Source organism: Microvirga sp. 2TAF3, assembly GCF_052114965.1.
GTDB lineage: Bacteria > Pseudomonadota > Alphaproteobacteria > Rhizobiales > Beijerinckiaceae > Microvirga.
The window spans coordinates 128,325-184,485 of record NZ_JBFRFT010000006.1 but is presented as its reverse complement, the minus strand read 5'-3'; the positions used below and the strand labels follow the sequence as shown (position 1 = coordinate 184,485).

Annotated in this window: 52 protein-coding genes (2 of these 52 only partly in view); 24 read left to right on the top strand and 28 right to left on the bottom strand. The window is 65.7% G+C overall.

Translation table 11 applies throughout. From position 1 onward, the window contains the following. The 6 genes from AB4Y97_RS08675 to AB4Y97_RS08650 all read left to right on the top strand — a co-directional run. On the top strand, window positions 1-233 hold the 3' portion of the coding sequence (locus AB4Y97_RS08675) for a 3-hydroxyacyl-ACP dehydratase FabZ family protein (RefSeq protein WP_441998625.1). The gene continues 229 nt to the left of window position 1, outside the view; 233 of the gene's 462 nt are visible here — the last part of the coding sequence; its start codon lies off the left edge, out of view; the stop codon is at window positions 231-233. After that, a complete protein-coding gene (locus AB4Y97_RS08670; RefSeq protein ID WP_441998624.1) occupies window positions 233-1,357 on the top strand; it encodes a beta-ketoacyl-ACP synthase in 1,125 nt (374 codons plus the stop codon). Before AB4Y97_RS08675 ends, AB4Y97_RS08670 begins: the two co-directional genes overlap by 1 nt. A gap of 10 nt (window positions 1,358-1,367) precedes the next feature. Then, window positions 1,368-2,648: a beta-ketoacyl-ACP synthase gene (locus tag AB4Y97_RS08665; protein ID WP_441998623.1), complete on the top strand. Its 1,281-nt coding sequence runs from the start codon at window positions 1,368-1,370 to the stop codon at window positions 2,646-2,648. 16 nt (window positions 2,649-2,664) lie between these two features. Next, the gene (locus AB4Y97_RS08660) at window positions 2,665-3,411 is read left to right on the top strand and encodes an SDR family oxidoreductase (RefSeq protein WP_441998622.1); all 747 of its coding nucleotides are present in this window, start codon (window positions 2,665-2,667) and stop codon (window positions 3,409-3,411) included. A gap of 27 nt (window positions 3,412-3,438) precedes the next feature. After that, entirely contained in the window at window positions 3,439-3,972 is a 534-nt protein-coding gene (locus AB4Y97_RS08655) for an NUDIX hydrolase (RefSeq protein ID WP_441998621.1), read from the top strand. Window positions 3,973-4,166: 194 nt separating this feature from the next. Continuing rightward, entirely contained in the window at window positions 4,167-5,189 is a 1,023-nt protein-coding gene (locus AB4Y97_RS08650; protein ID WP_441998620.1) for a zinc-binding dehydrogenase, read from the top strand. Here the strand turns inward: AB4Y97_RS08650 and AB4Y97_RS08645 are convergent. Continuing rightward, window positions 5,179-6,348, bottom strand: coding sequence for a glycosyltransferase family 4 protein (locus tag AB4Y97_RS08645; protein ID WP_441998619.1), 1,170 nt, complete (start codon window positions 6,346-6,348; stop codon window positions 5,179-5,181). The two genes, AB4Y97_RS08650 and AB4Y97_RS08645, sit on opposite strands and share 11 nt — an antisense overlap. Window positions 6,349-6,421: 73 nt before the next feature. On the opposite strand from AB4Y97_RS08645, the gene AB4Y97_RS08640 reads away from it, so the two are divergent. The 3 genes from AB4Y97_RS08640 to AB4Y97_RS08630 all read left to right on the top strand — a co-directional run bounded on the left by AB4Y97_RS08640 (window position 6,422) and on the right by AB4Y97_RS08630 (window position 9,390). Further along, window positions 6,422-7,591, top strand: a complete 1,170-nt coding sequence (locus AB4Y97_RS08640; RefSeq protein ID WP_441998618.1) for a glycosyltransferase family 4 protein — start codon at window positions 6,422-6,424, stop codon at window positions 7,589-7,591. Window positions 7,592-7,658: 67 nt separating this feature from the next. Then, on the top strand, window positions 7,659-8,609 hold the full coding sequence (locus tag AB4Y97_RS08635) for a lipid A biosynthesis lauroyl acyltransferase (RefSeq protein WP_441998617.1): 951 nt from the start codon (window positions 7,659-7,661) through the stop codon (window positions 8,607-8,609). 10 nt (window positions 8,610-8,619) lie between these two features. Then, window positions 8,620-9,390, top strand: a complete 771-nt coding sequence (locus tag AB4Y97_RS08630; protein WP_441998616.1) for a DUF1223 domain-containing protein — start codon at window positions 8,620-8,622, stop codon at window positions 9,388-9,390. A gap of 16 nt (window positions 9,391-9,406) precedes the next feature. On the opposite strand, the gene AB4Y97_RS08625 is transcribed toward AB4Y97_RS08630, so the two are convergent. The 3 genes from AB4Y97_RS08625 to AB4Y97_RS08615 form a co-directional block, all read right to left on the bottom strand. Then, the gene (locus AB4Y97_RS08625; RefSeq protein ID WP_441998615.1) at window positions 9,407-10,015 is read right to left on the bottom strand and encodes a TPM domain-containing protein; all 609 of its coding nucleotides are present in this window, start codon (window positions 10,013-10,015) and stop codon (window positions 9,407-9,409) included. Then, window positions 10,016-10,810 carry a TPM domain-containing protein gene (locus AB4Y97_RS08620; protein WP_441998705.1) on the bottom strand — a complete coding sequence of 265 codons (795 nt, stop codon included), beginning with the start codon at window positions 10,808-10,810 and terminating at the stop codon, window positions 10,016-10,018. 196 nt (window positions 10,811-11,006) lie between these two features. Further along, a complete protein-coding gene (locus tag AB4Y97_RS08615; RefSeq protein ID WP_441998704.1) occupies window positions 11,007-11,558 on the bottom strand; it encodes a LemA family protein in 552 nt (183 codons plus the stop codon). A gap of 259 nt (window positions 11,559-11,817) precedes the next feature. Here AB4Y97_RS08615 and AB4Y97_RS08610 point away from each other — a divergent pair, with 259 nt between their 5' ends. Then, a complete protein-coding gene (locus AB4Y97_RS08610) occupies window positions 11,818-12,459 on the top strand; it encodes a LysE family translocator (protein WP_441998614.1) in 642 nt (213 codons plus the stop codon). Between the two features lie 50 nt (window positions 12,460-12,509). Here AB4Y97_RS08610 and AB4Y97_RS08605 read toward each other — a convergent pair whose 3' ends face one another. The 4 genes from AB4Y97_RS08605 to AB4Y97_RS08590 all read right to left on the bottom strand — a co-directional run bounded on the left by AB4Y97_RS08605 (window position 12,510) and on the right by AB4Y97_RS08590 (window position 15,775). Then, entirely contained in the window at window positions 12,510-12,992 is a 483-nt protein-coding gene (locus AB4Y97_RS08605) for a hypothetical protein (protein ID WP_441998613.1), read from the bottom strand. A gap of 58 nt (window positions 12,993-13,050) precedes the next feature. After that, window positions 13,051-14,397: a 23S rRNA (adenine(2503)-C(2))-methyltransferase RlmN gene (rlmN, locus tag AB4Y97_RS08600; protein ID WP_441998612.1), complete on the bottom strand. Its 1,347-nt coding sequence runs from the start codon at window positions 14,395-14,397 to the stop codon at window positions 13,051-13,053. Window positions 14,398-14,532: 135 nt separating this feature from the next. Next, window positions 14,533-15,210 (bottom strand): invasion associated locus B family protein, encoded by a 678-nt coding sequence (locus AB4Y97_RS08595; RefSeq protein WP_441998611.1) that lies wholly within the window; start codon window positions 15,208-15,210, stop codon window positions 14,533-14,535. Between the two features lie 190 nt (window positions 15,211-15,400). Next, complete coding sequence (locus tag AB4Y97_RS08590; protein WP_441998610.1) at window positions 15,401-15,775, bottom strand: YkvA family protein; 375 nt, start codon at window positions 15,773-15,775, stop codon at window positions 15,401-15,403. Between the two features lie 98 nt (window positions 15,776-15,873). On the opposite strand from AB4Y97_RS08590, the gene AB4Y97_RS08585 reads away from it, so the two are divergent. From AB4Y97_RS08585 to AB4Y97_RS08575, 3 genes are all read left to right on the top strand, one after another. Continuing rightward, window positions 15,874-16,659: an SDR family NAD(P)-dependent oxidoreductase gene (locus tag AB4Y97_RS08585; protein WP_441998609.1), complete on the top strand. Its 786-nt coding sequence runs from the start codon at window positions 15,874-15,876 to the stop codon at window positions 16,657-16,659. A 235-nt stretch (window positions 16,660-16,894) separates the two neighbouring features. After that, window positions 16,895-18,658, top strand: coding sequence for an ABC transporter permease (locus AB4Y97_RS08580; protein ID WP_441998608.1), 1,764 nt, complete (start codon window positions 16,895-16,897; stop codon window positions 18,656-18,658). A gap of 12 nt (window positions 18,659-18,670) precedes the next feature. Then, complete coding sequence (locus AB4Y97_RS08575) at window positions 18,671-19,981, top strand: ABC transporter ATP-binding protein (protein WP_441998607.1); 1,311 nt, start codon at window positions 18,671-18,673, stop codon at window positions 19,979-19,981. A 14-nt stretch (window positions 19,982-19,995) separates the two neighbouring features. Here AB4Y97_RS08575 and AB4Y97_RS08570 read toward each other — a convergent pair whose 3' ends face one another. From AB4Y97_RS08570 to AB4Y97_RS08545, 6 genes are all read right to left on the bottom strand, one after another. Next, a complete protein-coding gene (locus AB4Y97_RS08570; RefSeq protein WP_441998606.1) occupies window positions 19,996-20,313 on the bottom strand; it encodes a 4a-hydroxytetrahydrobiopterin dehydratase in 318 nt (105 codons plus the stop codon). A 62-nt stretch (window positions 20,314-20,375) separates the two neighbouring features. Then, entirely contained in the window at window positions 20,376-21,389 is a 1,014-nt protein-coding gene (locus AB4Y97_RS08565; RefSeq protein ID WP_441998605.1) for a YeiH family protein, read from the bottom strand. Between the two features lie 109 nt (window positions 21,390-21,498). Continuing rightward, complete coding sequence (locus AB4Y97_RS08560) at window positions 21,499-22,086, bottom strand: histidine phosphatase family protein (protein WP_441998604.1); 588 nt, start codon at window positions 22,084-22,086, stop codon at window positions 21,499-21,501. 48 nt (window positions 22,087-22,134) lie between these two features. Further along, the gene (gene thpR, locus AB4Y97_RS08555; protein ID WP_441998603.1) at window positions 22,135-22,671 is read right to left on the bottom strand and encodes an RNA 2',3'-cyclic phosphodiesterase; all 537 of its coding nucleotides are present in this window, start codon (window positions 22,669-22,671) and stop codon (window positions 22,135-22,137) included. 194 nt (window positions 22,672-22,865) lie between these two features. Then, window positions 22,866-23,912, bottom strand: coding sequence for an NADP(H)-dependent aldo-keto reductase (locus AB4Y97_RS08550; protein ID WP_441998602.1), 1,047 nt, complete (start codon window positions 23,910-23,912; stop codon window positions 22,866-22,868). 69 nt (window positions 23,913-23,981) lie between these two features. Further along, window positions 23,982-24,641 carry an arylesterase gene (locus tag AB4Y97_RS08545; RefSeq protein WP_441998601.1) on the bottom strand — a complete coding sequence of 220 codons (660 nt, stop codon included), beginning with the start codon at window positions 24,639-24,641 and terminating at the stop codon, window positions 23,982-23,984. 83 nt (window positions 24,642-24,724) lie between these two features. Here AB4Y97_RS08545 and AB4Y97_RS08540 point away from each other — a divergent pair, with 83 nt between their 5' ends. The 3 genes from AB4Y97_RS08540 (at window position 24,725) to AB4Y97_RS08530 (ending at window position 29,027) form a co-directional block, all read left to right on the top strand. After that, the gene (locus AB4Y97_RS08540) at window positions 24,725-25,420 is read left to right on the top strand and encodes an ABC transporter ATP-binding protein (protein ID WP_441998600.1); all 696 of its coding nucleotides are present in this window, start codon (window positions 24,725-24,727) and stop codon (window positions 25,418-25,420) included. Between the two features lie 13 nt (window positions 25,421-25,433). Then, window positions 25,434-28,019 (top strand): ABC transporter permease, encoded by a 2,586-nt coding sequence (locus tag AB4Y97_RS08535; RefSeq protein ID WP_441998599.1) that lies wholly within the window; start codon window positions 25,434-25,436, stop codon window positions 28,017-28,019. A gap of 225 nt (window positions 28,020-28,244) precedes the next feature. Continuing rightward, the gene (locus AB4Y97_RS08530) at window positions 28,245-29,027 is read left to right on the top strand and encodes a Bax inhibitor-1/YccA family protein (protein WP_441998598.1); all 783 of its coding nucleotides are present in this window, start codon (window positions 28,245-28,247) and stop codon (window positions 29,025-29,027) included. A gap of 110 nt (window positions 29,028-29,137) precedes the next feature. On the opposite strand, the gene AB4Y97_RS08525 is transcribed toward AB4Y97_RS08530, so the two are convergent. Beyond that, the gene (locus tag AB4Y97_RS08525; RefSeq protein WP_441998597.1) at window positions 29,138-30,658 is read right to left on the bottom strand and encodes an MFS transporter; all 1,521 of its coding nucleotides are present in this window, start codon (window positions 30,656-30,658) and stop codon (window positions 29,138-29,140) included. A gap of 134 nt (window positions 30,659-30,792) precedes the next feature. Here AB4Y97_RS08525 and AB4Y97_RS08520 point away from each other — a divergent pair, with 134 nt between their 5' ends. Continuing rightward, on the top strand, window positions 30,793-31,329 hold the full coding sequence (locus AB4Y97_RS08520) for a GNAT family N-acetyltransferase (RefSeq protein ID WP_441998596.1): 537 nt from the start codon (window positions 30,793-30,795) through the stop codon (window positions 31,327-31,329). Between the two features lie 217 nt (window positions 31,330-31,546). On the opposite strand, the gene AB4Y97_RS08515 is transcribed toward AB4Y97_RS08520, so the two are convergent. Then, on the bottom strand, window positions 31,547-31,927 hold the full coding sequence (locus tag AB4Y97_RS08515; RefSeq protein WP_441998595.1) for a DUF2794 domain-containing protein: 381 nt from the start codon (window positions 31,925-31,927) through the stop codon (window positions 31,547-31,549). A gap of 460 nt (window positions 31,928-32,387) precedes the next feature. Next, on the bottom strand, window positions 32,388-33,398 hold the full coding sequence (locus tag AB4Y97_RS08510; RefSeq protein WP_441998594.1) for a zinc-binding alcohol dehydrogenase family protein: 1,011 nt from the start codon (window positions 33,396-33,398) through the stop codon (window positions 32,388-32,390). A 99-nt stretch (window positions 33,399-33,497) separates the two neighbouring features. Between AB4Y97_RS08510 and AB4Y97_RS08505 the strand changes: the two genes are divergently transcribed. The 3 genes from AB4Y97_RS08505 to AB4Y97_RS08495 all read left to right on the top strand — a co-directional run bounded on the left by AB4Y97_RS08505 (window position 33,498) and on the right by AB4Y97_RS08495 (window position 40,358). Further along, window positions 33,498-33,848 (top strand): winged helix-turn-helix transcriptional regulator, encoded by a 351-nt coding sequence (locus AB4Y97_RS08505; RefSeq protein WP_441998593.1) that lies wholly within the window; start codon window positions 33,498-33,500, stop codon window positions 33,846-33,848. A gap of 181 nt (window positions 33,849-34,029) precedes the next feature. Further along, window positions 34,030-38,862 carry an NAD-glutamate dehydrogenase gene (locus AB4Y97_RS08500; RefSeq protein ID WP_441998592.1) on the top strand — a complete coding sequence of 1,611 codons (4,833 nt, stop codon included), beginning with the start codon at window positions 34,030-34,032 and terminating at the stop codon, window positions 38,860-38,862. Window positions 38,863-38,924: 62 nt separating this feature from the next. Beyond that, on the top strand, window positions 38,925-40,358 hold the full coding sequence (locus AB4Y97_RS08495) for an MFS transporter (protein WP_441998591.1): 1,434 nt from the start codon (window positions 38,925-38,927) through the stop codon (window positions 40,356-40,358). 290 nt (window positions 40,359-40,648) lie between these two features. Here AB4Y97_RS08495 and purH read toward each other — a convergent pair whose 3' ends face one another. The 4 genes from purH to htpX form a co-directional block, all read right to left on the bottom strand. Beyond that, the gene (gene purH, locus AB4Y97_RS08490; protein WP_441998590.1) at window positions 40,649-42,241 is read right to left on the bottom strand and encodes a bifunctional phosphoribosylaminoimidazolecarboxamide formyltransferase/IMP cyclohydrolase; all 1,593 of its coding nucleotides are present in this window, start codon (window positions 42,239-42,241) and stop codon (window positions 40,649-40,651) included. A gap of 184 nt (window positions 42,242-42,425) precedes the next feature. After that, entirely contained in the window at window positions 42,426-44,192 is a 1,767-nt protein-coding gene (locus tag AB4Y97_RS08485; protein WP_441998589.1) for a heparinase II/III family protein, read from the bottom strand. A gap of 232 nt (window positions 44,193-44,424) precedes the next feature. Beyond that, window positions 44,425-45,741 (bottom strand): 16S rRNA (cytosine(967)-C(5))-methyltransferase RsmB, encoded by a 1,317-nt coding sequence (gene rsmB / locus AB4Y97_RS08480; protein ID WP_441998588.1) that lies wholly within the window; start codon window positions 45,739-45,741, stop codon window positions 44,425-44,427. Between the two features lie 5 nt (window positions 45,742-45,746). Next, on the bottom strand, window positions 45,747-46,670 hold the full coding sequence (gene htpX, locus AB4Y97_RS08475; protein WP_441998587.1) for a zinc metalloprotease HtpX: 924 nt from the start codon (window positions 46,668-46,670) through the stop codon (window positions 45,747-45,749). A 102-nt stretch (window positions 46,671-46,772) separates the two neighbouring features. Between htpX and AB4Y97_RS08470 the strand changes: the two genes are divergently transcribed. Next, the gene (locus AB4Y97_RS08470) at window positions 46,773-47,009 is read left to right on the top strand and encodes a DUF1674 domain-containing protein (RefSeq protein WP_441998586.1); all 237 of its coding nucleotides are present in this window, start codon (window positions 46,773-46,775) and stop codon (window positions 47,007-47,009) included. A 122-nt stretch (window positions 47,010-47,131) separates the two neighbouring features. After that, window positions 47,132-48,430, top strand: coding sequence for a class I SAM-dependent methyltransferase (locus AB4Y97_RS08465; RefSeq protein ID WP_441998585.1), 1,299 nt, complete (start codon window positions 47,132-47,134; stop codon window positions 48,428-48,430). A 64-nt stretch (window positions 48,431-48,494) separates the two neighbouring features. Here the strand turns inward: AB4Y97_RS08465 and AB4Y97_RS08460 are convergent, their stop codons facing one another. The 7 genes from AB4Y97_RS08460 to tsaD form a co-directional block, all read right to left on the bottom strand. Further along, window positions 48,495-49,001 carry a L,D-transpeptidase gene (locus tag AB4Y97_RS08460; RefSeq protein WP_441998584.1) on the bottom strand — a complete coding sequence of 169 codons (507 nt, stop codon included), beginning with the start codon at window positions 48,999-49,001 and terminating at the stop codon, window positions 48,495-48,497. A 161-nt stretch (window positions 49,002-49,162) separates the two neighbouring features. After that, on the bottom strand, window positions 49,163-49,426 hold the full coding sequence (locus AB4Y97_RS08455) for a DUF6356 family protein (protein ID WP_441998583.1): 264 nt from the start codon (window positions 49,424-49,426) through the stop codon (window positions 49,163-49,165). Between the two features lie 200 nt (window positions 49,427-49,626). Then, window positions 49,627-51,579: an acetate--CoA ligase gene (gene acs, locus AB4Y97_RS08450; RefSeq protein WP_441998582.1), complete on the bottom strand. Its 1,953-nt coding sequence runs from the start codon at window positions 51,577-51,579 to the stop codon at window positions 49,627-49,629. A gap of 284 nt (window positions 51,580-51,863) precedes the next feature. Beyond that, the gene (locus tag AB4Y97_RS08445) at window positions 51,864-52,277 is read right to left on the bottom strand and encodes an EVE domain-containing protein (protein ID WP_441998581.1); all 414 of its coding nucleotides are present in this window, start codon (window positions 52,275-52,277) and stop codon (window positions 51,864-51,866) included. Window positions 52,278-52,285: 8 nt separating this feature from the next. Further along, a complete protein-coding gene (locus AB4Y97_RS08440; protein WP_441998580.1) occupies window positions 52,286-53,269 on the bottom strand; it encodes an NAD(P)H-dependent glycerol-3-phosphate dehydrogenase in 984 nt (327 codons plus the stop codon). Between the two features lie 15 nt (window positions 53,270-53,284). Further along, entirely contained in the window at window positions 53,285-53,860 is a 576-nt protein-coding gene (locus AB4Y97_RS08435; RefSeq protein ID WP_441998579.1) for a GNAT family N-acetyltransferase, read from the bottom strand. Further along, window positions 53,857-54,912: a tRNA (adenosine(37)-N6)-threonylcarbamoyltransferase complex transferase subunit TsaD gene (gene tsaD, locus AB4Y97_RS08430; protein WP_441998578.1), complete on the bottom strand. Its 1,056-nt coding sequence runs from the start codon at window positions 54,910-54,912 to the stop codon at window positions 53,857-53,859. Before tsaD ends, AB4Y97_RS08435 begins: the two co-directional genes overlap by 4 nt. A 180-nt stretch (window positions 54,913-55,092) precedes the next feature. Here tsaD and hemC point away from each other — a divergent pair, with 180 nt between their 5' ends. Beyond that, window positions 55,093-56,019 carry a hydroxymethylbilane synthase gene (gene hemC, locus AB4Y97_RS08425; RefSeq protein WP_441998577.1) on the top strand — a complete coding sequence of 309 codons (927 nt, stop codon included), beginning with the start codon at window positions 55,093-55,095 and terminating at the stop codon, window positions 56,017-56,019. Beyond that, window positions 56,019-56,161, top strand: the 5' end (the start) of a protein-coding gene (locus AB4Y97_RS08420; RefSeq protein WP_441998576.1) for a uroporphyrinogen-III synthase. Its footprint extends 556 nt past the window's final position; the window shows 143 of its 699 coding nt (coding positions 1-143); it begins with the start codon at window positions 56,019-56,021; its stop codon lies off the right edge, out of view. The genes hemC and AB4Y97_RS08420 overlap by 1 nt, the downstream gene beginning before the upstream one ends.

Genomic DNA, 56,161 nt, shown 5'->3' with positions numbered 1-56,161 from the left:
TCGACAAGGCGCGCTTCCGCTCCTTCGTCGGTCCGGATACGGTGCTCACCGTCACGGCGCAGCTGGACCATGAAGGCTCGGGCTATGCGGGGACGAAGGCGAAGATCCTGGCCGAGGGCAAGCCGATCTGCGACGCGGAATTGCGCTTCCGGATCATGCCGTTCCCGGCGGGCATGGACGAGCTGATGCGGGCCCAGGCGCGCCGCATCGGTCTTTTGGCGGAGGGGGCCTGATGCGCGACGTGGTCATTACCGGAATCGGGATCGTCTCGGCAGCAGGCGAGGGGGTCGAAGTGCATCTGAACGCGCTGACGGCGGCTTCCCCCCGCACCGATCTCGAAACCTTCGCACCCTTTCCCGTGCATCCGGTGACCCCGCCGGATTACGACAGGCAGATCGCCAAGAAATCCGACCAGCGGCAGATGGAACCCTGGCAGAAGCTCGGTTGCTATGCCGCCGGGCTCGCCCTGGAAGCCGCAGGCGTGAAGGAGGATGCGGATCTGAAAAGCCGCATGCACCTCATCGTGGCCGCAGGGGGCGGCGAGCGCGATTACGCGGTCGACGGGCAGATCCTGACCGGGCTCGGCCGGGCCGAGAATCCGGGCGTGTTCCTCAACGAGCGCCTGATGGGCGACCTGCGTCCCACCCTGTTCCTGGCGCAGCTCTCGAACCTGCTCGCGGGCAACATTTCCATCGTCCACGGGGTCACCGGCGCGTCGCGCACCTTCATGGGCGAGGAATCGAGTGGCGTCGATGCTATCCGCGTGGCCCAGAGCCGCATCGCCTCGGGCCAGAACGACATTTTTCTCGTCGGTGGGGCCTACAACGCCGAGCGCCCCGACATCCTGCTGATCTACGAAATGGGCGGTTTCCTCTGGAAGCAGGCCCATCGTCCCGTCTGGGAGCGCCCCGCCGAGGGCGGTGGCATGATTCTCGGCAGCGGCGCCTGTTTCCTGGTGCTGGAATCGCGCGAGCATGCGGCGGCGCGGGGCGCAAAGCCCCTTGCGACCATCGCCGATGTCGCCTCCGATCGCAGCCGTCGCGAGCCGGGCAGCGTCGGCCGCGCGATCCGCTCACAGATCGATGCGCTCGGCGCCAAGCCGGATGTGGTGATCTCGGGCGCGACCGGCGTCAAGGGCATCACCGAAGACGAGCAGGCGGCGCTTCTCGACAGCCTGCCGAATGCGGCGATCCACGCCACCGGCGACGTGGTCGGCCACACCATGGAAGGACAAGCCCCGTTCGGAGTCGCTCTCGCGGCGGCGCTGATCGGCCAGGGACAATCGAACGAGGCTCTCGTCACCTCCGTCGGCCATTGGCGCGGCGAAGGCGCCGTGCGGCTCACCAAGGCATCCTGAGGAGAACGGCATGGCGCTTCGCGACACTCAAGGCCGCCCGCTCGTCGCCGTCACCGGCATGGGCGTGGTCACCTCCCTCGGGCAGGGCAAGGACGAGACCTGGGCTGCGCTGACGGCGGGCAAATCGGGCATTCGCCGCATCTCGCGCTTCCCCACCGAGGGCCTGCGCACCACGATCGCGGGCACCATCGATTCGCTTGACGTGGAGCCGTTCTGCGCCCCCATGCTGTCCGAAACGCTCGCCATGCGCGCCGCCGAGGAAGCCGTAGGCCAGTCGGGCCTGGACCGGAGCGATTTCCCCGGCGCCCTGTTCATCGCCGTGCCGCCGGTGGAAATGGAATGGCCGCAGCGCGAGGCCCTGGCCAAGGCCTCGGGCCAGGACGGGGACATCACCTATCGCGATCTTCTGAAAGCGGCCTCGACGGGGCAATTCAAGCCCTGGCACGACCTGTTCATCTTCGGTACCGTCGCTGACCGCGTGGCCGACAGGTTCGGCACCAGGGGCTCTCCGATCTCGCTCTCCACCGCTTGCTCGTCGGGCGCCACCGCGATCCAGCTCGGTGTCGAGGCGATCCGCCGTGGCGAGACGGATGCGGCGCTCTGCATCGGCACGGACGGTTCGGTCAATCCGGAATCCCTGATCCGGTTCTCACTGCTTTCGGCCCTCTCCACGCAGAACGAAAATCCCGAAACCGCCTCCAAGCCCTTCTCCAAGAACCGCGACGGCTTCGTGATGGGCGAGGGCGGGGCCGCTCTCGTTCTCGAAAACGCCGATGCCGCCAGGGCGCGGGGCGCAAAGATTCTCGGCTATGTGCTCGGCTGCGGCGAGAAGGGCGACGGCTTCCACCGTACCCGCTCGAGCCCGGACGGGATGCCCGGCATCACGGCCATCAGGGAAGCGCTCGCGGATGCGGGGCTTGCGCCGGACGATATCGACTACATCAACGCCCACGGCACCTCGACGCCTGAAAACGACAAGATGGAGGCCATGAGCTGCACGGCCGTGTTCGGCGAACGCATGCCGCGCCTGCCGATTTCCTCCAACAAGTCGATGATCGGCCATACGCTGACCGCCGCCGGCGCGGTGGAGGCGGTGATGTCGCTTCTCACTATTACGACTGGTCGCATTCCGCCCACGATCAATCATACGGTGCCGGATCCGGCGATCCCGCTCGACGTGGTGCCGAACGTGGCGCGGGATGCGAAGGTCAATTACGTGCTGTCGAACTCGTTCGGCTTCGGCGGCCAGAACACTTGCCTCGTCTTCGGGGCGGAGCCCAAAGGGGCTTGAATCAAGGGCTTGAATCATGACCCGTGTTTTTGTGACTGGCGGCGGCAAGGGCGTCGGCGCCGCGATCGTGCGGGCGCTGGCCGCTGCCGGCCACGATGTGGACTTCACCTATCGCTCCTCGGGCGATGCCGCGATGGCGCTTGCCGATGAACTGATGGCGGCGCATCCGGGCCGGTCCATCAAGGGGCACGCGCTCGATCTCTCCAACAAGGCGGCGCTGGAGGATTTCTGCGAGAGCATCGAATCGGAAGCCTTCTTCGGCTTCGTGCACAATGCCGGCCAGCCCTATGACGCGCTCGCCGCCATGATGCAGCAGGACAAGGCCGAAGCCGCCATGCAGGTGAATTTCTGGTCCTTCACGCGGATCGCGAAAACGCTCATGCGCGGCATGATCCGCGCGCGGGCCGGCCGCATCGTCGCCATCGGCTCGGTCGCGGCGCTCCAGGGCAATCCGGGCAACGCGGCTTATGCTGCCTCCAAGGGCGCGCTGATCTCCTATTGCCGCACGCTCGCCATCGAGACGGCGAAGCGCGGGCTCACCGTCAACGTGATCGCGCCGGGCTTCATCGACACGGACATGATGGCTCCTTACGCCGCCTACCGCGAAAACATGGAAAAGCAGATCCCGGCGGGCCGCTTCGCCAAGCCGGAAGAAATCGCGGGCCTCGCCGCCTTCCTGATGAGCGAACCCGCCGCCTACATGACCGGCACCGTGCTCCCCATCGACGGCGGCCTGACCTCGATGATCGGCGTGCATCGATGAGATCTACGCCAGAACGGGGAGCTTCCGATGCGCTGTGAGACCTTATCCTCCGAGACGATTTACGAAGACCCCTGGACGCGGATTGTGCGCGACGACATCCGCTTCGCAGATGGACACACGGGACGGTATACGGTCGTGGTGAAGCCGCCTGGCGTCAGCGTCATCGCCGTCACGGCGGCAAAGACGGTCATCCTGACCAAGGAATTCCGCTACGCACTTGGCGAATACAGCATCGAGGCGGTGAGTGGGGCCATTGAACCCGGCGAGACTCCGCTCGAAGCGGCCTATCGCGAACTTGTCGAAGAGATCGGCGTAAAGTCCGAGAAACTGACACCTCTCGGACTGGTCCATCCTTTTACGGCGGGCGTACATTCACCAAGCCATCTGTTCCTGGCCGAGGGCCTCACGCGGACGGAGACCCACCCCGACCCGGGCGAATACATCGAGCCGGTCGAAATGCCGTTGTCCGACGCGGTTGCCCAGGTCGTCGCAGCACGGATCGTCCACGCCCCGACCTGCCTGTCGCTACTCCTCGCCGAGCGACATCTGGCCGATCGATAGCGCGGGAACCGCCACGTTCTTCCCTCCCCGCAACGGGGAGGGAATACAGGCGGCGCTTGTCATTCCGCGAGCCGAGCTTTAAGCCGCCCTTAGTTTCTTCCGTCATGGCTGGGCCTGGGCCCGGCTATCCGCGTCCCTTGGACGACGCGATAGCCGGATCGCGTCCGGGCATGACGCCAATCACGGATTCTCCCATGCGTGCCCTACAACTCTTCGGCGACCGCGATCTCCGCATCACGGAGATGGATGCTCCCCCGCCTCCCGGTCCCGGCGAGGTGCAGGTGCGGGTGAAGGCGCTGGCGCTCAACTATCTCGACGTCTGGGGCTTTCGCGGCATGGCCTTCGCCAAGCGCAAGATGCCGCAGGCGGTGGGCGTCGAGGCGTCGGGCGAGATCGCGGCCGTGGGCGAGGGCGTGAGCCGGTTCAAGGTCGGCGATCCGGTCACCATGTACGGGGCCGAGACCTGCGGCCATTGCAAGGCCTGCCAGGAGGGCCGCGACAATCTCTGCGAGAACGTCGCCGGGATCATGGGCTTCCATATCGACGGCTTCGCCCGCGAACTGATCAATCGCCCCGAGCGACTGGTGATTCCGGTGCCGGAGGGCGTGTCCTTCGAGGATGCCGCCTGCGCGCCCATCGGCTTCGGCACCGTACAGCACATGCTGTTCGACAACGCGAAGCTGGAGCCCGGCGAGTCGATCCTCGTCCATGCGGGTGGCTCAGGCATCGGCACGGCGGCGATCAAGATGGCGAAGGCCATCGGCTGCACAATCTACACCACCGTGGGCGACGACGAGAAGGGCGAGAAGGCCAAGGCCCTCGGGGCCGATTACGTCGTCAATTACCGTACCGAGCGGTTCGAGGGCGAGGTGCGCCGCCTGACCAAGCGGAAAGGCGTCGACGTGGTGTTCGAGCATGTGGGTGCGGATACCTGGAACGGGTCCCTGCTCTGCCTCAAGCGCGGCGGACGCCTTGTCACCTGCGGCTCGACCTCGGGCGTGTCGACGACGATGAACCTGATGCAGCTCTTCCAGCAGCAATACCGGATCTTCGGGTCCTTCGGCTGCAATATGCGCAATATCCGCGAATCGCTCGCCAAGATGGCCGGCGGCATGAATCCCGTCATCGATGCGGTCTTCCCGCTCGACGAGTTCCAGAAGGGTCTGGAGCGGCTGGAAAGCCGCAAGGTTTTCGGCAAGGTCGTGGTTACGTTTTAACGACAGTCTCGATCACCCGCGCGGTCTCGGCGGCGCGGGCGTCCCATGAGTGTTCGGCTGCGATCAGCCGGGCACCGGCCTCGCCCATGGCCTGGGCCCTGGCCGGGCGGGCCGCCAGTTCGGCGACGGCGCGGGCGAGGGCCTCCGGTTCCCCGGAGGGAATGACGAGGCCGCATCCGCCGCCGCGCACCAGATCGGCCATGCCCTTGAAATCGCTGACGATGACCGGCCGGCCGCAGGCCAGCATCTCGAAGAGCTTCAGCGGCGTGATCCCATGGGCCGTGATTCCGCTCGGATCGACGCTCGGCACCAGAGCCGCGACCGCGCCGCGGATCAGGGCCGGCAGCTCCTGCTGCGGCACCCGGTCGAGCCAGGTCACATAGGGCGGCGCCTCTTCGAGGGTGGCCTTGAGGCTTTGATCGACGATGGGGCCCGCGAGCAGAAGATCGACGCCTTCGGGCCAGGAGGGCGATCGGGCGGCCTCCAGCATCACCTCGACCCCGTGCCATCGGGTCATCCCGCCGAAGAAGAAGGCGTAGGGGCGCGCCCGCTCCGCCCGGGGGCCTTGCGGGTTGAAGACATTCGTGTTCGCGCCATTGCCGACGTGATGGGCGCGCTCATGCCCTGCCTCCCGGGCCCCCCAGGCGACCAGCTGCGGTGTGACCGCAATCAGCGCCGAGGCCCAGCGATATTGCAGGCGCTGGAGGGAGGACAGCATGCCCCGCAGGCGGGCAAAGCGCGGGTGGGTGACGAAAGCCTCCGCATAGACGCCATTGATTTCCTGAACGGTCGGCTTGCCCATCAGCCGCGCCGCCAGGGCGATGGGAAAAGCGGCGAAATGCGAGCGGAAATAGACGATGTCGGTGCGCGGCAGTCGAGACAGGGCGCGCAGGGTGATTCGGGCATAACGGCCGAGCTGTCCGAAAAGCCCGCTGCGGGAGGTCCCATGCTCCGCCTGCAGGGTCACGGGATAGCCGCGCCTCGTCAGCCCGTCGCAGATCTCGTGCACATGCGTTGCGGCGGCGCTTCCGGGAACGATGCGCTCGCAGCAGATGTACAGGATGCGGGGCTTGGAAGAAGAGGTCAGGGAAAGGCTCGCCGTTTCGAGGGAGAAGCCTTGTACAAAGCCATCGTCCCATCGTCGAGTGTCGCGCAACACGCCTTCTACTTCCGTGCGGCTGGACAATGTTGCCCCGGCGGTCTATCGCGCAAGTCAAGGATTTTTATCATTCATGCGCATCGCCGTCGTCGACTTCCACCCTCTTGCCAACGATTCGCGCGTGCTGCGAACGGCCGAGGCTCTGCATCGGGCAGGGCACGAGGTCCTGCTGATCGGCTACGGACCTGCGCCCCGGAATGCGCCTTACGCCGTTTCCCTTCTGCCCGACCTGCCGTCGCCTTTCGCCATCCGTGCCGGAATCCTGATGCGGCAGGCTCCGGCCAATCTGCTGCCGGCCTCGTCGCATGCTTTCTACTGGCTCCACGAGGGACGCCGCCGCGCCCGTGAGATCCTGAGCGCCTTCCGGCCGGAGGCGATCCACGCCAATGACTGGAATACCCTGCCGCTCGCCCTCGACGCCAAGAAGCGCCACGGCACGCGGATCGTCTATGACAGCCATGAGATGGCGATCGCCGAATACGAGCACAGCCTTAAATGGCGTCTGGCGGCCCTGTCCCATGTCAAAGCCATCGAGGGGCGCGGCATCCGGGCGGCGGATGCCGTCATCACCGTGAGCCCGGGCATCGCCGAGGCGTTGGCGGAGGCCTATCCCGGTCTGCCGACTCCGTCCATCGTCCGGAACGTACCGGATGCGACGCTGGCACCGTTTCGCGCTGCCGGATCGACCATCGAGGTGCTGTTCCATGGCCTTTTGCGCAATAACCGTGGCCTCGAGGCCATCATCGAATCCCTTCCGCTCTGGCGGGACGAGTTTCGCCTGACCTTGCGCGGATCGGCCGCTCCCGCCTATCTGAGCGGCCTCAAAGCCCAGGCCGAGGCGAGGGGCGTGGCGAACCGGATCCGGTTCGAGCCCTCGGTCGCGCCGCCGGATGTGGTGCCCCGCGCCTCCGAGGCGGATATCGGCCTGTGCATTTTGCCGGATTCGAGCCGCCACAACCGTTTCGCCCTGCCCAACAAGTTGTTCGAATATCTCGCGGCGGGGCTTGCGGTCGTCACGTCGCCCCTGCCGGATATGGCCGAGATCCTGGCGCGCTACGAATGCGGCCGGCCCGCGACGGACGACGCGCACGCCATCGCCGAAACCATCAACGGGATGGACCGCCCGGCCATCGACCGCATGAAACGGCAAGCCCTCGTGGCGGCGGCCGATCTCAGCTGGAGCCGTGAGCGGGAAACCCTGATCGCCCTCTACGACAGATTACCGCGCGCCCCCGGCCCTTGACGAAAACGGATAGTCGCGGAAAGAGGCGGGTCTCCTTTCTCAGCACGACATCAGCCAGGACGAATTCGTGGTTCATCATTCCCAACGCCCCCGCAGCTTGGCCTCACGCCTGACCGAGAAGGTCATGGTCGGGGTCGTGCGGAGCGTCTTCGCCCTGTCGCGGGCTTTGGGCCCCGAGCGCTCAGGAGCGGTCGGCGCCGCCCTGGCGCGTGCGATCGGGCCGCTGCTTCCCGCGCACAAGACCGCGCTCGCCAATATCCGGGCGGCCTATCCGGGAAAGCCGGAGCATGAGGTGCGGGCCCTGGCGCGCGGCGCGTGGGACAATCTCGGCCGTACGGGCGGCGAATATCCGCATCTTAGCACCCTGTTCGATTACGATCCCGACCGCGCCGAGCCCGGCCGCACGGAGGTGGACGGAATCGAGCATTTCCTCAGCCTGAGAGATGACGACAAGCCCGGCATCATCTTCTCGGCCCATCTCGGCAATTGGGAATTGCCCGCCATCTGCGCCGCCCGGTTCGGGCTCGACGCCACGGCGGTGTTCCGCGCGCCCAACGATCCGGCGATCGCGCGGGTTCTGCACGAGATCCGCAGTGAGACCATGGGCGGGCTGGAGGCCGCCCGCCAGGGTGCGGCCTTCGCCATGCAGGGCGCGCTGGAGAAGGGCGGCCATCTCGGCATGCTCATCGACCAGCACTTCACCCGAGGCGTCCTCGTCAATTTTCTGGGCCGTCCGGCCCTGGTGAACCCGATCCTCGGCAAGTTCGCGCGCCGGTTCGACTGCCCGGTCCACGGGGTACGGGTGATCCGCCTCCCCAACCACCGCTTCCGGCTGCAGCTCACGCCGCCCCTCGATCTGCCGCGCGATCCGGATGGGCAGGTCAACGTGCAGGGCGCCATGCAGGCCATGACCTCCGTGGTCGAGGGCTGGGTACGGGAAAACCCTGAGCAATGGCTGTGGATGCATCGCCGCTGGCGCGTGCCGGCAGGTGCTCAAGCTAAAGTGAGTTCCCCTTGAGGAAACTTTGGTGTTCCATGGGAGCACCATGGTCTCACGCCTGAAATCGTCCCGCCCGAAATTCGTCCTTGCGGCGCTTGGACTTGCCGTCCTCATCCAGCCTGCGCTGGCGGATCCGCCGCGCGCGGTGATCGAGCTCTTCACGAGCCAGGGCTGCTCCTCCTGCCCGCCGGCCGACGCTCTGCTGGCCGACCTCGCGCGCCAGTCCGACATCGTCGCCCTGTCGTTCCCGGTGGATTACTGGGATTATCTCGGCTGGAAGGACACCCTTGCCCAGCCCATCTTCACGGCGCGGCAGAAGGCCTATGCGGAATCACGCAGCGACCGGCAGGTCTATACGCCGCAGATCATCGTGAACGGCATGAAGCACTGCATCGGCTCCGACCGGGCCCGGATCGAAAAATCGATCCAGACCACCACGGAAGGGCGCATGGCCCTGCCGGTGGAAATCGCCCTCAAGGAGCAGAACGGAACCGTCACGATCACGGTCGAGGAGACGTCCCATACGAAGCAGAGGCGGGGCGAGGTCTGGGTTCTGCCGGTCATGCGGACGCAGACCGTGCCCATCGGCCGGGGCGAGAACCGGGGCAAGACCGTCACCTATGCCAATGTGGTGCGCGGCATGAAAAATGTCGGCCAATGGAAGGGCGGTCCGGCCCATTTCGAAATCCCGCTCAAATCGGCCCGCGGCGAGGCCGATGGCTATGTGGTGCTCCTGCAGGCCGCCGAGGATTCGAAGCCGGGCGCGATACTCGGCGCCGCGAAAAGCAGCGGCCTCTGACCGAGGCCTGTCCCGCCTACTGCAGAATCACCTTGTTCGGTAGTTCGTCGATGTCGTCGAACCGGGGCGGCGCGTGCTCGGCCAGGATAGCGCCCGTGCGCTGAATGGCGACCACCAGTCCGTCGCCGATTCTGCCGTCCCTGATCGTTCCTGTCAGTTCCCTGATGATTCCGCGCCAGACGTCCGGCCCGACCCGGTCCGCGATGCCCGTATCGGCAATGATCTCCGCATAGCGCTCCGCCAGGGCGATGTAGATCAGAACGCCGGTTCTCTCCCGGGTGCGGGTGAGGCCGCGGCTCAGGAACTCGCGGCTGGCCGCCTCGCGCGCCCTTGCGTGCTTGATGAAGCGCGGCACCAGGGCGAAGCGGCGTTTCGGCCAGGACAGGAACAGGCTTAAAAAAACCGCGACCAGAAGCTGCGCCAGGAAGATGCGCGAGGGCCCGAGATTGGTGATCCAGATCAGCGGCCAGGGCGTCAGGAGGGCGCCGAGCATGGCCCAGAGCAGAGGAACCGAGCGATAGCTGCTCGCCTGCTCCGCGACGACGACGACGATTTCCCCCGCAGTGTGGTCTTCCACTTCGCGAATCGCGTTGCCGAGGCGCACATGGTCTTCGGACGAAATCATCTACCAGCTCCCCGAAGCGCCGCCGCCACCGGAGGACCCGCCTCCGCCGGAAAATCCGCCCCCGCCCGACCATCCGCCGCCCGATCCGCCGGACCATCCGCTTCCGCCGGTCGGGATGATCCAGGGCCCGCTGCGGCCCGGCCCGAAGCGGCGGCGCCCGCCGCGCATCATCCTCGAAATGATGATGAAGAGGATCACGAAAACGACGATGGCCAGGAAGGGGTCGAGGCCGCTGCTGTCGTCCTCGCGCACCTGCGCGCGCCGCTGCCATTCCTCCGCGTCGCCGGTCAGGATCGACAGCATGGCGTCCACGCCCGCATCGATGCCTCCGGCGAAATTGCCCTTCTGGAATTGCGGAGCGATAGCCGTGGTGATGATGATCTTCGACAGGGCGTCGGTGAGCGCGCCTTCCAGCCCGTAACCCACCTCGATGCGCACCTTGCGCTCCTTCGGGGCGACGAGCAGCAGCGCACCGTTGTTCTTGTCCTGCTGCCCGAGCTTCCACTGGCGGAAGAGGCGGTTGGCATAGTCCTCGATCTCGTGTCCCTCGAGGGAGGGAACGGTGGCGACCACGACCTGATCCGACGTCTTGTCCTCATATGCCTTGAGCTTGGCTTCGAGGGCGGCCTTCTCGTCGGGTTTCAGGAGGTTCGCCGCATCGACCACGCGCCCGGTGAGCGGCGGGAAGGATTGGGCGAGGGCGACAAGCGGGAGAAGAACGAGAAGAAGCGCAAGGAGAAGCCCTACGCAATTTCCTTCCCACCGGATCTCGGGCAGGCCCGAGATCCGCTTCATCCTGCGCCAGTCGGGAACACCCGACAGGCGGCGGGGAGGGGTGGGGGTAGAGCGGCTGGGTGAGAGGTTGCGGGAAGCTGCCGGTATCGGCCTGACTGCTTGAGTCATTGAGGAAGCCGCTCCGGCTTTACGACCCCCACCCTCGATCCCTCCCCGCAAGGGGGAGGGAAGATCGCGCGCTATCCCGATCATCCGCTCAGAACTTCACCGCCGGCGGGCGGTCCGCGCTGGGAGTGGCGGTGAAGGTCTCCATGGGCTTGGCGTCGGGATAGAGGATTGCGGCGATCCAGCGGCCGGGAATGGTGCGAAGCTCGGTATTGTAGGCCCGTACGGTCTCGATGTAGTCGCGCCGCGCCACGGCGATGCGGTTCTCGGTGCCTTCGAGCTGGGATTGCAGCGCCAGGAAATTGGCGTTCGATTTCAATTCGGGATAGCGCTCCACCGTGACGAGCAGGCGACCCAGAGCCCCGGAAAGCTGGTTCTGCGCGTCCTGGAACTGGCGGAATTTTTCCGGGTCGGTGACGGTCGAGGCATCCACCTTGACCTGGCTGGCGCGGGCGCGGGCTTCCGTGACCTGGGTCAGTACCTCGCGCTCCTGATTGGCGTAGCCCTTCACCGTCTCGACCAGGTTGGGAATCAGGTCGGCCCTGCGCTGATACTGGTTCTGCACCTCGCTCCAGGCGGATTTGGCCCGCTCTTCGAGGGTCGGCACGGTATTGATGCCGCAGGCGGAAAGCCCGACGGCCATCGCCACCACAGTCAAGGCGACGCGAATCCGCGCCGGCAACAGCAAACCCATCATCGATATCGTCTTTCGAATCGGTCACGCTTCAATGGGTTCAACAAATGGGGCAAGCCGGCCGTTTCAACAAGCCGCTTTCATCTGGCCCGAGGCGTGCGCTTCTGGCATGATGATCGCCTGGAAAGATATAGTTACCGCATTTTCTCGCGCAAATCCGATGTCTATTCCTGCGTGAGGATGTTTTTATGCCCAACAAGGTGGCCCGATGACCTTCCTGCCGGATCTGAGCACGCTGATCACCTATTCGATCGCCTGCGCGGTGCTGTTCATCACGCCGGGGCCGGATATGAGCCTGTTCCTTGCCAAGACCATGGCGGGCGGGCGCAAGGCCGGCATAGCCTCCATGCTCGGCGCCATGACCGGATGCTGCGTCCACACGCTGCTCGCCGCGCTCGGACTCTCGGCCCTGCTCGCAGCCTCGGTCACCGCCTTCACGATCCTGAAGATCGTCGGCGCGCTCTACCTCCTCTGGCTCGCCATCGACGCCGTGCGCCACGGCTCGGCGCTTCACGTGAAGGATGAGGGCAAGGTCGAGGTGTCGTTCTGGAAGACCTTTCTCGTCGGGGTCGGCATCAACCTGACGAACCCCAAGGTCGTGCTGTTCTTCGTGACCTTCCTGCCGCAATTCGTGCAGGCGGGCGATCCGCATGCCGCGGACAAACTGCTTTTCTTAGGACTCTACTTCATCGCGCTCACCGGCCCGATGGGCGCGGCCATGATCCTGGGCGCCGACAAGGTCATCGCCCTGCTGCGGCGCCGCCCGAAGCTGATGCGTACCATCGATTACAGCTTCGCCGGCCTGTTCTCGGCCTTCGCCCTCAAGATCCTGGCGACCTCGGCGCGGTGAGATTTTTCCTTCCCGAGAGGGGAGGGAAGAGCGCGCGAGGTTTTTATGAATCAGTGCTTTTCCAGCGAGGATGGTCCGCCCGCATCGCGCCCGGCGATCGCCCAGTAGATCAGGCCCGCCACCGCGCCGGTCAGGCCGAGCACGGCGCTCACATGGAGTTCGGCGGGCGAGGCGATGCGGGCGCTGCCGCGCAGGATCCACGGAATCGCCGCCGTCAGCACGCCGGTCGCGCCCATGTACCAGAGGACGCTGCGGGCGCGGACGACCTCGCTCACCACCGCGACCAGAAGCGGTGGGAAGACGAGCAGGGTGAAGACGATGCGCCCCACGGCCAGGAAGGCATCCATGATGATCGGGCCAGGATCCTCGGAGGAAAAGACTTCGTCCATGAAGGCCCAGAAGCCGACGAGGAGCGTATCCCCGGTCAGCATCGCCATGACGGGATCGACAAGGGAAGCGATGAAAAGAAAGAAGCTGCTGGCACCGATGGCGATGAGCAGGGCGAGGGGAATGAGCAGAAGCCAGCGGAGCATGAATGCCTATGTCTGAGAGGCCTCGGAATGCCCCTCACGGGCATTCCGGACAGAATTCTTACTCGCTATCGCCCAGCGCATAGACGCCTTCTGCCCCGATGCCCTGTTCCAGCATCATGCGGGCGCGGGCGCGCAGCTTTTCGGTCTCGCTCTTGAGCTGGCCGCAGGCGGCGAGGATGTCGCGGCCGCGGGGGGTGCGCACGGGCGAGGCGTAGCCGGCCTTGTAGACGATCTCGGAGAAGCGCTCGATTTGCTCCCAGTCCGAACATTCGTATTTCGAGCCGGGCCAGGGATTGAACGGGATCAGGTTGATCTTCGCCGGAATGCCCTTGAGCAGGCGCACCAGTTCGCGCGCATCCGCATCGGAATCGTTGACGCCTTTGAGCATCACGTATTCGAACGTGATGCGGCGGGCATTCGACAGGCCGGGATAGGCGCGGCAGGCGTCGAGCAGTTCCTTGATGTCGTATTTGCGGTTGATCGGCACCAGCACGTCGCGCAGATCGTCGCGCACCGCGTGGAGCGAGATGGCGAGCATGGTGTTGGCTTCCGCACCCAGCCGCTCCATCTGCGGCACGACGCCGGAGGTGGAGACCGTGATGCGGCGGCGTGAGAGGCCGAGGCCCTCATTGTCCGACAGGACGCCGATGGCGGCGATCACGTTGTCCGGGTTGTAGAGCGGCTCGCCCATGCCCATGAACACGATGTTGGACACGAAACGCCCGCCGTCGGTGGGCACGAAAGCGCCTTCCGGCGGCGTGGCGTCGGGCCAGTCGCCGATGCAGTCGCGCGCCACGATGAGCTGCGCCACGATCTCGGCGGAGGTGAGGTTGCGCACGAGACGCTGCGTGCCCGTGTGGCAGAAGGAGCAGGTCAGCGTGCAGCCGACTTGGCTCGACACGCAGAGTGTGCCGCGATCCGTTTCAGGAATATAGACGCATTCGATCTCCGCGCCCTTGTCGAAGGGGCCGGTGGAGGGCATGCGGATCAGCCATTTGCGGGTGCCGTCCTTCGACACCTGCTCGGACACGACCTGCGGGCGCTCCAGCGTATAGGCTTCGGCAAGCGCGGCGCGCAGGCCCTTGCCCACATTGGTCATCTCGTCGAAGCTCTTGGCGCCGCGAAAGTAGATCCAGTGCCAGAGCTGCGCCACGCGCATCTTGTGCTCGCGCTCAGGCACGCCGATCTGGCCGAGCTTGCCCTTCAGTTCCTCGCGGGTCAGGCCGACGAGGGAGGACTGGCCGGAGGCCGTCACGCTGAACTCGGCCTTCTTCTCGATCGAGATAGCCTCTTTGGAAAGGGTCTCTTTGGAAAGGGTCTCTTGGCCTGCTGCGCGCGCGGCATCGCTCACGGTCAGCGGGGCCGCGTTGGGGTTATGCTTGGCGATGTCGAGCGCCGTCGCCATGGGAAATCTCAGCCTTCGTTTCAGGGGGCGAAGGGGCCCTATAACACGATTGCGTCGGAAAAGTGAGGGTCCCGCGCGATTTCGTGTCGATGCGATGGAAAAGGGGTCGTGAGCCGAAGCCGGCTCACCCGGAATTTACGAGCATTCCTTGCGGGCGCGCTCGAGAGCCTGGACGAAACCATTGAGGGAATAACGGTCCGTGAGCTGGTTGCCCCGGATGGATTGCGTCTTCACGGTCACGCTCTGGGATTTGCCCATGGTGGCGATGGCCTGGCTTTCCTCGGCCGGATTCTTCAGCCAGGCATTCCTGTCCTTGGTGAGAAGCGCATAGGTCGCCTTGCCGATGGCGGCTTCCGCCGGGCCGTTATCCTTGGCGGCGAAGCCCAGCACCACCGCGACCTCGTTCTTCACGTTCTCGGCGGGGCGGAACGAGACGAAGAGATAGGCCGGATCCCGGTTGAGGTTCTTCGGCAGCCGGTCCTTGGGTTGGCTCAGGGCGTAGCAGATTTCCGAGCGGCCGGTCTTGGCCGTATAGACCCCCCAGTCGCCATAGGACGCCAGCAGCGTCGCGCCACCGGGGCCCGTGGCCGCCTGGGCAGGCTTGGCGGCCGCAGCAGCGCCGGCTGCCGCCGCCGCAGGCTTGGCTGCAGAGGCTTTGGCCGGGGCCTTCGCGGCAGGCTTCGCCTGCGCGGCCCGGTTGGGTTGCGGCTTCCCGGTCGGGCCCTGAGCCAGAGCTTCAGGTCCGGTTCCGATGACGAAAGCGGCGGAAATGACGCCCGCGGCCAAGCCGCGCTGAAGAGATGCGAGAATCATGAAGCAGACCTTAGGGGAAGATGGTTAAGAACTCTTCACCATGTCCGATAAGGCCGCGCTCGCGATCTGGCGATGCGTCGAAACGTGGCGGTAGCGCATCGTGCGGAAAAGTGGGCCCGGTTTTTCGCTGACGCGGACCTTCGGTTCGCAAAGAGCGATGCGCTGAAGGAAGAGAGCTTCGGGCTGGGCCTCAGGCCGGGATCTGGAGCGTCTCCCGCGCCCTGGCCCGGTGCTCGTCCGTGATCGAGCCCGCCACCTGTGTGATCGCCGCTGCCAGCACGGCGGCGTCGTCGGCGAAGCCGATGATCGGCAGGAAATCCGAGATCGCATCGGTCGGCAGGATGAAATAGGCGATGGCAGCCATGAGAATCAGCTTCACCCGCTTCGGCGTCGTGGGATCGCTCGCGCAGTAGAAGGCCGCCACGAGGTCTTTCGCGAAGGGGATGCGGCTGCCGACGCGCTTCAGCTTGGCCCAGAAATTCTGCTTTACGCCGTCTTCATCGCTTGTCGCCCGGCGGATAGCGTCCATTTCGGCCTTGGTGAACGGTCTCGTGAAATCGCTCATTCTTTTCGCTCCCATTCCTTTCGCTTCTTCGACACCTATCATTTCCACCCGGCGGGTCATGGCTTAAGACGCTGCCGGACAGACCGGGGAGGAAACGCATGAAGCTCGACAAATCTATGGCAGCCATCGTCACGGGCGGCGCATCGGGCTTAGGCGGCGCCACCGCCCGCATGCTCGCCTCGGAGGGTGTGAAGGTGGCGATCTTCGACAGGGATGCCGAGCGTGGCGAACAGCTCGCCCGCGAGATCGGGGCTCTGTTCTGCGAGGCGGACGTGACGGACGAAGCCTCCATCGATGCGGCGCTCGCCAAGGCGCGGGCAGCAAACGGAGTCGAGCGAATCCTCGTCAATTGCGCCGGCATCGCGCCGGGCAAGCGCACGGTGACGAAGAAGCGCGACACCGGCGAACTCATCGCGCACGATCTCGAAAGCTTCCGCCGCACCGTCGAGATCAATCTCATCGGCACTTTCGGGATGATCGCGAAATCCGCCGCCGCCATGGCGGGGCTCGATCCCGTGACCGCGGATGGCGGGCGCGGCGTCATCGTCAATACGGCGTCCGTCGCGGCGCAGGACGGGCAGATCGGGCAGGCGGCCTATTCCGCCTCGAAAGGCGGCGTGCTCGGGCTGACCCTGCCGGTGGCGCGGGATCTTGCCGGCTTCGGCATCCGGGTGATGACGATCATGCCGGGCCTGTTCCACACGCCGCTCTTCGAGGGCATCGCGGAGGATTACCGCAAGGCGCTGGAAGCCAATGTGCCGTTTCCCTCCCGCCTCGGGCGGCCGGAGGAATACGCGACACTCGTGCGCAGCATCATCGAGAACGACATGCTCAACGGCGAAGCCATCCGCCTCGACGGCGCGCTGCGCATGCAGCCGAAATAGTTTGGCGAAGGCGGTCACACAGCCGGTCTCGCCGGCTTTGTCCGATAGCCCTTTCCCTTGACGCAAGGGCGGGAGAGACACACTTCACCGACAGCAGCTTCGCAAAGGAACCGGAACCTGATGCCTCGTGACAGTTTCAACCGATTGCCCAGGCCGCCGGCGGCGCGCGTGACCTGCTGATCATCAGGCGGGCTCGCCCGTGATCGTCGCGGCGACGATCTACGCAAGGTGAGCCATGGATAACCGCCCCATCTCGGACGCTGCGCGCCCCATGCCTCTCGGCATCGCCCGCATCGCGTTCCTGCCAAACCTCTACGACCTGATTGCCTTCGCGATCATCATCGGCATCTTCGTCGCCGTGGTGCACGGTGCCGAGGAGATGCGGGCGCCGCTGTCGCAGCTCGATATCGCGCCGGTGCGGCTCGATCCGGCCCTCCTGCCGGATTACGCCTTGCGCACCACGTTGCGCATGTTCGCCGCCATGGACGCATCGCTTCTCTTCACCTTCACGGTCGCGACGCTCGCCGCCAAGAGCCGCAGGGCCGAGATCGGCATCATCCCGGCGCTCGACATTCTGCAATCGGTGCCGGTGCTCGGGTTTCTCACCTTCACCGTGGTGTTCTTCCTGCAGCTCTTTCCCGGCAGCCAGCTCGGCGCGGAATGCGCTGCGATCTTCGCCATCTTCACGGCGCAGGCGTGGAACATGGCGTTCTCGTTCTACCAGTCCCTGCGGACCGTGCCGCAGGATCTTGATGAGGTCGCGCGGCATTTCAGGCTTTCGCCCTGGCTGCGCTTCTGGCGTCTCGAAGCGCCTTTCGCGACTCCGGGGCTCGTCTGGAATGCCATGATGTCCATGTCGGGCAGCTGGTTCTTCGTCATCGCGTCGGAGGCCATCTCCGTAGGGGACACCAAGATTGCGCTGCCCGGCATCGGCGCCTGGCTTTCCCTCGCCATCGAGCAGCGGGATCTGCGCGCCGTGGTCCTGGCCATCCTTGCCATCGGCATCGTCATTCTGCTCTACGACCAGCTCGTCTTCCGGCCCATCGTCGCCTGGTCGGACAAGTTCCGCGCCGAGCAGACGGCATCGCAGCGGCGTCCCCGGTCCTGGGTCTATGATCTCGTTCGCCGGACCCGTCTCACGCGCCTTCTGATGCAGCCGGTGGACTGGGCTCTCATGGGCCTTGGATCCTGGCTCGCGACGATCCGGATGCCGCCGCGAGTGGCGGGCCGCCTGAGGGCCCTGTCAGTGTCCGGAGGCGCCATCGACTTCCTGTGGATCGCCATCGTGGCATCCGGCGCAGCCTTCGCGCTCTGGCTCGTCGCCGATTACGTCCGCGCGACCCTTGCCGTCGGCGATCTCATCCAAGCCGTGATGCTGGGTGGCCTGACGCTGCTGCGGGTGGTGATCCTGATCGCGCTCGCCAGCCTGGTCTGGGTTCCGATCGGTGTCTGGATCGGGCTGCGCCCTACCGTCGCCGAGCGCATTCAGCCTCTTGCCCAGTTCCTCGCGGCCTTCCCGGCCAATGTGCTGTTTCCCTTCGTGGTCGTGACGATCGTCACGCTGCATCTCAATCCGAATATCTGGCTGTCGTTTCTCATGATCCTCGGCACCCAGTGGTACATTCTGTTCAACGTGATCGCGGGCGCGACCGCGTTTCCGACCGATCTGCGCGAAGTGTCCACGCTCTTCCGCGTCGGGCGCTGGCAATGGTGGCGCAATGTCATCCTGCCGGGGATCTTCCCCTATTTCGTGACCGGCGCGCTCACCGCCACCGGCGGGTCGTGGAACGCCAGCATCGTGGCCGAGGTGGTCAGCTGGGGCGACACCAGGCTGCAGGCCGCAGGGCTGGGCGCGTATATCGCCCAGGCGACGGATGCTGGAGACTATCCGCGGGTGGTGCTCGGCGTGGCCGTCATGTCGGTCTTCGTCGTGACCTTCAACCAATTGCTTTGGCGTCCGCTCTATCGCTTCGCGGAGCGCCGCTTCCGGCTCGATTGAGGAGGTGCCGCCATGGACGCCACCACCAAACTTGGTCAACCCCTCGTGCGGATCGAGCATCTGCGTCACTTCTATCACAAGGGGACCACGAGCGGCCTCCTCGTCCTCGACGATGTCAACCTGACGCTGAAGGCGGGCGAGATCGTCGGGCTTCTCGGGCGCTCCGGATCCGGCAAATCGACCCTGTTGCGCATCATCGCCGGGCTTCTCGAACCCAGCAGCGGCACCATCGAGATCGAGGGGCAGCCGGTGACGGGGCCTGCGAGCCAGGTCGCCATGGTGTTCCAGTCCTTCGCGCTCTTTCCCTGGCTGACGGTTCTCGAGAACGTGGAGATCGGGCTCGAGGCTCTCGGCATGCCTCCCGCGGAGCGCCGCAAGCACGCCCTGGCCGCCATCGATCTGATCGGCCTCGACGGATTCGAGAGCGCCTATCCCAAGGAACTCTCCGGCGGCATGCGCCAGCGCGTCGGCTTCGCCCGCGCGCTGGTCGTCCATCCGAAGGTGCTGCTCATGGACGAGCCGTTCTCGGCGCTCGACGTGCTCACCGCCGAGACCCTCCGGACCGATCTCCTCGATCTCTGGTCCGAAGGGCGGATGCCGATCAAGTCGATCCTGATGGTGACGCACAACATCGAGGAGGCGGTCCTCCTGTGCGACCGCATCCTGGTCTTCTCATCCAATCCGGGCGCCATCGTCGCCGAGGTCAAGGTCGAGCTGCCCCAGCCGCGCGACCGCCAGGATCCCGCTTTCCGGGCCGTCGTGGACGACATCTATGCGCGCATGACCCAGAAGGTCGCGGGCGTTCCGCAGCGCGAGGCTTTTCCCGGAACGGGCCTGGCGATGATCCTGCCGGACATTTCCACGAACGTTCTCGCCGGCCTGATCGAAATGATCGACGGGCCACCCTATGACGGCAAGGCCGATCTGCCGGAACTGGCGAGCAAGCTGCAGCTCGAGGTCGACGATCTTTTTCCGATTGCCGAAACGCTGCAGCTCCTGCGCTTCGCCGAAATCGAGGAGGGCACCATCCGGTTGACCCCTGCCGGCCGGCAATTCGCCACCGCCGATCTGGACGACCGCAAAAGAGCGTTCCTGCAGCACCTGCTCGCCTATGTGCCGCTTGCCGCCCATATCCGGCGGATCCTCGACGAGCGGGCGTCACATCGCGCGCCGGCCAACCGATTCCTGGCCGAGCTGGAGGATACGATGTCCGAGGATTATGCGGAGCAGACCCTCCACGCGGTCGTATCCTGGGCGCGCTACGCGGAGCTGTTCGCCTATGACGAGGCGACCGGCGTCTTCAGTCTGGAAAATCCCACCTGAACCCGAGCCGCGCCCTAATCCTTCGTCAGTGCGGCCGCGAACAGGTCCATGCGCTGCGCCATCTCGATGTCGCGGCGCGTCAGGCCCTTGGCGTCATGGGTCGAGAGGGTCACATCGACCTTGTTATAGACGTTGAACCATTCCGGGTGATGGTCGGCCTTCTCGGCAAAGAGCGCGACCCGGGTCATCCAGCCGAAAGCCGCGTTGAAATCGTCGAACACGAACCTCTTGTGGATGGCGTCCCGGTTCTCGACTAGGGTCCAGCCTTCGAGGGAGGGCAGAAGTTCGGTGCGTTCCGTATCGCTTAAGGGCTTCATGGGCGGCTTCACCATCGAGGAGCGAGATCGCCCTTAGTCATGAAGCGGACGGGAAAGGATTCAAGCCCCGGTGTCGTTCATGCGATGCCGAGCAGGCGAATCAGGCCGAGGCTGATGCCGAGGAGGACCAGGAGCGACAGGCTCACCGCCAGCGTCACCCGTCCTCCGACGCGGCCGAGCACGCGCAGATCGACGCCAAGGCCGAGAGCCGCCATGGAGACGATAGTCAGCCCCGTCGCGGTGGGAAGAATGCCGCGCAGCACCACATCCGGAATGACACCCCAGGAGCGCAGGGCGGCAAGGCCTAAGAAGCCGATGATGAACCACGGCACGAGGCGCTTGAAGGACAGGCTCGTGGATCCGCCATCGGCGCGTCCCGCGATGATGGAAAGCAGGATGACCACAGGCCCGAGCATGAGCACCCGCACGAGCTTCACCAACGTGCCGAGCTGCGTGCTGACCATGCCGATGGGCATGGTCGCGGCGAGCACCTGCGGCACCGCATAGACCGTCAGTCCCGCGAGCACGCCGTATTGCGTCTCCGACAGGTCGAGCAGGGGCACGAAGAGCGGCAGGGTCAGGACGACGATCACGCCGAGAATCGCCGTGAACGCGATGGAGGAGGCCACATCCTCGGCTTTCGCGCCGATCACCGGAGCGACCGCCGCGATGGCGGAATTGCCGCAGATCGAATTGCCGCAGGCGACGAGCACGCCCATGCGCCATGGCAGGCCGAGCAGGCGGCACAGCCCGTAGCTCGCGCCGATCGCCACCGCCACGACGACCGCGATGCCGAGGATGAGGCCTCCGCCCGCCTGCATCACCGCCTGGAAGCTGATCGAGGCGCCGAGCAGCATCACGGCGATTTCCAGAAGAGTCTTGGCCGAAAAGACGATGCCGGGCACCCAGCGCAGACTCGGGTTCCATACGGTCCGGACCGCCGTGCCGAGGAGAATGGCGATGACGAGCGCTTCGAGCCAGGGGCGGCCGGTCCAGTGCTCCTCCAGCATCTGGAGGCCCACGGCGACGATCGAGATCGCGATGCAGAGCGCAATGCCGGGTGCCAGTTGCGCGATGCGTTTGCCGTTCATTGGTCCTGGATCCTCGAGAGACGGCCTGCCGTCCGCGCCCATGCTTCATCGATGCGAAGGCGCTATTACCAAGAGGGGGAGGATGCAAGCCCGAAACGTACCCGGCTTTTTACGAAGTGAAACCGTCGTCGATGACGCGCCAGTCCCGGCGCAGGGAGAAGGGATTGCGGTCGATGACGAGATAGCCGCCGCCGCCGGGATGGGAGGGGCGGCTTCCCTGCCCGATGGCGACCTTCTGCAGATGGTCCGTCAGCAGGCTGCCGACGCCGCCATGGGACACGATGACGGTGTCACCGGAATTCCCGTCGGCTGCGATCCGGCTCACGGCCTTCACGATGCGTGCCTGCGCATCGATGGCCCGCTCCCAGCCGCGGATGCTTTTCTCAGGGTGGGCGAAGAACTCGCGCACCACCTCCCAGAATTCCGGCGGCGCGATATAGCCCGTGGCCGAGCGGCCGTTCTCGCCCAGATCCGGATCGGTCGCAAAGGAAAGGCCGAGGCGTTTCGCCACGATGTCGGCCCCGTCCATCGCCTTCCGCTCGGTGCTGGCATGGACGGCGGAGATGTTTCTGCCTGCCAGCGTCTCCGCGAAGCGTTCCATGCGGGCGCGCCCGATCTCATTGAGCGGCCATTCGGGGACCGGCGTGAGCGGGTCGATGACGACTTCGGGATGGGTGACGAAGATGAGCGAGGACATGAGCCAAGACTTAATGGACCTTGGCCGCATCGTCGATGGCGATTTGGGTCAGCCGAGTGGGTAAGCCGCCTCCACCACATAAGGCCCGCCGCCGACCGAGTCGCGGGACGAGAACAGCACGAAGCGCCGCGCGGTGAAGGTCAGCTTCGGGAAATGGCCCCGCGTCGCGAAATAATCCGCCACATCGAGAGGCGAGGCGTCGCGCAGGCGGGCCAGAGTCACATGGGGTGTGAATTTGCGCTTCTCGGGCGGAATGCCGACACGGCGCACCAGCCGCTCCTGCTCGGATTGCAGATCGTTGAGCGCGTCGGTGGCGGCCGCGCGGGCGAAGACCGTGCGCGGCCGCCCGCCGCCGAAGGTGTCGAGGCCTTCGATGGTGACGGTGACGGGCTCGCGCCGGCGGCCGTCGCCCAGGATCGCGTAGATCTCGTGGGCCATGCGGTCGTCGATATCGCCGATGAAGCGCAGGGTGATGTGGTAGTTTTCGGGGTCGATCCAGCGCGCTCCGGGCAGGCCGCCGCGATAGGTCGAGAGGGTCAGGCCGATATCGGCTGGAATCTCGATGCCGGTGAACAGGCGTGGCATGGTCACCTCCTGAGCCTGGCGAAGTCTTCTGATCTTGGGGGCAAGCGCGCCGCCCCGGCAAGGTGCAGAATCAGACGATCAACAACCCGGTTGGTTCCGGAGTTTGCTGTCGCAGGAAGTTTCTCCGCGGAGAGCCGCTGAAACCGCGACGCTCTTCCCTCCACGCAAGGGAGAGGAAAGAGCGGCTCATTGTCTTACGGGCAGGGGTTGCAATGCTCGAGATGGATCGCGTCGATGCGCTTTTCCAGCTCGGGCGTGATCGTCACGTGGATGGAGGCGATGTCCGTCTTGAGCTGCTCCATCGACGTCGCGCCGATGATGTTGGAAGCCACGAAGGGGCGGGAATTGACGAAGGCGAGGGCGAGTTGCGCCGGATCGAGGCCGAATTCCTTGGCGAGCGCGAGATATTTGCGGATCGCCGGCTCCGCGCCCGGCGTCTCGTAGCGCTGGCCGCGGTTGAAGAGCGTGCTGCGCGCTCCCGCCGGGCGGGCGCCATCGAGATATTTTCCGGTGAGATAGCCCTGCGCCAGCGGCGAATAGGCGAGAAGGCCTACTTCCTCGCGCATGCTCAATTCCGCCAGCGCCACCTCGTAGGTGCGGTTGAGCAGGTTGTAGGCGTTCTGGACCGATTGCACCCGCGGCAGGTTTTTGTCCGCCTCGGCCGCCTTGAGGAAGGTCATGGTGCCCCAGGCGCTCTCGTTCGAGAGTCCGAGATGGCGGATCTTTCCGGCCTTCACCAGGTCGCGCATGATCTCGAGGGTTTCCTCGATCGGATGCGAATCGCCGTCCTGATGGCGGTAGATCGTGGAATTCGAGCCCCAGGTCATCGGGCGGTCGGGCCAGTGGATCTGGTAGAGGTCGATATAATCGGTCTGGAGCCGCTTCAGGCTCTTGTTCACCGCCTCCTCGATCTGGGCGCGGGAGAGTTCGGCCTTGGAGCCATCGTCCCGGAACCAGGTATTGTCCGAGCGGCCGACAACCTTCGACGCCAGGATGACCTTGTCGCGATTGCCGCCCGCCTTGAACCAGGAGCCGATGATGCGCTCGGTGGACCCTTGAGTCTCGGGCCTCGGCGGAATCGAATAGAGCTCGGCGGTGTCGAAGAAGTTGATGCCCTGGTCGATGGCATAATCCATCTGGGCGTGACCTTCGGCCTCGGTGTTCTGCTGCCCCCAGGTCATGGTGCCGAGGCAAATGAGGCTGACATCGAGGTCCGTGCGTCCGAGGCGGCGATATTGCATAGGCGAGGCTCCTCGCGGCAGGGGCTGCCGCGTTCAGGCAGAGTAGGGCAGGGTGGTGCGCTGACGGGGTCAGCGCTTGGGAAGGGTGGCGAGAAAGGTCTCGACGGTGGGCAGGATGCGCCCGACGATGATCTCAATCCCCTTGGCCGTCGGGTGAAGGCCATCTTGGAGATTGAGGCTGCCGTCGCCGGCGACTCCGTCCAGGAAGAAGGGATAGAGCACAAGGCCATGCTTCTTCGCAATGTCCGGATAGAGCGAATCGAACTTTTGTGCGTAGTCCTGACCCAGATTGCGCGAGGCCGCCATGCCCGCGAGCATCACGGGAATGTTGCGGGCCTTCAGCCGCTCGACGATGGTCTCGATGGCTTGACGGGGAATGGCGGGATCGAGGCCGCGCAGCATGTCGTTGGCGCCGAGTTCGAGAATGACTCCGTCCGTGCCGTCGGGAATCGACCAGTCGAGCCGGTCGAGACCACCGGACGCGGTATCGCCGGAGACGCCCGCATTGGCGATTTCCACATTGTGGCCCCTGGCCTTCAGGGCACGCTCCAGCGCCGCCGGAAAGGCGGCTCCCTGCGGCAGGCCGAAGCCGGCGGTAAGGCTGTCGCCCAGCGCGACGAGGCGAATCGGCCGGTTTTGGGCGTGGGCGGCTCCCGGGGGAAGGAGAGCGGCAAGCGCGGCGACGCACGCAAAGATGATCGTCATGAATGGGCCGGATTGGCGCTTCATCGATAGGCTTCCCATATGGTTCGTAACCTGGCCAGGAATTTAGGCCGGGCGTATCAAGCGGGTTTTCCGAAAAGATCGGGTGAATGGGCATGCAGGACAAGGCCATCGCGCTGCACGATGTGGATTTGAGCCTCGGGCGCGGGGCCGCGCGGGTCCATATCCTGAAGGGCGTTTCCCTGGATATCGGCCGGGGAGAGGCGGTGGGTCTCGTAGGCCCGTCCGGGTCCGGAAAATCCACCCTGCTGATGACCATGGCGGGCCTCGAGCAGCCCGATTCCGGCAAGGTCATCGTCGACGGCACCGATCTCGCGGTCCTCGACGAGGATGCTCTCGCCCGCTTTCGCGGACGCCGCATCGGCATCGTCTTTCAGTCCTTCCACCTCGTTCCCACCATGACGGCGCTGGAAAACGTGGCCCTGCCCCTGGAACTGGCGGGGAAAAAGGACGCGTTTGAGCGCGCGGAGGCCGAGATGCAGGCGGTGGGCCTAGGCCATCGTCTGCACCATTATCCTGCCCAGCTCTCCGGTGGCGAGCAGCAGCGGGTGGCGATCGCCCGCGCCATCGTGCCGAACCCGGCCATCCTGGTGGCCGACGAGCCGACCGGCAATCTCGACGAAAGCACCGGCCAGTCGATCATCGACCTGCTCTTCGCCCTCAAGCGCGACCGGGGCGCGACCCTCGTCCTCGTCACCCACGATCTCAATCTCGCCCATCTCTGCGACCGCACCGTGCGGCTGCGCTCCGGCCACATCGAGGCCGATGCGCCGGTCACGGCCTGAAGGGGCGCTTTCCATGCACGGCACCCTTTCCGCCCCGAAGAAGCAACCGCCACGGGGATCGTCCCTGCCCCTGATTCCCCGTCTCGCCTTTCGCGAATTGCGCGCGGGCCTGCGCGGCTTCGGCATCTTTCTCGCCTGCATCGCGCTCGGCGTCGCGGCGATTGCGGGTGTCTCGTCCCTGTCCCGCTCGCTGACCGAAGGCATCTCGCGGGAGGGGCGCCGGATCCTGGGCGGCGACATGGCCTTTTCCCTGCTCCAGAGGGAGGCGAACGAGGCCGAGCGGGCCTTCCTGACGTCGAGAGGCGAGGTCGCCGCCGTCGCCACCATGCGCGCCATGGCCATCGCCGGCGAGAAAGGCTCGGCGCTGGTCGAGCTGAAGGCGGTCGATGGCAGCTACCCCACCGTCGGCACGCTCGAGACCGATCCGCAGCTTCCACCGGCATCCCTGTTCGCGGAACGGGACGGCGCCTATGGCGCGGCGGCGGATCCCGCCCTTCTGGCGCGGCTCGACCTCAAGGTCGGCGACCGGGTCAAGGTCGGCGGCGCCACCATCGATCTGCGGGCGAGCCTCGTTTCGGAACCCGACAAGATTGCCGACGGCATCGGATTCGGGCCGCGGCTCCTCGTTTCGCAGGATGCCTTAAGGGCGACCGGCCTCATCCAGCCCGGCAGCCTGATGCGCTGGACCTATCGCCTGACCCTGCCGCCCGCCCTGTCGACGGATGAGGGGCTCACGCAGGTCGAGGCCGAGGCGGACCGGGTTCTGCCGGAGGCAGGCTGGAACATCCGCACCCGGACCAATGCGGATCCGCGCTTTGCTCGCAATATCGAGCGCTTCACGCAATTTCTCACCCTCGTCGGCCTCACGGCCCTGCTCGTCGGCGGCGTCGGTGTCGCCAATGCGGTGCGCGGCTTCGTCGACCGCAAGCGCGCCTCTATCGCCACCTTGAAGAGCCTCGGCGCGCCGGGCGGACAGGTGGTGGCGCTCTATCTCACGCAGGTTCTCACGATCGCGGTCGTCGGCATCGGCATCGGGCTTGTGATCGGCGGCGCGCTGCCCTTCGTCGTCACCGGCCTGTTCGGCCATCTGCTGCCGATTCCGATCCGGCCGACTCTGGCCTGGGGAGAGCTCGGCATCGCGCTCATCTACGGCATCCTGACCGCCCTGGCCTTCGCTCTCATTCCCCTCGGCCGTGCGCACGACATTCCGGTCTCGGGCCTGTTCCGCGATCAGATCGATCCGGAGCGGCGCTGGCCGCGTCGGCGCTATCTGGCGGCGCTTGCCGTCGTGCTTGCAGCTCTGGTCGGCCTGTCGCTGCTCGCGGCCTACGACCGGCGCATCGCGCTCATGTTCGTGGGGGCCGCCGCCGCCTCCTTCGCGCTGTTGCGCCTCGTTGCCGTCGGCATCATGGCCGTGGCGCGCCGCCTGCCGCGTCCGCGCCGCACGGCGCCGCGTCTGGCGCTGGCCAATATCCACCGGCCCGGCGCGCTCACGCCCTCGCTCGTGCTGTCGCTGGGGCTCGGCATCACCCTTCTGGTGACGCTGGCCCTGATCGATTCCAATCTCACCCGCCAGCTCAAGCAAACCCTGCCGGAGCATGCGCCGAGCTTCTTCTTCCTCGACATCCCGAATGCCCAGGCCGATGCTTTCGAAGAGTTCATCAAGGGCCAGGCGCCGCAGGCGAAGATGGATCGCGTGCCGATGATGCGCGGCCGGCTCGTGAGCTTGAGAGGGATGCCGGTCGGCCAGATCAAGGCCAGAGAGGATGTGTCCTGGGTGCTCGACGGGGACCGGGGCATCACCTATGCGAAGACGCCGCCGGAAGGCTCGCTCCTCGTCGCGGGCGCATGGTGGCCGCAAGATTACCGGGGCAAGCCGCTCGTTTCCTTCGATGCCAAGATCGCCGAAGGGCTCGGGCTCACGCTCGGCGACGACATCACGGTCAACGTGCTCGGGCGCAACATCACCGCGACCATCGCGAACCTGCGCCAAGTGGAATGGCGCTCGCTCGGCATCAATTTCGTGATGGTGTTCTCGCCCAACACCTTCGCCGGCGCACCGCACACGCATCTCGCCACGGTCACCTTCGAGAACGGCTCCGATGCCGCCACGGATGCGCGCCTCCTGCGCAGCGCGGCCCTGGCTTATCCCATGGTGACGAGCGTACGCGTGAAGGATGCGCTCGACGCGGTGAACGACGTGGTCTCGCAGCTCGTCATGGCGATCCGTGGCGCAAGCTCCATCGCGCTCGTCGCAAGCCTCCTGGTTCTCGCCGGCGCGCTCGCCGCGGGACACCGAGCACGACTCTACGATGCGGTCATCCTGAAGACCCTCGGCGCCACCCGCGCCCGGCTGGTGTCGGCCTATGCCCTGGAATATGGCCTACTCGGCCTGGCAACGGCCATTTTCGGCCTCCTGGCCGGAACCTTGGCCGCCTCTCTCATCATCACGCAGGTGATGAACTTAAGTTTTGCTTTGGATTTATCGGGCGCATTGCTTGCATCCGCCCTGGCCGTTCTGGTGAGCGTGGGTCTTGGCCTCATGGGAACGTGGCGGATCTTGAGTCAAAAGCCGGCTTTATACTTGAGAGATCTTTAACGCTTCGCACGGTTATAAAAGAACTCCGTGACGCGCCGGCGAGAGTCGGCGATAAACTAGACTTCGATAGTCTTTTTCACGAAGCGTTGAAGCTTGACCTTGCCCCTTGCAGAAGGTGCGGCGACCCCTCATATTTGAGGCGTCGCCGAAAAATTGCGGCGGCCGAAGGCTGACTTCTCAGCCTTTTCGAGGGAAACCAACGGGACACCGTGAGAAAGGGCTCCGATGCAACCGTATGAGCAAAACCAATACGCCTCCGGCACCGGCTTTGCCCGGACGGCCGCACAGGTCGATCAAGGCCTGCGCGCCTTTATGCTCGGCGTCTACAACAACATGATCCTGGGCCTCGCGATTTCGGCCCTGGTCGCGCTTGGCGTGAACATGCTCGCGACGACGAGCGATCCGTCCATGGCCGTGGCCCGTATCGGCAGCGTCGGTCTGACCGAGTTCGGCCGCGTCCTTTACGGCACGCCCCTGATGTGGGTGGTGGCCCTGGCGCCGCTGGCCTTCATCTTCCTGTTCTCGTTCCGCATGGACCGGATGTCGGCGGCTTCCGCGCGCGGCATGTTCTTCGCCTTCGCGGCGGTGATGGGTGCCTCGCTCTCGACGCTGCTCATCCGCTATACGGGCGCGAGCGTCGTGCAGGTGTTCTTCATCACGGCGGCCGCCTTCGGCGCGTTGTCGCTGTGGGGCTACACCACGGGCCGCAGCCTCTCCGGCATAGGTTCGTTCCTGATCATGGGCGTGTTCGGCCTGATCATCGCCTCGCTCGTGAACATGTTCGTCGCCTCGAGCGCGCTGCAGTTCGGCATTTCCGTGATCGGCGTTCTGATCTTCGCGGGCCTTACCGCCTACGACACGCAGAAGCTGAAGGAGATGTATCTTTACGGTAACTTCGACGGCGAGGCAGCTGCCAAGGTGTCGGTGTTCGGCGCCCTGCAGCTCTACCTGGACTTCATCAACATGTTCCAGTTCCTCCTCGCGCTCGTGGGCAACCGCAACAACTAAGCACGAGAGACAACCGAGTTTCTTCGAGCCCCGGCCCAAAGCCGGGGCTTTTTGTTAGGCCTGGAGCATCGTGCGCAAAAGTGGATCCGGTTTTGCGGCCACACGATGCGCTAACTTTCGGCGGCAGATGGCGCCGAGGACATGGACGCCGTCGAGCGATAGCCGAACCAAGCGCTCAGGATGGCGGCGACCGCGCAGATCAGGGCGACCGCGCTGAATCCGCCGATCATCGCCTTCGCGTAGAGATCGGGCAGCGAGCCGCCGATCGAATGGTCGAGCGATGCGGGCGGAGTCCCGAACGTCGCCTGCGCGAACAGGACTGCCGTCGTCGGACCGGATGACGCGGCCGAAAGCTGGAAGCCGAGCGTTGCGACGGCGCCGAGGCCGGCAACGGCCACGAGCCCAGCCACCCGCGAGATCGCGTTGTTGATGCCCGAGGCCACGCCGACACGCTCGGTCGGCACGGCGTTCATCACGGTGGTCGAGAGCGGCGCGACCGTGATCCCCATGCCTAAGCCCATCAGCGCCATGGTTGGGACGATCGCGAACCAGTAGCTGCCATTCGCCACGGCGGGGACGAGAAGCGCGAAGCTCAGGCCCGTCACGATGGGTCCCACCGTCAGCAGCATCCTGACGCCGAACCTGTCGGCCATCGCACCCCCCGACCGGGAGAGCACGGCCATGACCAGGGTGAACGGCAGGAAGACCGAGCCGGCCTCGGCCGCCGAATAGCCATGGGCTTCGATGAGCGTGGTGGGAAGAAAGAACAGCGCCCCGCCGAGCGCGAAATAGAGCAGCAGCGTCAGGGCGTTGACGCCCGCGAAGGCCGGGACGCGAAACAGGTCGAGAGGCATCATCGGAGCTTCGGCCCGTCTCTCGTGCAGCACGAACAGGACGAGAAGGACCGCTCCCGTCAGGACCAACACGATTGCCATCGTCCTGCTGCTTCCCACTTCGCCGAGCGATGTCAGGCCGTATGCCAGGGCGCCGAGGGACGCGACGACGAGACCCGCGCCCAGCCAATCCATGCGCGCCTCCCTCTTCACCGGGCTTTCCGGCACATGCTTCCAGCACAGCCAGAGCGCCAGCACGGCAATCGGGACGTTGATCCAGAAGATCGCCTGCCAGGGGCCGATATCGATGAGCCAGCCGCCGAGAATGGGCCCGAACGCGGCGGCTATGCCGGAAGCCGCGGCCCAGGTGCCGATCGCCTTGCCGCGCTCGTTGGGCGGAAAGTTGGCGCTGATCAGGGCCAGCGAGCCGGGAACCAGCAAGGCGCCGCCGATGCCCTGGACCGTCCGGGCTGCAATCAGCATCCCGGCCGATCCCGACAATCCGCACCACAGGGAGGCAAGGCCGAAGACGGCGATGCCGATCATGAAGATCCGTTTCAGGCCATAGGCATCCCCCGCGGCACCGCCTAAGAGCAGAAAGGCGGAGAGGGTGAGCGCGTAGGCATTGGTGATCCACTGCATCTGAGACAGGGATGCCTGGAGGCTCTCGCGCATCTGCGGAATGGCGACGGTAACGATGGCCCCATCGGCGAAAACCATGCTGGAGGCCAGGATCGCCGTCCACACCACATAGGATTTCGATTCGGGCTTGGCTTGGTCCGGGCTGAACTGGTTCACGCAAAGCGCCTCCCCATCCGGCGACATGTTAGAGCATGTCCGGATGAAGGGGAGACCCGTTGCCTGATATGCTCCAAAAGCCGAAGCGGAAGGCCCGTTCCCTCTTTCCGGGGAACTGCTTATACGGGACGGCCATGAGCATCCTCGTGCGCCCTTCCTCCGACGCCGATCTGGCGAGCATCACGGAGATCTATGCCCATGCGGTGATGCATGGCACGGCCTCTTTCGAATTCGCCCCGCCGGATCGGGCAGAGATGGCGCGCCGCCGCGCCGCCCTTCTCGACAACGGTTATCCCTATCTGGTGGCGGAGCGGGAGGGAGAGATTCTCGGCTATGCCTATGCCGGGCCCTACCGCCCGCGCCCGGCCTACCGTTCCACGGTGGAGGATTCGATCTATGTCGCGCCCGCCGCCCACCGTCTCGGTATCGGGCGGGAGCTGCTCTCGCGCCTGATCACGGAATGCATGGCCCGCGATTTCCGGCTCATGGTCGCCGTGATCGGCGATGAGGAATCCCATGGCTCCATCCGTCTGCATGCGAGCCTGGGCTTCGAGCATGTGGGCGTCCTCAAGGGGATCGGCTACAAGCATGAGCGCTGGCTTGCCACGGTTCTCATGCAGAAGAGCCTGGGACCCGGCACAGCCGAGCCGCCGACGCGACCCGTCCCTTAAGGTTTACCCTTCATGTCCGATTGGTTTCACAGGCCCGGTGGCGCTGTAAAGCCTCGGACCTGAAAGTGGCTTCCACTTTTAGGATCATCCGATGCTTTCTCTTTTGGTGAGAGCATCGTGTGGCCGCAAAACCGGGTCCACTTTTGCGCACGATGCTCTAGCGCAATCTCGATGTTGTGCAGTCGCGGGCTGCGCCGATCGCCGGAATGGCGGCCGATCAAGAGACGACCTTCAGCGGCTTGTCGAGCACGCGCAGCACCTGGCCGAGTTCGTGGCCGCGCTTGAGAATGAGACCCGTCGACACGATGACCGAATACGCGCCCTGCTTTCGGGTGAGCTTGGGGTCCTTCTCGATCCGGTAGAGCGGCACCTCGGAGGTGCGTCGGTAAATCGAGAAGACGGCCTTGTCCGGCAGGAAGTCGATCGCATAATCGCGCCACTCGCCCTCCGCGACCTTGCGGCCGTAGAGATTGAGGATGGTCTGCAGTTCCAGGCGGTCGAACGATACCCGTCTCGGGGCGGCGGGAAATGGCAGCACATGGGTCGAACTCTGCGCCAGGCTGCCGCGAAGCGGCTCCGCGATGTCACCCTCGCTCATGCATCCTCCGGCCAACGGTCATTCCATCCTGATGATGGGTCTCTTGGCGGGCCCGCGCAACCCCGGTTTCGTGCGATCTCTCCCGGCTTCGTCAGTCCAATCTTTTTCTCGCCACAATCATGCCGCGCGGCAGCCCCACTACGGGAGGATAACTGAGCTGTTGCCTCGACGGCCCGGTTCGTTGACCACCCTGGACACGTCAGCCCCCCAGCCCCCGGGGCGTTCGATGAGCCGGGCCTCGTTTTCAAGTCGAGTGCAAAAGCCGCCTGCTCAGGGCGGCTTTTCTTATCTGAAGTACTTTTCCGGAGCCCTTTCCGCCCTCCCCCCTCAAAGCGGAAAGGGCTCCAGAAGACATTCGCGCCGGACGAGGCTTAGCGCATCGTTCCCTGCGAACCGAAGGTCCGCGTAGGCGAAAAACCGGGTCCACTTTTCCGCACGATGCGCCAAGCGTCGAAACACCTCAGAATCCTTCCAGGACGATCTTGCCCCGCGCCTTGCCGCTTTCGATGAAGGCATGCGCCCGCTTGAGGTTGGCGGCGTTGATCGTGCCGTAGGTCTCGGCCAGGGTGGTGCGGATCCTGCCCGCATCCACCAGCCGCGCGATCTCGTTCAGGATCTCGTGCTGCCGTTCCATGTCGGCGGTCTGGAAGACAGAGCGGGTGAACATGGATTCCCAGTGCAGGGACACGCTCTTGCGCTTGAGCAGGGTCACGTCCAGCGTCGCGGGATCGTCGATCAGTCCGAACCGGCCCTGCGCCGCGATCACCTCGGCGACGGCGGCAAAATGCGTGTCGGAATGGGTGATCGAGAACACGAAGGCCGGAGCCCCGATTCCCAGATCCAGGACCTGAGGGCCGAGGACGCGGTGGTCGATCACGTGATGCGCTCCGAGCTCCCGGCACCAGGCCTGGGTTTCCGGCCGGGAGGCTGTCGCGATGATAGTCAGATCGGTGAGCTGGCGCGCGAGCTGGATCGCCATCGACCCGACGCCGCCCGCCCCGCCGACGATCAGAATGGCGTTCGCCGCGCCCGGAACCGGCCGGCGTATGTCGATCCGGTCGAACAGGGATTCCCAGGCCGTCAGCGAGGTCAGCGGCAGGGCGGCGGCCTGCGCGAAGTCGAGGGATTTGGGTTTCGATCCCACGATCCGCTCGTCCACGATGTGGAATTCGGCATTGGTGCCGGGGCGGTTGATGGCGCCGGCGTAAAAGACCTCATCCCCCGGCTTGAACAGCGAGGCGTCCGGTCCGGCTTCCCGGACGATTCCGGCCGCGTCGAAGCCCAGCACCCGCGCCGCGCCCGGCTCCGGCGGCACCTTGGAGCGCACCTTCATATCCACGGGATTGACGGAAACCGCCCTGACCTCGACCAGAAGGTCGCGGCCCACCGGCCTGGGCTTCGGCAGATCGATATCGATCAGGGACGATTCGGCTTCGATCGGAAGCGGCTCACGGTAAGCGACGGCGCGCATGGATATCTCTCCTGGCTCTATAGGAGCGAGGTTGAGGCATACGGTTTTCTCGTGCAAGAACGCACATCAAACGCACATAGTGTAGAAAAGGATACCGTCATGTCCCGTCCGTCCCGCCGGGAACTCCCCTACAGCACGTGCTCGGTGGAGGGGGTGCTCAACCTGATCGACGGCAAGTGGAAGATCGTGATTCTCTACAAGCTCCTGAAGGGCACGCTGCGCTTCAACGAGATCCGCCGTCAGATCCCGGCCGTCACCCAGCGCATGCTCACCAACCAGCTCCGCGAGCTGGAGGCTGATGGGCTCGTGACCCGGACCGTTTATGCCCAGGTGCCGCCGCGGGTGGAATACAGCCTGTCGGAGCGGGGGATGAGCTTGGAGCCGGTGCTGATGGCGCTGAAGGCCTGGGGCGATGCGCACCTACCATCCTCCCAGGCCAAGGCCGCATAGGGCCAACCCTGAATTTCCGGCTCTTTCCGGCTCTTTGGAAAATCAGCAGCCGAAAAGGCTGTTACGAAGGGTCAAGCGTCCTATTTCTGCTCTTCTGGAGAGGCAATGGCGGACAGGTGTTGCACCCTTCGCAGGTCTGTGCCAACGCTCCCCGCAACGAACCTTAAGCGAGGATGCGCGCATGAAGCTGGAAACGCCAACCAGCGGAGGCGAACTGACGGCGCAAGCCGTCGCTGTGCTGGAAACCGGACACAAGGATGTTCCCTCAACCTTCCCACACGTGCTGTTCGGGAGGGTGCCCGCCGAGGACCTTGCATCCTATTCGCCGCAGGCGCTCGCCGAACTGGCTGCCGAGGCCTACGAGCACCTCAAGGCGCCTCGCTCCGAGGCCGGTGAGGATCTTCGCCTGCTCGATCTCGAAATCGAGCGCGAGGGCCGCCGCCGGGACGTGACGATTCTCGAAGTCGTCAACGACAACATGCCCTTCCTGCTCGATTCGACCCTCGCCGAGATCGTCGACGAGGGTTACGAGCCGCTTCTCGTGGCGCACCCGATCCTGGCGGTCGAGCGGGACCGGAGCGGCGCGCTCGTCCGCCTTCTCGGCGAGGCCACCGCCCATTCGAAGTTGGGGGTGAAGCGCGAGAGCTTCATTCATATTCACCTGCCGCGCATCGACGATCCGGAGGCGCGCAACCGCCTGATCGAGGCCATGCGGCGCGTTTACAAGGACGTGGCGCTCTCGGTGCACGACTGGCCGGGCATGCGTGCCCGCATTACCGAGCTCGTCCAGAACTATCGCCTTCACCCGCCGCCGCTGCCGGAGGACGAGGTGAAGGAAGCGGTGGCCTTCCTCGACTGGATCGCCCAGGACAACTTCACCTTCCTCGGCCTGCGCGAATACCGTCTCCCCTCGGGCGACACCGCGGCCGACCCTGTCGAAGGGTCGGGCCTCGGTCTGCTGCGGGATCCTTCCGTGCGCGTGCTGCGCCGCGGTCGCGAACTGGTGGCGATGACATCCGAAATCCGCGCCTTCCTCGATCTGCCGAAGGCGCTCATCATCACCAAGGCGAACGTCAAATCCCGCGTCCATCGCCGCGCCCATCTCGATTATATCGGCGTGAAGCTGTTCGATGGCGACGGCCGGCTGCAGGGTGAATTGCGCATCGTCGGCCTGTTCACCGCCAGCGCCTATACCAACACCACTGCGGAAGTGCCCTATCTGCGCCACAAGGTGGCGCAGATCATCGCCCGTGCCGGGTTCGATCCGTCGAGCTATTCCGGCCGTGCGCTTCTCAACGTGCTGGAGAGCTATCCGCGCGACGAGCTGTTCCAGATCGACGAAGAGACGCTCTATCACTTCGCACTCGACATCATGAGCCTGTCGGAGCGCCCGCGCATCCGGGCACTGGCGCGGGCCGACGAGTTCGACCGCTTCGTCTCCGTACTCGTCTTCGTGCCGAAGGATCGCTACGATACCGACGCTCGCCGCCGCATCGGCGAATTCCTGGCCGGCATCTACGAGGGCCGTGTCTCGGCCTCCTATCCGGCCTATCCGGAAGGCCCGCTCGCGCGCACCCACTACATCATCGGCCGCGACGAGGGTGAGACGCCGCAGGTCTCCCGCGAGACCCTGGAAAAGGGCATCACCGGCATCGTGCGGACCTGGAGCGATGCGCTGCGCGACCAGTTCGACGAGACCATCGGCGGCCCCCGCGCCCGTGCGCTCGCCGCCCGCTACGCCCATGCCTTCAGTGCCGCCTATCGCGAAGCCTTCGGGGCCGAGCAGGCGATCGTCGACGTAGGCATCCTGGAGCAGCTCTCCGAGGCCCGCCCCCGCGCGGTCGATCTCTATCGGCGCGAAGGCGATGACGAGACCCGTATCCACCTCAAGGTGTTCTCGCGCGGTACGGCGCTGCCATTGTCCGAGCGGGTGCCGCTTCTGGAAAATCTCGGCTTCCGCGTGGTGAACGAGAGGACGTATCGCGTCGTCTCGGGCGTGTCCGGCATGGACCGGGTATGGCTCCATGACATGACCCTGGAGCGCGCCTCCGGCGGCCCCATCGCGATCAGCGAGATCCAGGATCTGATCGAGGCGGCGCTTCTCGCCCTGTTCAGGGGCCTGGCCGAATCGGACGCCTTCAACCGCCTCGTGCTTGAGGCCGGCCTCGGCTGGCGCGATGTCGCCATGGTGCGCGCGCTCGGCCGCTACCTGCGCCAGATCCGCATTCCCTATGCGCAGGATTACCTGGCCGAGACGCTCGCCCGCCACAGCGCCATCGCGGTGAAGCTCGTCGCGCTGTTCTATGCCCGCTTCGATCCGCGTGTCGGAAGCGCCGAGGAACGCGCTGCGTCGGAAGCGTCGATCCGCGCCGAGATCGAAGGGATGCTGAAGGACGTCACAAGCCTCGACGACGACCGCATCCTGCGCCGCTTCATCAACCTCATCGAGGCGGCGAGCCGCACCAATTTCTTCCAGCTCGAAAGCAACGGCCTGCCGCGCCAGACCATCGCCTTCAAGTTCGAATGCGCGAAGGTGGACAACCTGCCGCTGCCGAAGCCGCTCTATGAAATGTTCGTCTATTCGCCGCGGGTCGAGGGCGTGCATCTGCGCTTCGGCAAGGTGGCGCGCGGGGGCTTGCGCTGGTCGGACAGGCCGCAGGATTTCCGCACCGAGGTGCTCGGCCTCGTCAAGGCGCAGCAGGTAAAGAACGCGGTCATCGTGCCGGTCGGTGCCAAGGGCGGCTTCGTGCCCAAGCACCTGCCGCCGCCGAGCGACCGCCAGGCCTGGCTTGCCGAAGGCACGGAAAGCTACCGCATCTTCGTGCGTACGCTGCTGCAGATCACCGACAATATCGAGGGCGATCACGTCGTGCCGCCGGCCGATACGGTGCGCCATGACGGGGACGATCCCTATCTCGTGGTCGCCGCCGACAAGGGCACCGCGACCTTCTCCGACACGGCAAACGAGCTTTCCGCCGAAAAGCATCACTGGCTCGGCGATGCCTTCGCCTCCGGCGGCAGCCAGGGCTATGACCACAAGGGCATGGGCATCACCGCCCGCGGCGCGTGGGAGGCGGTGAAACGCCACTTCCGCGAAATGGATATCGACATCCAGTCCGAGCCGGTGACGGTCGCCGGCGTCGGCGACATGTCGGGCGATGTTTTCGGCAACGGCATGCTGCTCTCGCGCGCCCTGAAGCTTGTCGCGGCCTTCGACCACCGCGACATCTTCTTCGATCCGAATCCGGAGCCGGAAACCGCTTTCAAGGAGCGCGAGCGCCTGTTCAATCTGCCCCGCTCGAGCTGGCAGGATTACGACAAGTCGCTGATCTCGAAAGGCGGCGGCGTCTTCCCGCGCAGCGCGAAATCCATCCCGCTCTCGGAAGAAGTTCGCGCCCTGCTCGGCATCGACAAGGCGGAAGCGACGCCGACCGAGGTGATGAGCGCGATCCTGAAGGCTCAGGTCGGCCTGCTCTGGTTCGGCGGCATCGGCACCTATATCCGCTCCTCGACCGAGACGGACGAGCAGGTGGGCGATCGCGCCAACGACGCAATCCGCATCGCCGGCTCCGAGGTGCGGGCGCAGGTGATCGGCGAGGGCGCCAATCTCGGCATGACCCAGCGCGGGCGCATCGAAGCGGCGCGCGCCGGGGTTCATCTCAACACGGATGCCATCGACAATTCGGCGGGCGTCAACACCTCCGACGTGGAGGTGAATATCAAGATCGCGCTCACCGTGCCCGAACGCGACGGCCGTCTCAGCCCTGAGGCGCGCAATGAGCTGCTGGTGGACATGACCGACGAGGTCGCCAAGCTCGTCCTACGCAACAACTACCTGCAGACCCTGGCGCTCTCGCTCTCCGAGCGGCGCAGCCTTGCGGATATGGGCTTTGCGCGGCGGCTGATGCATATGCTCGAAGCGCAAGGGCGCCTCGACCGCAATGTGGAATATCTCCCCGACGACGCGGCCCTGACGGAGCGTACGCGCAGGGGCGAGGGGCTGACACGGCCCGAACTCGCCGTGCTTCTGGCCTATGCCAAGCTCTCCCTGCACGACGAACTGCTCGAGAGCCCGGTGCCGGACGATCCGTATCTCGGCAAGGAGCTGGAGCGCTATTTCCCGGTGGAGATGCGCGAGCGCTTCCCCGATGCGATTGCCGGCCATCGCCTGCGCCGCGAGATCATCGCGACGCAGCTCGCCAACGCCATCATCAATCGCGGCGGCCCGACCATCGTGGCCCGCCTCGTCGACCAGACCGGCGCGGACGCGCCGACGATCGCGGCGGCCTACGCGGCGACGCGCGATGCCTTCGGCCTGACCGAGCTCAATCTCGCCATCGACGCGCTCGACGGCGTCGTGCCGGGCGATCTGCAGCTTCGGCTCTACGGCGATCTGCAGGACCTGCTCATGAACCGGATCGTCTGGTTCATCCGCAACGTGGACTTCACCAACACCACCCTCGATGCGGTCATCGGCACCTATGCAACCGGCATTGCGGAGGTGGAGCGCGGCCTGCCGAAAACCCTCTCTCCGAATGCTCTCGCCGCCTGGGACGCGCGCGCGAAGGCGCTCGTCGAGCAGGGCACGCCGGAGGAGCTGGCCCGCCGGCTCGCGGCCCTGCCCGATCTGGTGGCCGCGCCGGACATCGTGCTGACCGCGCAGAAGACCGGCAAGCCGGTGCTCGATATCGCCAGCACCCATTTCGCGCTCGAAGGCGTCTTCCGCCTCGGCTCGCTCACCGGAGCGGCGCGCGAGATCAATGTCAGCGATTATTTCGACCGCCTCGCCCTCGACCGGGCCATCGACGGCATCGCTTCCGCCCATCGCAACCTCACCGCCGAAGTGGCGGCGCAGGAGGCTTCGGGTCCGGAGGCCGTGCAGGCCTGGAGCGAGAAGCGCGGGGCCGATGTCACGCGGATCCGCAGCGCGGTCGACAACATCGTCCTGTCGGGCCTGACCCTGTCGAAAGTCACCGTGGCGGCGAGCCTGCTCGGCGATCTGGCGCGGGGCTGACCGGCAACCCGCTAAACGAGGATGGCGCCCTCCGGGGGAGGGCGCGAGGGGAAGGAGATTCCGTGAACGAACACGACGTCCTGGAATCCCTTCCACCCTCGGCGACGGCGCAAACCGTTGCCGCCGGTCAGGCGATCCGCCCGAGACGGATCGCGTCCCGCTCCGCCATCCTCGGCTGGCTCCTGTTCGACTGGGCCTGCCAGCCCTTCTTCACCCTCGTCACCACCTTCGTCTTCGCGCCCTTTTTCGCGGCGGCTCTGGCGCCCGATCCGGTGGCCGGGCAGAGCTTGTGGGGCTATGCGACCGCGGCAGCCGGCCTCGTGCTGGCCTTCCTGTCGCCGATCCTGGGCTCCATCGCCGATGCGACCGGGCCGAAGAAGCCTTGGATCGCGTCCTGCGGTCTGGTGCTGTTCGCCTCGTCCTTCGCCCTGTGGTTCGCTGCTCCCGGCGAGTCTTATGCCATTCCCATCGCGCTGCTCGGCTTTGCGGTGGGCACCGTGGCGGTCGAAGTGGCGGCGGTGTTCAACAACGCCATGATTCCCCATCTCGTCCCGCCGGAACGGTTCGGGCGGTTGTCCGGCACGGGCTGGGCCATCGGCTATATGGGCGGCCTCGTCTCGCTCGTGATCGTGCTCGGCTTCCTCGCCGCCGATGCCGGAAGCGGCAAGACCATCCTCGGACTCGATCCCCTGTTCGGCCTCGATCCGGCGACCCGGCAGGGCGATCGCATCACCGGGCCGTTCTCGGCTTTGTGGTTCCTGATCTTCATCCTGCCGCTCTTCATCTTCACGCCGGACATCGCCCGGTCGACCCTGAGCTCGAGGGATGCCGTGCGGAAAGGTCTGGTGCAGGTGAAGAGCACCATCGCCGATGCGCGCCGGCACGAGAGCGTCGGGCGCTTTCTTCTCGCCAACATGGTCTATCAGGATGCGCTCGTCGCGCTCTTCGCGTTCGGCGGCATCTACGGCGCGGGCGTGTTCGGCTGGCGGGCGACGGAACTCGGCGTCTTCGGCATCCTGCTCACCGTCACCGGAACGCTCGGCGCCCTGATCGGCGGGCGGCTCGATGACAGGTTCGGCGCCAAACCCGTGATCCTCGGCGCCATCGTCATCCTCGCCCTGGTGTGCCTCGGCGTGCTTTCGCTCGGCCGCGACCACATCTTCTTCACCATCGCGACGGCGCCGGCTCTTCCCGGGGACGGGCTCTACGGCAGCGTCCCGGAAAAGATCTTTCTCGCGCTCGGCCTCGTCATCGGCGCCGTGGCGGGCCCGCTGCAGGCATCCTCCCGCAGCCTCCTCGCGCGGCTCGTGCCGGCGCGCGAGGCCGGCCGCTATTTCGGGCTCCTCGCCCTGTCCGGAAAGGTCACGTCCTTCCTCGCACCGCTCGCGGTGGCGACGGCGACCTGGTTCTTCGACACGCAAGCTGCGGGACCCGCGGTGCTGATCGCGTTCTTCGCCGTGGGCGGCCTACTCATCAGGGGCGTGAAGCGGGCGTGACTTCCCGTCATTCCGGGGCAGCCTTTATCTTTCCTTCAGGGAGAAGGCGCGACCTGCTCTCCTCCCCACGAATCTCGGGTGTTCCCGAGATCCGCTTCATCTGGCGCAAGTCGGGAACACCCGACTTGCGATGGGGAGGAGCTGGAGGTGGGGGTCGTAAAGTCGGAGCGCCGCGTTTCTCAGAGTGGCACCAAGGCCGCTACAGCTTTTCTTCTACCCCGCTCACCCGGTCGTTCCACCCCCACCCTCAATCCCTCCCCGCAAGGGGGAGGGAGGAGGGCCGGAATGCGTCAGTGCCGGAAGTGGCGGTAGCCGGTGAACACCATGGCGAGGCCTGCTTCATCCGCCGCCTTGATCACCTCTTCGTCCCGCATCGAGCCGCCCGGCTGGATTACGGCGGTGGCGCCGGCCTCGGCTGCGGCGAGCAGGCCGTCGGCGAAGGGGAAGAAGGCGTCGGAGGCGACGACGGAGCCCTTGGCGAGGGTCTCGGGCAGGCCCGCGGCCTTCGCGGCTTCCGCGGCCTTCCAGGCGGCGATGCGGGAGGAATCGACGCGGCTCATCTGACCTGCGCCGATGCCGACCGTCGCACCATCCTTGGCGTAGACGATGGCGTTCGATTTCACATGCTTGGCGACCCGGAAGGCGAAGCGCATGTCGTCGAGTTCGCGATCGGTCGGGGCGCGCTTCGTCACCACCTTCAGGTTCATGGCATCGACGACCGCATTGTCCCGGCTTTGCGCAAGGAAGCCGCCCGCGACCGTGCGCAGGGTCAGACCCTCCTGGCGCGGATCGGGCAGGCCGCCGGCAAGCAGCAGGCGCAGGTTCTTCTTCGCCGCGACGATGGCGATGGCTTCCTCGCTCGCATCGGGGGCGATGATGACTTCGGTGAAGATCTCGACGATGGCTTTGGCCGCTTCCGCATCGAGCGGCCGGTTCATGGCGACGATGCCGCCAAAGGCCGAGACGGGGTCGCAGCGCAGGGCCTTCTCGTAGGCCTCGCGCAGGGTAGTGCCTTCGGCCACGCCGCACGGGTTGGCATGTTTCACGATGACGATGGCGGCGGAGCGCTCGGGGAGAAATTCCGCCGCCGCTTCATAGGCCGCGTCGGTATCGTTGATGTTGTTGTAGGAGAGCTGCTTGCCCTGCACCTGCCGCGCGGTGGCGACGCCGGGGCGTTGCTCGGGCGTGCGGTAGAAGGCGGCGGATTGGTGCGGGTTCTCGCCGTAGCGCAGCACTTCGGCGATGGAGCCGCCGAGCGCCCGGTAGGGCGGCGTTTCCTCGCCGAGTTCGGTCGCGAACCAGTTCGAGATCGCTGCGTCGTAGGCGGCGGTGCGGGCATAGGCCTTCTGCGCGAGACGGCGGCGAAGGGTGCGGGTGACCGCGCCGTCATACTTCGCGAGATCCTCGATCACGGCGGAATAATCGGCGCCGTCCACCACCACCGCCACGTCGCCATGGTTCTTGGCGGCGGCGCGGATCATGGCCGGGCCGCCGATATCGATGTTCTCGATGCAATCGTCGTAAGGCCGGCCCGCCGCCGCCGTCGCCTCGAAAGGATAGAGATTGACGACGAGGAGATCGATCGGTGCGATGCCGTGGGCCAGCATCGCCGCCTGATGTTCGGGATTCGCGCGGATGCCGAGCAATCCGCCATGGACGGCGGGATGGAGCGTCTTCACGCGCCCGTCCATCATTTCGGGAAAGCCCGTGAGATCGCTCACGTCACGCACGGGCAGGCCTGCTTCCTGCAACGCCTTTTTCGTACCGCCCGTGGAGACCAGCTCCACGCCGCGCTCCACGAGTGCGCGGGCAAAATCAACGAGGCCGGACTTGTCGGATACGGACAGAAGGGCGCGCGTCACGCGCTTGAGATCGCTGGGCATGGCGGCCGCTCCATGAGGGCATTTCCAGCAGAAGTGGGTCCGGTTCTGCGTCGGAAAATGCGGCAAAAAGAGTTTCGAGAACGCTCTCCGATCGGATCAGAAAACGCTCTCGGAAGGATGTGCGGGCGCGATAGCACGGTGTGGCCGGGATGGAAACCGCCGCCGACGATTGGCTGCCATGGTTTTAGAGCTGTTCCGGCGCAGGCTCCGCCGGGGGCGGCGGGTTCGGGTTGAAGTTGCGCGCCAGGCGCTCGAACCGCCAGCGCACCGAGGGCGTCTCGCTCGGGCGGAAGGCGAGCACGATCTGCTGCGTGCGGCGCATGCCGTCCGGCACGGCGAGAAACACGCTGTCCTCGACGAAAGCCTCGCAGGGGCCCGCCGTGAACTGCCAGGCCTCGCGGTTCGGCAGGACGAGCATCACCACCCGCCCGCCCTGGGCGCGGCTCGCCGTGATGCCGGGTGCGAGATGGAAGCGGACGATCGCCTCGCGGGAGGGCGAGGAGGTGCCTTCGCCCCAGAAAAGATCTTCGCCGTCGAGTCTTTCGCCTCCGGCCGAAAGCTGGATCCGGCGCTCATGGGTCAGGCCGAAGCGCTTGGCATAGCCGTCATGGCTCGTCCCGAGAGTCTGGACATGATCGCGCTCGCCGCGCTCCGCCGTCACGCGCTCGGGGCCGCTCACCACCACCGGGCCAAGCCGGCGCAGAAGCCAGTCTGCCGCCAGCCGGTCGAGCCAGCTGCCTCGGATGCTGAGGATCTGGCACGAGGAGACATCGTTGATGGAGGCCGTGGAATGCGCCACCGTCGAGCGCGAGGCCTGGAGGATGGTGTCGTTGGCGATGCGGGGCGTGCCGCAATTGACCACGATGCGCTGCGCGCCGCTCGAAAACTCGAAGGAGAGGCAGCCTGCGCAGGCTTCCGACGACAACGCGGGAGGTGGAGCGGCGCCCACATCCGCCACCAGCAGTGAGGATCCCGCCTCCAGGCGCTCGTAACCGGAATGCGGCGCGTGATGGATCGGCTGGCTGCGCATGTCGTCATAGGTCAGGAGCGTCGCCAGATGATCGGCCGCGGTTACGCCCATGCCGTTGAAATGGGAGAGGGTGCCGTCCCCGTGCCGGAACAGGCGCACCATCGGCAACATGCGGTCGATGGCATGAAGCAGGGCTTCGGGCGTATCGACCTCGCGGCTGGCGAACATCTGGCGCAGGGGCAGGAGATCGAACAGCAGGTCGACGAGGATCCGCGGATTGCGGCTCGCGTGGCCGCCATCGGCCAGGATCTGACGGTCGAGCTCACGCACGAGAAGGCGGGTCGCCCGGCGCAGGGTTTTGTCCAGCCCCTCGCAGCACAGGCCCGCATAGCAGAGCGCGATGGCGGCCATGAGCTGCTGCTGCGGCGGAACGCCCGCGCGGACATGGCGCTCGAGGTCGCGCACGCCGTTGCCGATGATCTTGAGAAAGCGCTGATAGAAGCCGTGATCCGCCCCTTCCAGGATGAGCGGCGACTGGCTGATGAAGGAAATCAGCCGCCTTGCCATGACCTGCGTATCGCAGGCCATGCGCCGGTCCCCGAGCCGGGAGGAGACGAACTCGTCCACCAGGGAACGGGCATTGGCCTGGGCGAGCGCCGTGCCGGCGGCGCGCAGGTGCCGCAGCCAGCCGAAGCCGTAGAGCGCCTCGCCCCAGGCACGGCTCGGCGGCACGAAGCCGAAGGGCGAGCGTCCGCTCGTGGTAATGGCGCGGCCGGCGAAGGCGAAGAAGCCGGAATAGATATCGGTGGCGATGGTGGGATCGGCGGTGCGCAGATCCTGCGGGGCGAAGAGCATGCGGGTCGGCGTCGGCGCGCCGAAAAACACCTTGGACGCGCCCCAGACTACGGCCTCGCGCATGGCGCGGCCTGTCTCGCGTAAGGCGAGGCCATATAGCCGCCAGCGGTCCGGCCCCCAATCCACGCGCGGCGCTCCTCTTGATCTCACTGAAGTTAACGATCGCTTACGAAAGAAATGCTCGCCGTTCGGTTAACATCGGGTAACCGTGAACGGATTAATCCTGGTCTCTGGAGGAGGATGGCAGGGTTTTAACCGTGCAGAAGAGGTATATGTGATAATATTCTAAATACTACCTTAAGGCGCATATCTCCCATCGCCTGAAGCCGCGCCGCCTCTCTCCGAAAGTTCGGTGACGTCATGGAGACGGCTGTTTCACGAACCGCGCCGCGAAAAAGCCGTCGAGACCGCTGCGGTCGCTGTCCGGCAGGATGAGATGGAAAGGCAGCGTTCTCATATCGCCTTCCGGCGTCAGGCATTCCGCCAATCCGCCGATCTCGGAGGCGTCGATCGGCTGGCGCGCGAAATCGGAATGACGGGCGAGAAACGCTTCCGCCTGACTCTCGCCTTCCTCGGCTTCGAGGGAGCAGGTGCAATAGACCAGGCGGCCGCCGACTTTCAGCAGGTCCGCTGCCTTGTCGAGAAGGCGGGCCTGGAGGGCTGCGAGCTTCGCCACGTCCTCGTCGCCCTTGGTCCAGGCCACGTCGGGATGGCGGCGGATGGTGCCGGTGGCGGAGCACGGCGCGTCGAGGAGGATGGCGTCGAAGGGCGGCTCGTCGAGCTTTTCCGCATCGATGGCGCGCGTTCGGGCGCTCAGGCCCAGGCGCGCGAGATTTTCATCGAGCCGCTTCAGGCGCTTGGCCGAACGGTCGACGGCGAGCACATCCGCACCGGCCGCTGCCAGTTGCGCGGTCTTGCCGCCCGGCGCGGCGCAGAGATCGGCGATGCGCTCTCCCGGCTGCGGGGCGAGCAGGCGTGCGGGCAGGGCGGCGGCGGCGTCCTGCACCCACCAGCCACCTTCCGCATAACCCGGCAGGTCGCGGATCGCGGTACGTTCGGTGAGCCGCACGCTCCCAGTTGGCAGAAGAAGCCCGCCGACGCGTTCGGCCCAGGCGGAGCCGTCGGCCTTCACCGTCAGATCGACCGAAGCGGTCGAGCGATGCGCCTCGGCGATCTTCGCGGCGACATCCTCGCCATATTGGGCGATCCAGCGCTGTTCGAGCCAGCCCGGCGTATCGAGCCACGGGTCGCCTGTGGCCAGAATCGCCTCGCGCTCCCGCGCCACCCGGCGCAGAACGGCGTTGATCAGGCCGCCCGCATGCCGGAGCCGGTGGTCGCCCTGCGCAAGCTGAACGGCGGTATCGACGGCGGCGTGATCGGGCACATCGAGAAACAGGATCTGCGCGGCGCCGATGGCGAGCAGATGCAGGAGGCGTTCATCGCGCGTGCCCTTGGAAAGCCGTTCGCGCAAAGCCCAGCCGATGGTGCCGAGGCGGCGGAAGGTGACGATGGCAATAGCCCGTGCCAGCGCCTCGTCGCGGGCGGAGAGGCGCTCGTCGCGCGCCAGTTCCTCCATCACGTCGTCGAAGGGTACGCGCCGCTTCAGGGTTTCGTTGACGGCATTCCAGGCGAGGCGGCGCGGGCCGAGGCCCGCCTGTGTGTCGGTGCGGTCCACGATGCTCAACCCCAGGGACCGCGACGGGTGGAAGAGTTCCACGGGCTCGACGGGGCCGTGCGCGTAAAGCCGGCCTGCGGCGCGGCGGCGCCCATTTCCTGGGCCAGGGCCTGGAGGGCGGCGATCCGGTTTTCGGTCGCCGGGTGAGTCGAAAACAGGTTGTCCATGCCACGGCCCGAGAGAGGGTTGATGATGAAAAGCGGTGCGGTCGCCGGATGGCGTTCCGCATCCATGTTGGGCACATGTGCCACGCCGCCCGCGATCTTGGCGAGCGCCGATGCGAGCGCCAGCGGCTGGCCGACGATGGCCGCGCCCATCCGGTCGGCGTCATATTCGCGCGAGCGGCTGATCGCCATCTGGATGATCATGGCGGCGAGCGGCGCGATGATGGCGGTCAGCAGCATGACGATGGCGTTGGGCCTGTCGTTGCCGCGCCCGCCGAAGAATATTCCGAATTGGGCGAGACTTGCGATAGCGCCGGCGATGGTCGCGCTCACCGTCATGGTCAGGGTGTCGCGATTCTTGATATGGGCCAGCTCATGCGCGATCACACCCGCCGCCTCGTCGGGCGAGAGCATGTCGAGAAGACCGGTAGTGATGGCCACCGCCGCGTTCTCCGGGTTGCGCCCGGTGGCGAAGGCGTTCGGCTGCGGATTCTGCATGATGTAGACCCGCGGCATCGGCAGGCCCGCGCGGTTGGCGAGTTCCCGCACCATGCGGACGAGATCCGGCGCCGTGCGCTCGTCGACCTCGATCGCGTTATAGGCGGCAAGCGCGAGCCGGTCCGAATTCCAGTAGGCGTAAAGGTTGGTCGCGACCGCAATCCCGAGCGCGATCATCATGCCGGTCGCACCGCCGAGCATGTAGCCGACGACCCCGAAAAGGGCGGTCAGCGCTGCCAGCAGCATGGCGGTCTTGACGGTGTTCATCGCGGTCTCCACGTCGTAGGGATCGGGCTATCCCTATGTGGGGATGGTTCAGGCCGCTCCAAGATCTCGCAAGAGGCCCGCAGAACTGGCATAAGGCGCTTCATGAGCACGAACGACACCCCCGACACAAGCCTCGATAGTCCCCTCGAAGGCGCAGCCCCCGGCAAAACCCTCTCTCCCGCGGCCGAACGGGCGCTCAAGGAAGCGGCAACGCGCCGTCGGGAGATCGACGCGAAGGCTGCGGAACTGGCAAAGCAGAAGGAACATCGCGGCCGCGGTGGTCTCGAGCCGGTCCGCTACGAGGATTGGGAGGTCAAGGGTCTCGCTACCGACTTTTGAGTTTTCCGCGGCGCCCATGTCACATTTGTGCCAGCCGTCTCATCCTTCGTCCGGCAGGCTCCAAACGAATAATTGTCCCTCAAGCAACCTCCCGTTACGGTGTTTTTAAAATGGGAGGGGCCATGAACGGGGCGGGGCGGCTGGAGATTCTCCGGAATCTTCTTGAAGAGGCGCATCGTGCGCTCGATCTGAAATTCGGCTTTGAATTGTGGGACGGATCGACGGTACCGCGCGATCTGCCTTCCTATGCGATGCGCCTCGTCATCAGGCGCGAGAACGTGATTGCTGCCCTCCTGCGGCGCCCGAAGCTCGATACGGTCGTCAACGCCCATGTGGCGGGCCTGCTGGACCTGAAGAACGGCACCATCTTCGATCTCGCGGATCAGCGTCCCCAGAAGGCGGGACGCCGCCTGAAGAGCGTGAGCAAGCTGAAGGCCCTCAAGGCAGCCTATCATTTCCTGCGCGCGCCCGCCGACATGCCGCGCCCCCTCGACCGGCCGAGGGAGGGCACCGGCTCCCGGGACGGCAAGCCATCCACCAACAAGGCGAACATCGCCTATCACTACGACGTGTCGAACGACTTCTACCGGCTCTTCCTCGATCCGGAGATGGTCTATACCTGCGCCTATTTCCAACCGGACTGGCACGACGATCTCGCCCGCGCGCAACGGGACAAGCTCGACATGATCTGCCGCAAGCTGCGCCTGAAGCCCGGAGAGCGCCTGCTCGACATCGGCTGCGGCTGGGGCGCCCTGATCTGCCATGCGGCCCAGCATTACGGGGTCAAGGCGACCGGCGTGACGCTCGCCGAGGAGCAGGCGGCGCTCGCGCGGGGGAAGATCGCGCGGCTCGGCCTTCAGGACCGGGTCGAAGTGATCCTCAAGGACTTCACCCAGATGGAGGGCGAGTTCGACAAGATCTCCTCAATCGGCATGTTCGAACATGTGGGGATCGCCAACCACCCCACCTATTTCCAGACCGTGCATCGGTTGCTGAGGCCGCGGGGCTTGTATCTCCATCACACCATCGCGCGGCGGGCCAAGCGCTCGGACAAGGCTTTCGGCCGCCTGAAGCCCGAAGCCAAGGCGATCATGCGCTACATCTTCCCCGGCGCGGAGCTCGACCATCTCGGCATGTCGGTGTCCAATCTCGAACGCTTCGGCTTCGAGGTGCACGACGTGGAGGCCTGGCGCGAGCACTACCAGCGCACCACGCGCCTGTGGTGGGAGAACCTGAGCGCGAATCGGGCGGCGGCGGAAGCCGAGGTCGGCCCCGAGACGACACGCGCCTGGCTTCTCTATCTCGCGGGCGTGTCGCTCGGCTTCGAGCGCGGCGTGATCGGCGTCAACCAGACCCTCGCCTCCAAGCGCACGCGCGGGCCATCCGGCGTGCCGTCGAGCCGGGCGGATTTGTATCGATGAGATGTTGCTGGCCACGGATCCCGGGCTCGCCTTCGGCGCCCCGGAATGGCAGCGGATAGTCCCGTCACCGCTCCACCACCACTCGCGTCCCCACGCCGACCTGCTCATAGAGATCCACGATATCCTCGTTGAACATGCGGATGCAGCCATAGGATGCGTAGGTGCCGATCGAGCTCGGGCGGTTGGTGCCATGAATGGCGTATTGGCCGCGGTCGAGGGTGATGGCGCGAGCCCCCATCGGGTTGTTCGGCGCGCCGCCGGGAATGACGTACGGAAGCCTCGGGTTGTCGCGCCTCACCTCATCGGGAGGCGACCAGGCCGGTCGAACGTATTTGCCGTCGACCCGCGCCTCGCCGAACCATTGCTTGCCGAGACGGCCCACGGCAACCTTGTAGCGCAGGGCCGTGCCGTCGTTACGCACGTAATAGAGATGCCGCTCCGCCGTCCTGATCAGGATGGTGCCGGGGGCTGCGGCTCCGGAGAAGGGGACTAGCTCGCGGGCCTGTGCCACGCCGCTAAGACCGATGACGCCCGTTGCCAAAGCGATGACGACGACCATCCGCCTGCCCATGTCCCGATCCTCCTGCCGTATAGGGTCGAGACGCAAAAGGAGCGGTGAGTGTTCCTGATCTTAGAGGATAATCCTGCGAAGGGGGTACTCAGTGGGTATTCTTTCGCCGCAAGATCCTTGCGGCCGACCGAATTCCACTTGCCTCACCGGTTATCGAAACATCAGATCACCGGATCCCAGGCCAGCATGCCGTCTTTCGCGACCTGCGGAGCGGGTCGCGGCGCGCGGTTCGTCATGCGCGCATAAAGCCGCTTCACCGTGGCGCTCGCTGTGGTCACGCACAGGAAGGGCAGGAAGGCATGGACGAGAGCAGCCAGGCCCGCGCCGAGGAGCGGCCAGGCGAAGCCGAGGGCGACGCCCATATGCTCGAAATAGGTCTCGCCGACGGAGTCGGGATGTTCGGTGAACAGCCGCTTCAAGGACATGGAGAACTCCTTGTGGAAGCGTCCATCGTAATGTTCGAAACTCAAAGGCTCAAGAGCCGAGGGCTTCGGCCGACACCGTCATTCCGGACGCCATAGGCGATCCGGGATCGCATGCTGGGACAGGCGCCTGACCCGACGGACGATCCCGGGCTCCGCCTGTGCGGCCCCGGGACGACGTTCTTGCGTGATCGGCGAAGCCGTTAGGCAGCTTGTGTCCGCTTGTTCTGGCGGTTGGTGACGAGATCGTCGACGACGGCCGGGTCGGCGAGCGTCGAGGTGTCGCCGAGATTCGAGAACTCGTCCTCGGCGATCTTGCGCAGGATCCGGCGCATGATCTTGCCCGAGCGGGTCTTGGGCAGGCCGGGCGCGAACTGGATCAGGTCCGGCGAGGCGATGGGGCCGATCTCCTTGCGCACCCAGGCGACGAGCTCCTTGCGCAAATCCTCGGAGGGCGTTTCGCCCGCCATCAGGGTGACATAGGCGTAGATGCCCTGGCCCTTGATGTCGTGCGGATAGCCGACGACCGCCGCTTCCGACACCTTCGGATGGGCGACGAGGGCGGATTCCACCTCCGCCGTGCCCATGCGGTGGCCGGAGACGTTGATCACGTCGTCGACGCGGCCGGTGATCCAGTAATAGCCATCTGCATCGCGGCGGCAGCCGTCGCCGGTGAAGTACTTGCCCGGATAGGTGGAGAAGTAGGTCTGCACGAAGCGCTCATGATCGCCATAGACCGTGCGCATTTGGCCCGGCCAGGAATCGGCGATGACGAGATTGCCCTCGGTCGCGCCTTCCAGCACCTTGCCCTCCGAATCCACGACCTGAGGCACGATGCCGAAGAAGGGGCGGGTGGCCGAGCCCGGCTTCAGTTTGGTCGCGCCGGGAAGCGGCGTGATCAGGATACCGCCGGTCTCGGTCTGCCACCAGGTATCGACGATGGGGCAGCGACTGTCGCCGACCACGCGGTAATACCATTCCCAGGCTTCCGGATTGATCGGCTCGCCGACGCTGCCGAGAAGGCGAAGCGACTTGCGCGAGGTCCTCTTCACCGGCTCCTCGCCCGCCTGCATCAGGGAGCGGATGGCGGTCGGCGCGGTATAGAAGATGTTGACGTTGTGCTTGTCGATCACGTCCCAGAAACGCGAGATCGACGGATAGGTCGGCACGCCTTCGAACATCAGCGTGGTCGCGCCATTCGCGAGCGGGCCGTAGAGGATGTAGGAATGGCCCGTGACCCAGCCCACATCGGCCGTGCACCAATAGACGTCGCCGTCATGGTAGTCGAAGACGTATTGATGGGTCATCGCCGTGTAGACGAGATAGCCGCCGGTCGTGTGCAGCACGCCCTTCGGCTTTCCGGTCGAGCCTGACGTGTAGAGGATGAAGAGCGGATCTTCCGCATTCATCTCCTCGGCCGGGCACTCGGTGGTCACCATCTGCGCGGCTTCGTCGTAATAGACGTCCCGGCCCGGGACCATGTTGATGGCTGAGCCGGTGTGGCGCACCACAAGCACGTGATCGACGCCGCCGACGCTGGCGATGGCGGCATCCACGTTGTCCTTCAACGGCACCTTGCGCCCGCCGCGCAGGCCCTCGTCCGCCGTGACGACGAAGGCCGATTTCGCATCCTCGATGCGCCCGGCGAGCGAATCGGGCGAGAAGCCGCCGAACACCACGGAATGGACCGCTCCCAGCCGCGCGCAGGCGAGCATCGCGTAAGCCGCTTCCGGGATCATCGGCATGTAGATCGTGACCCGGTCGCCCTTCTTCACGCCGCGGTTGCGCATGACATTGGCCATGCGGCAGACCTCGTCATGCAATTGGCGATAGGTGATCTTCTTCGATTGGGAAGGATCGTCGCCTTCCCAGATGATCGCGACCTGATCGCCTCGGGTCTCGAGATGCCGGTCGACGCAGTTATAGGCGACATTGGTGGTGCCGTCCTCGAACCAGCGGATCGAGACGTCGCCGGGGCCGAAATTGGTGTTCTTGATCCGGGTCGGCTGCCTGAACCAGTGGATGCGCTTGGCCTCCTCGGCCCAGAAGGCGTCCGGATCCTTGACGGAAGCCGCATATTTCGCCTGGTAACCGGCATCGTCCAGATAGGCGCGGCGGCTCCATTCCGGTGGCACGTCGTAGAACTTGTCTTGCATGGCGCTTCTCCCAGACTTCGTACCTAAAGCATCGGACCCGAAAGTGGATTCCGCTTTTGGAATTATCCGATGCTCTCCTCGATCAAGGCGCATCGTCCGGTGCGAAAAGTAGGGACCACTTTTCCGCACGATGCGCTCGTTGCCTCTAGCTTTACGGAAAGAGCGAGGCCCCGGGCAAGCGTAGGCACATCGGACTTTGGTCGTTTATTGCGTTTTTGCCGATCATTTCGGAACTGTTGAGCGGCTCCGGAATGGCAAGAGGCAGGGCATCAGCGAGAGATTCCCTACAATCCGCCCATCTTGCAGATGAGGGTCCATTCCGCGTCCGTCACCGGCTGTACGGAGAGGCGGGAATTGTTGACGAGGATCATGTCCTTGAGCTTGGGCTCGGCCTTGATCTCGTCGAGGGTGACAGGCCGCTTGAACGGCTTTAACGCCTTGATGTCGACCATGCCGAACTTGCCGGTCTCATCCGTATGGTCGGGGTAGTACTCCTTGATCACCTCGACGATGCCGACAACGGCCTTGCCCTCGTTGGAGTGATAGAAGAAGCCCTGTTCACCTAATTTCATCGCCATCATGTTCTGCTTGGCGACGTGGTTGCGCACGCCGCTCCAGAACGTTCCCTTGTCCCCTTGGGCGACCTGGGCGTCCCAGGACCAGACAGAGGGTTCGGACTTGTAGAGCCAGTGAGCCATAGTTCTCCTCAATGCTCGGATTTGATCGGACGGTTCATCAGGGCGTCGACGGCCTGGTCGATGGTCGAGGAACCGCTGAGCACTCGCTCGACCGCTTCCGCGATGGGCATGTCGATGTTCTTCGCACGCGCCAGCGTCACGAGGGCGCTCGCGGTGGCCGCGCCCTCCACCAGCTTGCCGCCGGCGGCGGCCTCGGGGGAGAGGCCCTGGCCGAGGCGCATGCCGAAGGCGAAATTGCGGGACTGGGCGGTCGAGCAGGTCAGCACGAGATCGCCGAGACCCGAGAGTCCCATCAGCGTCTCCGCCTCGCCGCCATAGGCGCGGGCGAAGCGCAGAAGCTCGGCGAAGCCGCGCGCGATCAGGGCCGCCTTGGCGCTCTCGCCAAGGCCCCGCCCCGCCACGGCGCCGCAGGCGATGGCAAGCACGTTCTTGGCCGCTCCGCCGATCTCGACGCCGCGCACATCGGTGCGGTGATAGACGCGGAAAGTCGGGCCGGAGAGAGCGGTGGCGATGGTCTCGGCAAGAACCGGGTCCTTGCAGGCGAGCGTCACGGCGGTCGGCAGGCCCCGCGCGACGTCGTCGGCGAAGCTCGGTCCCGAGAGCACGGCCACGGCCCCCCCGGGACGGACGGCCTCGACCACATCGCAAAGGAAAGCGCCGGTCTCACGCTCGATGCCCTTGGCGCAGAGCACGAGCGGCGTCTCGCGCGGGAGCATGAGGCCAAGGGCCGCCGCCATCTCCCGCGTCGTCTGCGCGGGCGTGACAAGAAGGACGGCCTCGGCGCCGGCAAGGTCGGAGAGGGCGGAGGTCGGCCGGATGCTCTCGTGCAGGCGGATGCCGGGCAGGAAGCGCTCGTTCATCCGCGTGGCGGCAAGGGTGGCCGCCTGTTCGGGGCTTCGCGTCCAGAGAATCACGTCGTTGCCGGCCAGGGCCGCGACATTCGCAAGGGCTGTGCCCCAGGCTCCGGCTCCGGCGATGCCGATCGTTCCCATAAGATCGCCTCGGACTTACGACGGATCGGATGCGAGAAACGCGTGCCGGGACAAGCGGTAGAGCACGCTCATTCGAAGCGGATGATCCTCGGGCACGGCGGGGTGCGGGAAATCATCGGCCGGGTCATACACCATGCCAAGCTTTTCCATCACCCGGCGGGAAGGTTCGTTCTGCACGGCGGTATAGGCGACGATCTCGGCAAGATCGGTGCGGCTGAAGACATCCTTCAGAGAGGACTTCGCGGCTTCTACCGCATAGCCCTTGCCCCAATAGGGTTGATCGAGCCGCCAGCCGATCTCGACGGCGGGCGTGAAGGGCAGTTCGCGCACGATGCGCCAGATTCCAACGAAGCCGATGAAGTCGGCGATACCGGGTGCTTCCACCGCCCAGGGACCGAAGCCGTCGAGTGCGAAGCGGTCGTCGAGCCATTGCGCTTCCGTATCGCTCTCCTCCCGGGTGCGCATCTTGTGGAAGAAGCGCATCACGTGGGAATCGGCGTTGAGGCGCGCGTAACCGGGCCTATCCGTGTCGCGCCAGCGGCGCAGGATCAGGCGCTCGGTGCGGATTTCGTCCGGGCAGGGCTGCATCATGCCTTCGCTCCGGCTTCGTCGCGGCTCGAATCGAGCGGCCAGCGGGCGCGGGCCGGGGCGGAAATATCGTCGATCAGGCCGAGCCGCAGGCGCTCGAGCCCGGCCCAGGCGATCATCGCGCCGTTATCGCCGCACAGGGACAGGGGCGGGGCGATCAGACGCAGGCCCGTTTCGACCGCAAGGCGCTGCAGGGCTTGGCGCATGGCCTGGTTGGCGGCAACGCCACCCGCCACCACGAGGGCGGTCGGATGGCCCGCGATGTCGCGGAACGCGCGCAGGCCCACGCGGGTACGGTCCACCACCGCGTCGACGATGGCGGCCTGGAAGCTGGCGCAGAGATCGGCCACGTCGCTCTGGGTCAGGGGCGCGATGCGCTCGGCCTCCAGCCGCACGGCGGTCTTCAGGCCCGAGAGGGAGAAATTCGGCTCGGGCCTGCCCATCATCGGGCGGGGCAGGTTGAACCGTTCCGGATTGCCTTTTGCGGCTTCCTTTTCCACATGCGGGCCGCCGGGATAGGGCAGGCCCAGCAGTTTCGCCACCTTGTCGAAGGCCTCGCCGATGGCATCGTCGATGGTGGTGCCGAGGCGCACGTAATCGCCGACGCCTTTCACCGCCACGAGCTGGGTATGCCCACCCGAGGCAAGCAGCAGGAGATAGGGAAAGCCGATGCCGTCCGTGAGGCGCGCGGTCAGCGCATGCGCCTCCAGATGGTTCACGGCCATCAGCGGCTTGCGGGTGACGAGGGAGAGGGCCTTTGCGGTGGTGAGGCCCACCAGCACGCCGCCGATCAGGCCGGGGCCCGCCGCGGCGGCGATGCCGTCGATGTCGTTGATGGTGCAGTTCGCGTTCTTCAGGGCCCGTGCGACGAGGCGGTCGACCACCTCCACATGGGCCCGGGCCGCGATCTCCGGCACCACGCCGCCATAGCGGGCATGTTCGGCGATCTGGCTCAGAACCTCATTGGAGAGGATCTCGCCGCGTCCGTCGAAGCCCACGCCGACTACGGCGGCAGCGGTCTCGTCGCAGGTCGTCTCAATCCCGAGAATGCGCATGATCGTTCAAGCTGTGGTTCGGTTGGAGCATGATCTCTTCGGCAAACCGGTTCCCACTTTGCCGGATCATGCTCTTAAGCTGATCTTTCGGGCTTCACGGCCCGCCTGTCCTCCCCCTATAGTCCGCCCCGCCATACAAGATCAAACACCGATCTCATTCGACAGGAGAAGACAGTCAGAATGGCCGATTCAATCGCCCTGGTCATTGGAACGCGAGGCAGCCCTCTGGCGCTGGCCCAGGCCCATGAGACGCAAAGGCGCCTTGGCGCCGCTCATGGCTTTGCGCCCGAACAATTGCCGCTGCAACTCATCAAGACGACGGGCGACACGATTCAGGACCGGGCCCTCTCGGAGGCCGGGGGCAAGGGGCTGTTCACGAAAGAGCTCGACATCGCGCTTCTCGAAGGCTCCATCGATCTCGCCGTCCATTCCGCCAAGGATCTGCCGACCGTCCTGCCGGAGGGCATCGTGATCGCGGGCTATCTGCCGCGTGAGGACGTGCGCGATGTATTCATCAGCCGGCGGGCGAAATCCCTCCGCGATCTGCCGGAGGGTGCGGTGGTTGGCACCGCCTCCCTGCGGCGGCAGGCCGAGGTGCGCCGCCTGCGGCCGGATCTCAAGGTCGTGCTGCTTCGCGGCAATGTGGAGACGCGGCTGGCGAAGCTCGATCGCGGCGAGGTGGATGCCACGCTTCTCGCCATGGCGGGGCTGCGGCGGCTCGGGTTGACCGACCATGTCACGGCCATTCTCGACACCGACGATTTCCTGCCCGCCGTGGGGCAGGGTGCCATCGCCATCGCCGCCCGCGCGGGGGACGAGCGGGTCCTGCAGATGCTGCGGCTGATTCTCGATGCGCAGACCGGTTATGCGCTCGCTGCGGAGCGGGCGTTCCTCACGGTTCTCGACGGGTCGTGCCGCACGCCGATTGCGGGCCATGCTAGGCTCGTCGGCGGCGAGCTCGAAATCCGCGGCCTCGTGCTGCGGCCCGACGGATCGGATGCTCTCGAGGTCATCCGGCGCGGCGCTCCCGCCGATGCCGCCGCCTTGGGCCACGAGGCAGGACTCGATCTGCGCTCCCGCATGCCGGCCGGATTCCTCGATACCTGATGCGGATTCTCGTCACACGCTCGCAGGACGACGCCGAACGTACGGCCGGACGGCTTGCGGACCTGGGCCACGAGGCGATCCTCGCTCCCGTCACCCGGATCGTGTCCACGGACGACCCCAAGCCCGTCGGGTCCTGGGATGC

Coding starts and splice junctions, on each gene's coding strand:
- AB4Y97_RS08530 (WP_441998598.1), top strand. CDS start 28,245: ATGCAACCGTATGAGCAAAACCAATACGCCTCCGGCACCGGCTTTGCC.
- AB4Y97_RS08640 (WP_441998618.1), top strand. CDS start 6,422: ATGCGCATCGCCGTCGTCGACTTCCACCCTCTTGCCAACGATTCGCGC.
- AB4Y97_RS08570 (WP_441998606.1), bottom strand. CDS start 20,313: ATGGTGAAGCCGCCCATGAAGCCCTTAAGCGATACGGAACGCACCGAA.
- AB4Y97_RS08455 (WP_441998583.1), bottom strand. CDS start 49,426: ATGTCCTTGAAGCGGCTGTTCACCGAACATCCCGACTCCGTCGGCGAG.
- rlmN (WP_441998612.1), bottom strand. CDS start 14,397: ATGGCGACGGCGCTCGACATCGCCAAGCATAACCCCAACGCGGCCCCG.
- AB4Y97_RS08500 (WP_441998592.1), top strand. CDS start 34,030: ATGAAGCTGGAAACGCCAACCAGCGGAGGCGAACTGACGGCGCAAGCC.
- tsaD (WP_441998578.1), bottom strand. CDS start 54,912: ATGCGCATTCTCGGGATTGAGACGACCTGCGACGAGACCGCTGCCGCC.
- AB4Y97_RS08445 (WP_441998581.1), bottom strand. CDS start 52,277: ATGGCTCACTGGCTCTACAAGTCCGAACCCTCTGTCTGGTCCTGGGAC.
- AB4Y97_RS08470 (WP_441998586.1), top strand. CDS start 46,773: ATGAGCACGAACGACACCCCCGACACAAGCCTCGATAGTCCCCTCGAA.
- thpR (WP_441998603.1), bottom strand. CDS start 22,671: ATGCCACGCCTGTTCACCGGCATCGAGATTCCAGCCGATATCGGCCTG.
- AB4Y97_RS08465 (WP_441998585.1), top strand. CDS start 47,132: ATGAACGGGGCGGGGCGGCTGGAGATTCTCCGGAATCTTCTTGAAGAG.
- AB4Y97_RS08505 (WP_441998593.1), top strand. CDS start 33,498: ATGTCCCGTCCGTCCCGCCGGGAACTCCCCTACAGCACGTGCTCGGTG.
- AB4Y97_RS08550 (WP_441998602.1), bottom strand. CDS start 23,912: ATGCAATATCGCCGCCTCGGACGCACGGACCTCGATGTCAGCCTCATT.
- AB4Y97_RS08440 (WP_441998580.1), bottom strand. CDS start 53,269: ATGGGAACGATCGGCATCGCCGGAGCCGGAGCCTGGGGCACAGCCCTT.
- AB4Y97_RS08565 (WP_441998605.1), bottom strand. CDS start 21,389: ATGAACGGCAAACGCATCGCGCAACTGGCACCCGGCATTGCGCTCTGC.
- AB4Y97_RS08435 (WP_441998579.1), bottom strand. CDS start 53,860: ATGATGCAGCCCTGCCCGGACGAAATCCGCACCGAGCGCCTGATCCTG.
- AB4Y97_RS08580 (WP_441998608.1), top strand. CDS start 16,895: ATGGATAACCGCCCCATCTCGGACGCTGCGCGCCCCATGCCTCTCGGC.
- AB4Y97_RS08625 (WP_441998615.1), bottom strand. CDS start 10,015: ATGATTTCGTCCGAAGACCATGTGCGCCTCGGCAACGCGATTCGCGAA.
- AB4Y97_RS08655 (WP_441998621.1), top strand. CDS start 3,439: ATGCGCTGTGAGACCTTATCCTCCGAGACGATTTACGAAGACCCCTGG.
- AB4Y97_RS08610 (WP_441998614.1), top strand. CDS start 11,818: ATGACCTTCCTGCCGGATCTGAGCACGCTGATCACCTATTCGATCGCC.
- AB4Y97_RS08660 (WP_441998622.1), top strand. CDS start 2,665: ATGACCCGTGTTTTTGTGACTGGCGGCGGCAAGGGCGTCGGCGCCGCG.
- AB4Y97_RS08560 (WP_441998604.1), bottom strand. CDS start 22,086: ATGTCCTCGCTCATCTTCGTCACCCATCCCGAAGTCGTCATCGACCCG.
- AB4Y97_RS08605 (WP_441998613.1), bottom strand. CDS start 12,992: ATGCTCCGCTGGCTTCTGCTCATTCCCCTCGCCCTGCTCATCGCCATC.
- AB4Y97_RS08510 (WP_441998594.1), bottom strand. CDS start 33,398: ATGCGCGCCGTCGCTTACCGTGAGCCGCTTCCGATCGAAGCCGAATCG.
- AB4Y97_RS08650 (WP_441998620.1), top strand. CDS start 4,167: ATGCGTGCCCTACAACTCTTCGGCGACCGCGATCTCCGCATCACGGAG.
- AB4Y97_RS08540 (WP_441998600.1), top strand. CDS start 24,725: ATGGGCATGCAGGACAAGGCCATCGCGCTGCACGATGTGGATTTGAGC.
- htpX (WP_441998587.1), bottom strand. CDS start 46,670: ATGAACACCGTCAAGACCGCCATGCTGCTGGCAGCGCTGACCGCCCTT.
- hemC (WP_441998577.1), top strand. CDS start 55,093: ATGGCCGATTCAATCGCCCTGGTCATTGGAACGCGAGGCAGCCCTCTG.
- AB4Y97_RS08520 (WP_441998596.1), top strand. CDS start 30,793: ATGAGCATCCTCGTGCGCCCTTCCTCCGACGCCGATCTGGCGAGCATC.
- acs (WP_441998582.1), bottom strand. CDS start 51,579: ATGCAAGACAAGTTCTACGACGTGCCACCGGAATGGAGCCGCCGCGCC.
- AB4Y97_RS08590 (WP_441998610.1), bottom strand. CDS start 15,775: ATGAGCGATTTCACGAGACCGTTCACCAAGGCCGAAATGGACGCTATC.
- AB4Y97_RS08620 (WP_441998705.1), bottom strand. CDS start 10,810: ATGAAGCGGATCTCGGGCCTGCCCGAGATCCGGTGGGAAGGAAATTGC.
- AB4Y97_RS08595 (WP_441998611.1), bottom strand. CDS start 15,210: ATGATTCTCGCATCTCTTCAGCGCGGCTTGGCCGCGGGCGTCATTTCC.
- AB4Y97_RS08545 (WP_441998601.1), bottom strand. CDS start 24,641: ATGAAGCGCCAATCCGGCCCATTCATGACGATCATCTTTGCGTGCGTC.
- AB4Y97_RS08515 (WP_441998595.1), bottom strand. CDS start 31,927: ATGAGCGAGGGTGACATCGCGGAGCCGCTTCGCGGCAGCCTGGCGCAG.
- AB4Y97_RS08615 (WP_441998704.1), bottom strand. CDS start 11,558: ATGGCCGTCGGGCTTTCCGCCTGCGGCATCAATACCGTGCCGACCCTC.
- AB4Y97_RS08585 (WP_441998609.1), top strand. CDS start 15,874: ATGAAGCTCGACAAATCTATGGCAGCCATCGTCACGGGCGGCGCATCG.
- AB4Y97_RS08665 (WP_441998623.1), top strand. CDS start 1,368: ATGGCGCTTCGCGACACTCAAGGCCGCCCGCTCGTCGCCGTCACCGGC.
- purH (WP_441998590.1), bottom strand. CDS start 42,241: ATGCCCAGCGATCTCAAGCGCGTGACGCGCGCCCTTCTGTCCGTATCC.
- AB4Y97_RS08575 (WP_441998607.1), top strand. CDS start 18,671: ATGGACGCCACCACCAAACTTGGTCAACCCCTCGTGCGGATCGAGCAT.
- AB4Y97_RS08670 (WP_441998624.1), top strand. CDS start 233: ATGCGCGACGTGGTCATTACCGGAATCGGGATCGTCTCGGCAGCAGGC.
- AB4Y97_RS08460 (WP_441998584.1), bottom strand. CDS start 49,001: ATGGGCAGGCGGATGGTCGTCGTCATCGCTTTGGCAACGGGCGTCATC.
- AB4Y97_RS08535 (WP_441998599.1), top strand. CDS start 25,434: ATGCACGGCACCCTTTCCGCCCCGAAGAAGCAACCGCCACGGGGATCG.